General features: G+C 61.9%; 34 protein-coding genes and 1 pseudogene. 9 read left to right on the forward strand and 26 right to left on the reverse strand.

Annotation, left to right across the window (positions count from 1 at the left end):
• Positions 1-183: 183 nt before the first annotated feature.
• From GJ668_RS14465 to GJ668_RS14520, 12 genes are all read right to left on the reverse strand, one after another.
• Positions 184-795: a trimeric intracellular cation channel family protein gene (locus GJ668_RS14465; RefSeq protein WP_246194911.1), complete on the reverse strand. Its 612-nt coding sequence runs from the start codon at positions 793-795 to the stop codon at positions 184-186.
• Positions 796-947: 152 nt separating this feature from the next.
• A complete protein-coding gene (locus GJ668_RS14470; protein ID WP_155450848.1) occupies positions 948-1607 on the reverse strand; it encodes a DUF599 domain-containing protein in 660 nt (219 codons plus the stop codon).
• A gap of 90 nt (positions 1608-1697) precedes the next feature.
• Positions 1698-2111, reverse strand: coding sequence for a nickel-responsive transcriptional regulator NikR (nikR, locus tag GJ668_RS14475; RefSeq protein ID WP_155450849.1), 414 nt, complete (start codon positions 2109-2111; stop codon positions 1698-1700).
• An 8-nt stretch (positions 2112-2119) separates the two neighbouring features.
• Positions 2120-2896 carry an energy-coupling factor ABC transporter ATP-binding protein gene (locus GJ668_RS14480; RefSeq protein ID WP_155450850.1) on the reverse strand — a complete coding sequence of 259 codons (777 nt, stop codon included), beginning with the start codon at positions 2894-2896 and terminating at the stop codon, positions 2120-2122.
• A complete protein-coding gene (locus tag GJ668_RS14485; protein ID WP_155450851.1) occupies positions 2880-3458 on the reverse strand; it encodes an energy-coupling factor transporter transmembrane component T family protein in 579 nt (192 codons plus the stop codon). Before GJ668_RS14485 ends, GJ668_RS14480 begins: the two co-directional genes overlap by 17 nt.
• A gap of 14 nt (positions 3459-3472) precedes the next feature.
• Positions 3473-4102 (reverse strand): energy-coupling factor ABC transporter permease, encoded by a 630-nt coding sequence (locus tag GJ668_RS14490; RefSeq protein ID WP_155450852.1) that lies wholly within the window; start codon positions 4100-4102, stop codon positions 3473-3475.
• A gap of 3 nt (positions 4103-4105) precedes the next feature.
• Positions 4106-5113: a transporter family protein gene (locus GJ668_RS14495; protein ID WP_155450853.1), complete on the reverse strand. Its 1008-nt coding sequence runs from the start codon at positions 5111-5113 to the stop codon at positions 4106-4108.
• Positions 5110-5529, reverse strand: a complete 420-nt coding sequence (locus tag GJ668_RS14500; RefSeq protein WP_155450854.1) for a hypothetical protein — start codon at positions 5527-5529, stop codon at positions 5110-5112. Before GJ668_RS14500 ends, GJ668_RS14495 begins: the two co-directional genes overlap by 4 nt.
• The gene (locus GJ668_RS14505; protein ID WP_186343122.1) at positions 5526-6410 is read right to left on the reverse strand and encodes a DUF4198 domain-containing protein; all 885 of its coding nucleotides are present in this window, start codon (positions 6408-6410) and stop codon (positions 5526-5528) included. Before GJ668_RS14505 ends, GJ668_RS14500 begins: the two co-directional genes overlap by 4 nt.
• 353 nt (positions 6411-6763) lie before the next feature.
• A complete protein-coding gene (locus GJ668_RS14510; RefSeq protein ID WP_155450856.1) occupies positions 6764-7162 on the reverse strand; it encodes an HIT domain-containing protein in 399 nt (132 codons plus the stop codon).
• A 29-nt stretch (positions 7163-7191) separates the two neighbouring features.
• Positions 7192-8064, reverse strand: coding sequence for a PA4780 family RIO1-like protein kinase (locus GJ668_RS14515; RefSeq protein ID WP_155450857.1), 873 nt, complete (start codon positions 8062-8064; stop codon positions 7192-7194).
• A gap of 290 nt (positions 8065-8354) precedes the next feature.
• On the reverse strand, positions 8355-9674 hold the full coding sequence (locus tag GJ668_RS14520; RefSeq protein WP_246194913.1) for a transporter substrate-binding domain-containing protein: 1320 nt from the start codon (positions 9672-9674) through the stop codon (positions 8355-8357).
• Between the two features lie 140 nt (positions 9675-9814).
• Here GJ668_RS14520 and GJ668_RS14525 point away from each other — a divergent pair.
• A pseudogene (locus GJ668_RS14525) lies at positions 9815-10154 on the forward strand (DUF938 domain-containing protein); the annotation flags it as partial.
• Here the strand turns inward: GJ668_RS14525 and GJ668_RS14530 are convergent.
• The gene (locus GJ668_RS14530; protein ID WP_155450859.1) at positions 10124-11152 is read right to left on the reverse strand and encodes a PilZ domain-containing protein; all 1029 of its coding nucleotides are present in this window, start codon (positions 11150-11152) and stop codon (positions 10124-10126) included. The pseudogene GJ668_RS14525 and the gene GJ668_RS14530 sit on opposite strands and share 31 nt — an antisense overlap.
• A gap of 400 nt (positions 11153-11552) precedes the next feature.
• Here GJ668_RS14530 and GJ668_RS14535 point away from each other — a divergent pair, with 400 nt between their 5' ends.
• Positions 11553-11774 carry a hypothetical protein gene (locus tag GJ668_RS14535; protein ID WP_155450860.1) on the forward strand — a complete coding sequence of 74 codons (222 nt, stop codon included), beginning with the start codon at positions 11553-11555 and terminating at the stop codon, positions 11772-11774.
• A 100-nt stretch (positions 11775-11874) separates the two neighbouring features.
• Here the strand turns inward: GJ668_RS14535 and GJ668_RS14540 are convergent, their stop codons facing one another.
• On the reverse strand, positions 11875-12216 hold the full coding sequence (locus GJ668_RS14540; protein WP_155450861.1) for a zinc ribbon domain-containing protein YjdM: 342 nt from the start codon (positions 12214-12216) through the stop codon (positions 11875-11877).
• A gap of 685 nt (positions 12217-12901) precedes the next feature.
• Here GJ668_RS14540 and GJ668_RS14545 point away from each other — a divergent pair.
• From GJ668_RS14545 to GJ668_RS14560, 4 genes are all read left to right on the forward strand, one after another.
• Positions 12902-13702, forward strand: a complete 801-nt coding sequence (locus GJ668_RS14545; RefSeq protein ID WP_155450862.1) for an FCD domain-containing protein — start codon at positions 12902-12904, stop codon at positions 13700-13702.
• A gap of 13 nt (positions 13703-13715) precedes the next feature.
• Entirely contained in the window at positions 13716-14606 is an 891-nt protein-coding gene (gene prpB, locus GJ668_RS14550) for a methylisocitrate lyase (RefSeq protein ID WP_155450863.1), read from the forward strand.
• 30 nt (positions 14607-14636) lie between these two features.
• On the forward strand, positions 14637-15785 hold the full coding sequence (gene prpC / locus GJ668_RS14555; RefSeq protein ID WP_155450864.1) for a bifunctional 2-methylcitrate synthase/citrate synthase: 1149 nt from the start codon (positions 14637-14639) through the stop codon (positions 15783-15785).
• A gap of 139 nt (positions 15786-15924) precedes the next feature.
• A complete protein-coding gene (locus GJ668_RS14560) occupies positions 15925-16365 on the forward strand; it encodes a YqaA family protein (RefSeq protein ID WP_155450865.1) in 441 nt (146 codons plus the stop codon).
• 97 nt (positions 16366-16462) lie between these two features.
• Here GJ668_RS14560 and GJ668_RS14565 read toward each other — a convergent pair whose 3' ends face one another.
• From GJ668_RS14565 to GJ668_RS14595, 7 genes are all read right to left on the reverse strand, one after another.
• A complete protein-coding gene (locus GJ668_RS14565) occupies positions 16463-16762 on the reverse strand; it encodes an H-NS histone family protein (RefSeq protein WP_155450866.1) in 300 nt (99 codons plus the stop codon).
• Positions 16763-16931: 169 nt separating this feature from the next.
• On the reverse strand, positions 16932-17375 hold the full coding sequence (locus GJ668_RS14570; RefSeq protein ID WP_155450867.1) for an HIT family protein: 444 nt from the start codon (positions 17373-17375) through the stop codon (positions 16932-16934).
• 20 nt (positions 17376-17395) lie between these two features.
• Positions 17396-20554: an EAL domain-containing protein gene (locus GJ668_RS14575; protein WP_155450868.1), complete on the reverse strand. Its 3159-nt coding sequence runs from the start codon at positions 20552-20554 to the stop codon at positions 17396-17398.
• A 78-nt stretch (positions 20555-20632) separates the two neighbouring features.
• Positions 20633-21469 (reverse strand): c-type cytochrome, encoded by an 837-nt coding sequence (locus GJ668_RS14580; RefSeq protein ID WP_155450869.1) that lies wholly within the window; start codon positions 21467-21469, stop codon positions 20633-20635.
• 339 nt (positions 21470-21808) lie between these two features.
• Positions 21809-25123 carry an AsmA family protein gene (locus tag GJ668_RS14585; RefSeq protein WP_155450870.1) on the reverse strand — a complete coding sequence of 1105 codons (3315 nt, stop codon included), beginning with the start codon at positions 25121-25123 and terminating at the stop codon, positions 21809-21811.
• A 360-nt stretch (positions 25124-25483) separates the two neighbouring features.
• Positions 25484-26347 (reverse strand): universal stress protein, encoded by an 864-nt coding sequence (locus GJ668_RS14590; protein ID WP_155450871.1) that lies wholly within the window; start codon positions 26345-26347, stop codon positions 25484-25486.
• 13 nt (positions 26348-26360) lie between these two features.
• Positions 26361-27842 carry a SulP family inorganic anion transporter gene (locus GJ668_RS14595; RefSeq protein ID WP_155450872.1) on the reverse strand — a complete coding sequence of 494 codons (1482 nt, stop codon included), beginning with the start codon at positions 27840-27842 and terminating at the stop codon, positions 26361-26363.
• A 479-nt stretch (positions 27843-28321) separates the two neighbouring features.
• Here GJ668_RS14595 and GJ668_RS14605 point away from each other — a divergent pair, with 479 nt between their 5' ends.
• The 3 genes from GJ668_RS14605 to GJ668_RS14615 are packed head-to-tail and all read left to right on the forward strand — an operon-like array spanning position 28322 to position 32588.
• Positions 28322-28975: an ABC transporter ATP-binding protein gene (locus tag GJ668_RS14605; protein ID WP_155450873.1), complete on the forward strand. Its 654-nt coding sequence runs from the start codon at positions 28322-28324 to the stop codon at positions 28973-28975.
• A complete protein-coding gene (locus tag GJ668_RS14610) occupies positions 28972-31485 on the forward strand; it encodes an FtsX-like permease family protein (protein WP_186343124.1) in 2514 nt (837 codons plus the stop codon). The genes GJ668_RS14605 and GJ668_RS14610 overlap by 4 nt, the downstream gene beginning before the upstream one ends.
• On the forward strand, positions 31485-32588 hold the full coding sequence (locus tag GJ668_RS14615; protein ID WP_155450874.1) for a lipocalin-like domain-containing protein: 1104 nt from the start codon (positions 31485-31487) through the stop codon (positions 32586-32588). The genes GJ668_RS14610 and GJ668_RS14615 overlap by 1 nt, the downstream gene beginning before the upstream one ends.
• 45 nt (positions 32589-32633) lie before the next feature.
• Here GJ668_RS14615 and GJ668_RS14620 read toward each other — a convergent pair whose 3' ends face one another.
• The 5 genes from GJ668_RS14620 to GJ668_RS14645 all read right to left on the reverse strand — a co-directional run bounded on the left by GJ668_RS14620 (position 32634) and on the right by GJ668_RS14645 (position 40944).
• Positions 32634-33716 carry a ParB/RepB/Spo0J family partition protein gene (locus GJ668_RS14620; protein ID WP_155450875.1) on the reverse strand — a complete coding sequence of 361 codons (1083 nt, stop codon included), beginning with the start codon at positions 33714-33716 and terminating at the stop codon, positions 32634-32636.
• Positions 33717-33726: 10 nt separating this feature from the next.
• Entirely contained in the window at positions 33727-34731 is a 1005-nt protein-coding gene (locus tag GJ668_RS14625) for an AAA family ATPase (RefSeq protein ID WP_222930798.1), read from the reverse strand.
• A gap of 710 nt (positions 34732-35441) precedes the next feature.
• On the reverse strand, positions 35442-37064 hold the full coding sequence (locus GJ668_RS14635; RefSeq protein ID WP_155450877.1) for an arylsulfatase: 1623 nt from the start codon (positions 37062-37064) through the stop codon (positions 35442-35444).
• Positions 37065-37139: 75 nt separating this feature from the next.
• Positions 37140-39554, reverse strand: a complete 2415-nt coding sequence (locus GJ668_RS14640; protein ID WP_155450878.1) for a tetratricopeptide repeat protein — start codon at positions 39552-39554, stop codon at positions 37140-37142.
• A 79-nt stretch (positions 39555-39633) separates the two neighbouring features.
• Positions 39634-40944, reverse strand: coding sequence for a haloacid dehalogenase-like hydrolase (locus tag GJ668_RS14645; RefSeq protein ID WP_155450879.1), 1311 nt, complete (start codon positions 40942-40944; stop codon positions 39634-39636).
• Positions 40945-41365: the final 421 nt, after the last annotated feature.

Genomic DNA, 41365 nt, shown 5'->3' on the forward strand with positions numbered 1-41365 from the left:
CTAACCCTGTGGCCGTGGCCGACCCAAAGGTGCTGATCAGGTAATCGGTGTAGATTTCGAGAAAGTCTTGGTTCATCCGCGCAACCTAGCAGATCCTCGGCCTCCTGCGTAACATCAGTCATTAAATCGGTGAGGCGCGGTTTAGACCTCGCTCGGAACACCAATTATGAAAAAGGCGCGGTCTCAACCCGGCTCCTTCACCTTCGTCATCAACCAATGGGGCACGGTTAAATCCCAGCGAATCGCTGCCGCGCGCAGCGCGAAGATGATGCCGACGCAGCAGAGCGCGGCGGCAGATCGATAGTCCGGGATCCAGGCCAGCAGCGCAACGTAGAGCGTGCAGCCAATCAGCACTGGCGTTGCATAGAGTTCGCGCGTCATCAAGAGCGTCTGGCGACCCGACAGCACGTCCCTAAGCAGGCCGCCGCCAATGGCCGTGACGATGCCCAGAATGACCGGGGCGAGCGGGCGACCGAAGTCCATGGCCCAGGACTTATCGACGGTCTGAATCGCAAACAAGGCGGCACCGAAGCCGTCGACGTACAGCATCAGACGGAAGATCTCTCGTCGCGTGAACAGCGACTCCGCGAAGAAGGTGACCAGGCTCGCACCGATGGCGACCCAGAGGTAATTGAGATCGAGGGACCAGAAGACCGGCACATTCAGGATCAGATCCCTGATGGTACCGCCACCGACCGCCGTGATAATGCCAAGCACGGTGGCACTGAACAGATCGATGCCCTTGGGGGCCAGGACAAGCACCGCTGTGACGGCAAAGGCGGTGATGCCCGCCATGCCGATCCAATAGCTGAAAGACTGCAATCTGGGATCCTCACGGCATGTTGCGTCCCGTGTGATTATGTGACGCGAATGAGCTATCCGTTGTTCCTCACATAATTGTGAGGGTCGTCGATGACTCCATCGGCCAGTTCGAACGTGGCATTACTTCAATGCGCGCGATCAGCGGCATAGAGTATGGGAATCAGCGCTAGGCAGGCGAGCAGCATAAATTGCGGTCCGAAGAGCCAGAAGACCAGCGGGACGCACAGATAATAGGCGCGCATCCCGATACTATAGAACCCCCCCGCCCGATTGAGATGGCGAGCGACCTGTTCAGGACTTACGACTGACGGACGGAGCGCGGGAGGTAGCGTGATCTGATAACCGACATGGTTGAAGAGCCGCACCGACATGGCGAAGCTAAAGAAGGCGACGAAGAAATCGATCAAGAGTGCCAGTAGCTTGATGTCCCAGAGCCGCGGATCGACCTGACCGAAGAGACTCAACGCCTGCCAGCTTGCACTGATTTGGTCGGCCTTGCCGCTCAGATTCAGCACACCGATGATGAGCAGAATCGCGGTCGAAGCGAGAAAGGTCGCCGACATGGTCGAGTTGCGTAGTGTCTGTACGGCCAGGATGCCCAATCCAGGATCGGCCATGATGTGATGTGCCCAAGCCCGGCGCGCCTCACGGTTGACCCCCTGGGTGCTGAACAGTGGGTCGAGCCATGTACGCCATGCCATCCAAAGATAGTAGAGCGCTAGCAACACGAGGCCAGTACTGGTCCAGAACCATTCGTGGCTCGGAGGGTTCGACCAATTCGACATCTCGACTCCTCTGTACCCAATATGCGACTTTTTAACAGCCCGTGTGGGCGGTTGAGGTATGACTGGACGGAGGACACCCGCTGACGTTGGCTACAGCCGCGACGTGCGTGTCAGCTTGGCAAATTTGACGCCCTTGAGCCCGCCGATCTCAGCGACGATCTGCTCGATCTCGGGCGGGTGGCCCTGCAAGATGATCGTTTCCAGGCAGTTGTCGTGGTCGAGGTGCACATGGGTGCTGCAGAGCACGTGCACTTCCTGATGATGCTGGATGTCGATGAGCTTCTGCGCCAGTTCGCGCTGGTGATGGTCGAAGATGATGACCAGAACCCCGGCAACCTCATCCCCTGCCTGCCAGGCGTTCTCCACCAGCCGCTCGCGGATCATGTCGCGCACCAACTCCGAACGGGAGGCGTAGCCGCGGCTCGTGACCCGGCGGTCGAGTTCTTCTAATAGGTTGCCCGGCAGAGAGACGCTGAAGCGGATGGTGTCGGCTATCTCGTTCATGCTTAAGCTTAGTCCCAGTCGTGGGTGTGGAAATGGCTGTGCTCGGTGGCCCCATGGCGGTGACGGTGGCGGTGCACCAGATTGGCCGCGGCGAGTCGGTCTTGGTCGCCGAGGAAATCTTGTATCGGCCCATCAAAGATGAGCCGATGGTCCTCGCCGAGCACCAGGCAACGGTCGCCGAACTCACCGGCGAGGCTGAGATTGTGCGTCGTCACCAGCGTCGTCTGGTTGATGTCGGCGAGGAAGTCGACGAGCCACCCGGTGCTGCGCGGATCCATGTTCGCGGTCGGTTCATCCAGGAGCAGAACCTTCGGCTCAAGGATGAGCAGTGCCGCCAGGCAGACGCGCTGCTTCTCGCCGCCGGACAGCCCGAACGGCGTGCGCTCAAGCAGCGGCACCACGCCAAGCTCGCCGGCCCAGTGGTGCACGCGCTTATCCACATCATCGAGACCGAGTTGGCGCGGCCCGAAGGCGATCTCGTCGAATACGCTCGGGTTGAAGAGCATGGTATCCGGATTCTGGAACAGCAGCACCACCTCGCGGCGAAAACGCTGGTGGAATGCAGCCTCGCGCAATGCCGCGCGGTCGACCACCCGACCGTCGTAGGAAACCGTCCCGGTCGTTGGTGGCAGCAGGCCGTTGAGCACCTTGAGCAGCGTGCTCTTGCCGGTGCCGTTAGCGCCAAGCAGGACGACCTTCTCTCCGCGCCCTAGCTGGAAGTCGATGGCGCGGAGGATCTCCTGGCCCTCGGGCAGGCGATAACTGACTTCAATCGCCTGGAGCATTGTCGGTCGCCTCTGGCTGGAAGAACCCGCGTGAGCGCATGGCGAGCGCGATCTCGCGCGCGTCATGCTCGGCGCGGTCGAAGAGATGGACCGCCGCCGCGGCGCTTTGCAGATAGCGCTCGCGCAGACGCAGTCGGCGTAGCCGGCGGCTCTCGGCCGCGAGCCGCAGATCCTCGAACAAGCGGCGGAAGGGGATGATCTGGCTCAATACCAGCGTCACCAGGTAGCTCAAATTCCGAGAGAAGCTGAGTGCGCGCAAGATGTCGATTTTAGACGCTAGGCTGAAGGTGAGAAAGATCAGGAGATAGACCCTGGTGTTGACGAGGATCAGGTAGTCGAGGCTCACTGCCTGTCCGAACAGCGCGCCCGCTGCGTAGCCGATGCTGATCACGAGGTTGAAGAACAGGACCGCCCGCAAGGCTCGCCAGCCTATCGTCGGCGCCTGGCGGCCTGCCAACGCGGCGACCACGAGCAGGCCACCGGCGAGCCACCAGGGATTGTGGACCGAGGTTGCCGCGACCACGGCGATGGCGTAGCCGAGCAGCAGCAACCGATCTTTCATCTCGCCCCTTGCCTCTAGCGGCGGCGAAGGAAGCTGACGACCAGCACGGTCAGCAATCCTTCACCGAGTCCGAGAATGGCGTGCGGAATGAGGACGGCGGGCAGCGTCACCGACAGGCCGAACGGGAAGAACAGAGGCTGGCCGTCGCTCGTGTGCGCGATCGCCGGCTGCAGGCCGAGCACCACCGCGACCAGGGCGGCCGGAACAACGGCGGCCAGCCAACCTGCGGCAAACAGGCCTGCCCGTTCCCAGCGGGGCGCCAACAGCCGGTACCCCAGGCAGGCCGCGACCGAACCGCCGAGCCCCATCGCGAGCGCGTTGACGGGCAGCACGGTAACCCCCCCGGCGCCGAGCACCAGCGCCTGCAGCAGCAGGACGAGCGACACAACGGCGAAGGTCAGCCAGGGACCGAACACCACGGCGAGGATGCCGATCCCGGAGGCGTGCACCGAGGTCCCGCCGGGCAGCGGCAGCATGACCGTCATGAGCACGAAAGCGAGGGCGGTGAGTACGGCGAGTCGCGGCAACAGCGTCTCGTCAACGCGGCGGCGCAGCTCACGCGTCGCGTAGGCCCATCCCCCGGCCGCGAGCGCATAGGCTGGCAGATAAGTCTGTGGCGAGAGAAATCCGTCGGGGATGTGCATAACTCAGAACAGCGCCGAGATCGAGAAGACCAGCCGATAGTTTTCCTTGCCTTCCGCGCCCTGCTGCTCGGCATCCTCGTTGAGGTCGGTCGCGATCGGCAACTTCACGCCAAAGGCGAAGCTCACATTGTTCCAATAGGCGCGGACGCCTGGCGTCAGGTAAAGAATTTGACCACCGGTGCCGCGCTCTGCCACACCATCCTCTTTGTCGCGCCCGAGGTTGAGATAGTTCAGCTCGGCTAGCAGGTCGAGGCGGAAACGTCGCTCCGGGTTCACGTAGGCCTTGTAGATTGCGGCGGTGTTGAGGCGGAATTCGTCGCCGAACTGGCCTGTGAACTTGTCGTCCCCGTGGGCCGGATCAGCGTCGTAGGTGTTCTGCTGGAACCACAGGTTGGAGATGTCGAAGTTCAGCGTCCAGCGCTCGCCCAGCATCTTGCTGGCCGTTGCGCCTAGCGTAAAGGTCGGCTCGCCGAAGCCGGTTGACTTGCCCTTGTCGATGTTGCCATCGCGGTCGCGCAGGTTGGGGTTGCCGGTCGGCAGCGTCACCCCAGCATAGACCGTGAAGTGCCAGTCCTCCAAGTCGTCAAGGCTCTCTTTTTCTGGGACGAGCTTGAATCCGTCGTCGTACTTGAAGCCAATGGTCGCGTTGATGGCGGCGTCGGCCCAGCCATGGGTGTTGAAGTCGTCGTTCTCGTCGACCTTGTCGTGGTAGGGCAGGAACGCATAGAGCGATAGCCAGGGTGTCACCCCGTAACCGAGTCCAGCCATCCAGAAGGTACTGGACTCGGCCTCGTCGTCCGTCTCAGGTGTGTAGGTCTTCCAGTCGGCGTCGTCCACCTTGAAATAGGTGAACACCTTGCCTTTGGGCAGGGTGGCCGAGGAGGACTGTTCGAGCGGCGCGCCAGGTCCTTCAAGCGAAGCAGCGCCGAGGCCGGCGACGCCGTGGTGCGCGGTTGCTGGCAGTGCCACCAAGGCGAGCGTGGCGCCGAGTGCAAGGCGATCGCGCTTCATGATCTTTTCCTCACGAACACTGACCAGATACCGAAAAGGCCAAAGATAACCGAGAGGCCGACCGCGAGGGCGGCGACAGTGCTCAACCCGGCCGAGGGCGCCGATGAGTCGCTATCGGGGGTCGCTGCAACCGTGAAATCGCCGCCGTGGCCATCCTCCGAGAAGGTGCGCACGCGCCAGTCACCCGAGCGGTCGGGCACAAAGGCCAGACGGCCATTCGCGTCGGTCCGTCCGACGAGGAAGGGCACGCTCTCGGCGGGCCGATAGACCTCGGTGGACTCATAGCTGAACGGGCTGCCGTCCGCGTAGTGCAGCTCGACGATGACAGCGCTCCCAGGCTGCGCCGAATGAGTCAGGCTGTGCGCGTGCAGCGTACCGGCGAGCAGGGCGGCCGACAGGGCGAGGAGGAGCCTCACTTGTCGTTACCGAGGGCGAAGGTCAGCGCCGTGGTATGGACGATCTCGTCGGCCTCGGGGCCGGCATGCGGTGTCCGCGTCGAAGCCTGAATCAACTGCAGGCCACCGTGTTTGACGCGAATATTCAGGGTACCGTCGGCACCCGTTTGGCCGCGGGGCTTACCGTCGTAGCTGACTGTGGCGTCGGCCACTGGCTGTCCGTTGGCGAGGACGCGCACGGTCAGCTTGTCCCCATCCTTCAGGGCGAGAGGGTTTTCCGCCGGCACGATTTCCAGCGGGGTTGCCAGAGAACTGGCCGCCCCGGATCCCCAGCGGTCGATGTGCTTGACGCTCTCGAAGCTCTGCCAGCTACTCAGTGGCGAGGCGGCTTCGGTCTTTTTGAGATTTTTGGTGCCGGCCGTGGTCTTGGTCCAGTAGCCGCTGGACGTCAGCACATAGAGGACGGCGCAGTCGCCCTCGATCTTGACGGGTGAGCTGTCCCCGACCTGAGTAGGATGGTGACTGCCGGTCGCGTCCAGGCAGACGACCGACTTGACGATCTCGGGGGAGTAGTCAATTTGCTTCGCCCCCTCGTGGGACACACCGGGGTGGTGGCCATAGAGGAGTTGGTAACCGCCCGCTTCGGGTTCGACCCAGAGGTCATGCGCGACCGCGGCACTCATCCCCGCCGCGAAACCGATGCCGAGTAGGAAGCGCGTCTTCAAGCTCATCATGGGTGCTACCTCTGCAAAAATTGAGCGCAGAGAGTAACACGATAAAATAATTAATAATACGCAGAAACATGGCTCCAGTGAAGACTGCCCGATCACCTCATCCAAAACCTTGGGTCTGAGGACTTCGGCCAGCGGTGCGACCGGGGTGTCGGCAAACAGGTCAGCCATGTTGAGCACGTTGGACTTCGCAGAAAACAGACACAAGCACCAATACCACCCAGATGAGGGGCCTTGATGCCGTTGCAGCGATGTTCCGCATGGAACAGTTTGCATACCGGCCGGGACGCTGTGCCCACAGCAGCCCGAGCGCCGCAGCGCCCAAAGCGCGGCGCACATGGTCGAGCTCATGCGCAAGGCCCAGCACGACTCTATGACCGGTTCGGACTGTCAGAGGCCAATAACGAACGGGTGTGGCAGGAGATTGCCGAGTTGTTGGGCTGTACGCTCCAAGCTGGATGAGGGCAGTAGCGGTAGATCGACGCGAACAGTTCGGATCGTTCAGGCGACGAGATCCGGTACGCTCACTCGCCCAGAACCGCCATGCGAAGCGCCGCGATCTCAGACTCGACATAGTCGCGCCGCTCCTCCAGATGTCCCCACACCGGTCGCGGCCAGCAGGCATCGTCGTGGCGACGTCCGATGACATGAATGTGGAGCTGGGGCACCAGATTGCCGATCCAGGCGACATTGATCCTGGGATAGCCCAGGGTGTGCAGAGCATCCGAAACGCGCGTGCAGTCGGCCAGAACCGCCTCGCGGTGGGCGATCGGCAGATCCAGGAGATTGGTCAGGTCGGTTTCGGGAACCAGGATGAACCAGGGCACAGCGCCGTTGCGATGCAACAGTAGATGGGTCGCGGGCAAGCGCCCAAGGACATGGCCATCGGCCAGGAGCTGGGGATGGAGGGCGAAGGGCCGCATGATGATCTCGAATCGAAGGATAGGATGGCTCAATGTGGAACCGATTCACCGTCGAGCGGATTGATGTCGCGGGCCTGCCGGCGACGCTGTGCCTCCTCATCAGCGTCGTGGATTTCGCTTAGCAGGCCGTCGAGATCGACCGTCCGATGCTGCCCCCTGAAATGACCGGTGAGACTGATCTCCGGCGTCAGATGGCCATGTTCGTACAGGTGCCAGATTTCCTCGCCATAGCTGGTGGTCAAGATTTCCGGGGCAAACTGACCGAAATACGCCGCCAGATTGGCGACATCGCGCTTGAGCATCCAGGGCGCATGATTGTTGGCGGCGGCATCGACGGCCTGGGGCAGATCGATGATCACTGGCCCCTGAGCATCGACCAGGATGTTGAACTCGGAGAGATCGCCATGGATCAGTCCGATGCCGAGCATCCTGACCACGTCGGCGATCAGTGAGGCATGATAGGCCCGCGCCTGCTCGGGGGTCAGCTCCAGATCGTTGAGCCGGGGAGCCGCCTCGCCATCCGCGTCGGTGATCAGCTCCATCAGCAATACGCCGTCGATGAAATTGTACGGTTGGGGTACTCGCACTCCGGCCGCTGCCAGGCGATACAGGGCCTCAACTTCGGTGTTTTGCCACACGTCTTCCTGTTCCTGGCGACCATAACGGGAGCCTTTTGCCATTGCCCGCGCCTGGCGGCTATTGCGCACCTGACGCCCTTCCCGATACAGCGCTTGCTTATGAAAACCGCGTTGGTCGACCGCTTTATAGACTTTGGCGCAGCGAATGGCCCCTTCGGCGCGCACCACATAAACAGCCGCCTCCTTACCGCTTTTGAGCGAGCCGAGGACTTCATCGATCAGTCCCTCATGGACCAGCGGTTCGAGACGTTTGGGAATTTTCATGGGCGCCTGTTAGTACATTAGGAAGGACAGAGCGGGATGGATCACGCACATCGGGGGCACGCGCGAGCAGGATATCATTGTCGGGCCAGTCACCTTAAGAGACCACCCATACCTTCCGTCGACAAGCCCTATACCGATTCCTGTAACCAGAACCGCAGTCCAATCCTAGCCGTGCTCGCGTCCCTGTTGCGTTAGCGCCTCAACCAACGACGCGCTCGGGCATCAAGCTGAGATAGCCCATCCGAACAGTTCCGCTGATACAACGGACCTATGAGCGCATCGCCGCCCACTCAGTACAGTGCACCTAGATAGGTGTTCAGGAGTGCGTTCCAGTCATCAGATTGAATGATCCCGATCAGCGTGACATTGATCGGTTCCCGAAGTGGACTCCCCGGCGGCAGGGCAATCCCGTAAGTTTGCTTTTGCAGATCAAGGGGCAACACCCGGAGCTGTCCGGCAAACCCAGCCTTGATCTCGTAACGCAAGATCGGGGCATCATGGACCACGGCAGCGGCCCGCCCGGCTGCCACAGCCTTCAACGCTTCGGTCAGGCGTGTGATCGAATGATGACCGATGCCTTGATCACTCAGAAATTGCTCACCGGTGCTGCCGTTCAAGGCCAGAACGCGTTGTGAGCGTAAATCATCGATACTGGAGATCGAGGCGTCCAGCTCCTTGACCGTCAAGGCTGTCGTGATCGCGGCGGTAAAGGCCGAGATCAGGATCAGGCCGCCAAACATCCACAGCATTCCGATCACTCGCCCAAGCAGCGTGGTCGGTGCTTTGTCGCCGTAGCCGACCGTGGTCATCGTCACCGCCGACCACCAAAGACCGGCGCCGATACCAGACAAGGGTTCTTGCCGAAACTGGGCGTTGGTGCGACGTTCAGCCAGCCACATCAACACGCCGACGCTGATCAACAGGGCGAGCAGTCCGGCGACGACCATCAGGAATTGCGGTGAGATTAGCCGTGCGAGCAATGAAAACAGATAGCTACCGCGAATCGGCAACGCCATCGCCAAGCCTGAGGAGTGAAACGGATGCGAGAAGTCGAGCAGTTGCTCGCGCTCAGGGGTGATGGTCAGCGCCGCCACGGCCGCATCGACACGGCCATCGGCCACGGCGGCCAGCATCTCCGACAGGCCAAGCTCGATGTAATGAAACTTGAACCCGTTGTGCTCGGCGATGCGATTCCACAGCGCGATGGCTATCCCGGTCCACTGGCCATTGTGATCCTTGAAGGCGAAGGGTGGAGCCTGCCGGGTGGCGATGATCAGCGAGATGCGGGGCCTTGAGTCGGTCTCGGCCGGTCTCGGGTCGATGGGAGCTTGGGCGTGTGTTTCTTGAGCGAGTACGGGTGACTCGAAGGCGGCCGGCTGGGTGCCGACCAGTGGAATAAACCACAGTAGCAGCCATAACCAAAGTTTGCGCTTGACATCCTTTCCACTCTTTAAAGCAGGGATTCCCAGGGTACGGATTCTTGGCCGGACGGCCCTTGCGAACTGTCTTTCCTGCTTCAGTGCTGAAATGGCTCGTAGGCCGGCTTGCGCCGTTTCGCCACCAGCGCCCGTTCCACAGGCGTCAAGTCCCGGACGTCCTCCGGTACTCAAGCTCCCACTCATCGTCTCCTCGCTGTTGGCATCGCACGATTAGGCAAGACGCCCAAAGTGGTACTAAATCATTAAGTATAGCGGGTTGAGGTTCGATCGACTGATCAACCCGAAACCGCTCGCTGTTACATCAGTGCCGTCGATTGCTCGAAATCGGCAGTGGCACCGGGCAACATGCGGTCTACTTTGCCGCCGCCCTCCCCCATTTGTCCTGGCAAAGCAGCAATCGGGCTGAGCATCTGGCCGGGATGCGTCTGTGGATCGATCGAGGCTATCTTCAGCGCCAATACCGCTCACATCATGGGACTCGACGCCGTCGAGGCGATGTTCGCGGGCGTCGGCGCTCATCTGAAACCAGGCGGTGTCTTCGCACTCTATGGCCCCTTCAGTCGCGATGACCAGCACGCCATGCCGGTGAACAATTTCACGCTGGTGTGGGAGTGGAATTGTCAATGTACGTCGCGCCCGACCTTCAGCTGACTGCGACGCGCATCGGACACGCCGTAAGCTTGATCATGCACATCCTGTAGCAGTTGCAATTCCTCCCATGACTCTAGAGTCCAAGTTCCAGCGATGCTGGTATCACCAAAGATGAGTTGACGGAAAACCAACTCAAAGGCGCTGACATCACCCCAGGCAGTCATCAGGTAGTCCAAGGCTTCTGGAAAGCTGATTTCCAGAGCTGACCGTTCATGTTGAGTCAGTACGACTCGCGCTGGAATGACTTCTGGTCGCACCGTTTGTGGTTGGTAAGCCGCCGGAAGAGAGGATGTCTGTGAATTGGGTGGTACTTGACCTAGCAGCCACTCGGCCCACTGGCGAAGAATGTTCAGTGGATGTTCAAATTCCAGGGTCAGCGTATCTGAGTGCCCGGCCCCCATCCCTTCTATAGGCTCGGCTTCACAGGCCAAGACCCGTGCACGTAGCCGCAGACGCGCGCGTGCGGGGACACCATTGAATTGGAGACCAAGACTTTGGCCGGGCGTAAAAGTGGCCGGAGCACTGATTCTTAGCCGACCTTTGGCGATGGCGCTGAGCGCCCACCGCCATTCATCGAGTGTTTGGATCAAGACTTCCAGTGTTGCGACCAGTGAGGGCGCGTTGTATGTGCCGCCTCGGGAATCACCTGCTTGGAGCTGGCCGAGTAATTTCTCCAGCCGGGTTTGGTTGGACAGCGACAGACGAAGGAAGCGCATGGCGAGCAGATGACGGCCATTTTCCAGATTCTTCTGGCGCAACAGCGTCGTTTCGATCTCAATGGTTTCGCCCAACGTCCAGGGCAGTAGCAGCCACAGCGGCTGATCGCTGATCTGCAGTGCTGTGGATGTCTGGCAAAGGGCGCCACCCCAAGACAAGTCGATCAAGGTAGCCGGATGTGTCGGCGATTTACCACTGATCCGCAGCTGTATGGGAACCTGGGCGCGCAAGCGCGCTTGTGTGCGACGTTCGGATTCAGCCGGAGATATGAGATTGGGCATGATAAACGTCCTTACGAGGTGAGATGTTACCGCTGGTTCGGGACGTCGGATTTGCAGGAGGCCGCTGTTCAGACGGTATTGGCCCAAACCGAGGCCAGCCTGAGCGTTTGTTTGCCTTGTTCACCCTGGACACGTTCTGGGCACTGCATGTCGGACTCTGGGTGCATCAATACCACCCCATCCGCTAAAAAAAGTGCTCCAGACCGTCGTGCAGCGGCTACGAAACAAGGAAGCGTGCGACAGGGACACGTGCGCCTGTTCACAGAATTTGAGTCGTCTCAAGCCAGTCGCTCATCCTACAGCGTATATCTGTGAATGACGTCTCTGTTTTCATCGTCCCAAAGACCTAGTCTCTGTCCCACCAACGATTCAGTCATTGACAAGAGACGTGGGAAACATCATGCATGCAGCAACCGCCGATCTCCAGAAGTGCTCTCAACACGAGCAGATGAATCACTGGCGCCAGGAACTCAAAGGCCTCAGTCAACCCCGAACCTACCGTGAGCGGGTATTGGTCAATGTCTATCGCCAGTTGATCCAGAGTCGAGAGGGGGATTCAGAGCAATCGCATTCAAGGCCGCTTCTGGTCGGCATGGCGACCTACCAGGGCGTGCGCGCTTAAATGCTAGCCAAGCAGGAGCTTGGCGCGGTAGTCATCGTTCCGGGCAGACGCGCGGTGCTTCTTGGCGAGGCCGAGCGTTGCCCTTCGCCTATGCAATGCCTCATGCCTTCTTCAGAAACTCTGCTTTCAACAGAAAACTCCCCCCGTCGGTCTTGCAGTCGACGGCATGATCGCCGTCCACCAGCCGGATGCCCTTGATCTTGGTGCCAACCTTGAGCGTGGTCGAGGTGCCCTTGACCTTGAGATCCTTGATCAGCACGACGTTATCGCCATCGCTCAGAATCTGCCCATTGGCGTCCTTGATTACGGCCCCAGACTCTTCGTCGTCTTCATCGACCCCCTGTTGCGACCACTCATGCCCGCAGTCGGCACAGATATAGAGATCCCCGTCGGGATAGGTGTTGTCCAGCGTACAGTGGGGACAGGGCGGGAGAGTACTCATTGGTCGGTATCGTCTGATGGAATGAAAAGGATGGGGTTTCTCGCGCCCAGACACTGTCTGGTTCGGTCACCAGCAGCGCCAGATGCGCGCCCGACACGGCGGCAATTCCCGGACAGCCAATCCTCGGCGGACCATCGACGAGCATCCCAGTGTACCGCTCATAAAAACCTACTCAGAAAACTTGAATCTGAATAAGTCTGTTCGCGTCGTCAATGCCAGTGCGGGCGAACCCGTCTGCCCCGGCTCTTACGTGCGTTTAAGGTCTCGCCTGAGCGCGTCGCGACCGGTGGCGCTTGGTTATCGCGCCGATGAGAATGGTTCGATAAGCTGGCTGAAAAGTCAAGGCGATAGGCGCTCGCGACGGATGGTCAATCTGCGCAAAATGCGAAGAGGTCAACTACCCCGCCCTGAAGGACGGAGCTTGTGAGAACAAGCGGGGTTGACCAGCCTCAGCCCGCCTGACCAGGACGGTCGAAAGGGGCTACGTGCGCAACAGGTCGCTAAGACCCACTCCGGGATGCTTCCTCAGTCCCGGACCCTGGAAGATGAAGATCAGTAACCCGTGAACCGCGGGCCACGATGAAATCGTATCCAGATACGCCTTATTGTCGACAATTAATCTTGACATTGCCGTATAAACAGCTATTTTATGGCTAAATAAGTAATAAATGTCGACATATAGGCCATGTTACTTGCCGCCCTAAACCTCGAAGACGCCGTCAGTCCAACGATCGCCGACCGTCTCTTCGATCAACTCCGCAAGGCCATCGTTGAAGGCGAGATCCCGCCAGGCAGCAAGATCAGCGAACCTGTACTCGCGGCCCGCTATGGCATCAGCCGCGGTCCTCTACGCGAGGCGATGCGCCGTCTGGAGTCGAGCAGCCTGGTCGAACGCAAACCCAACGTGGGGGCGCGGGTGATTCGGCTCAGCAGCGAGCAGCTACTGGAAATTTATGTCATCCGCGAGGCACTCGAAGGTTTGGCGGCACGGCTGGCCGCCGAGCACATGGCAGAGCCGGCTATCGCTGAACTCCGGGCCTTGCTGGAACGGCATCGCATCGAGGTGGCGCGCGAGGGCGGGCAATCCTACTTTCAAACAGAAGGCGATCTGGATTTCCATTTCTGCATCGTTCAGGGCAGCGGCAACCGGCGCCTCATCAGCATCCTCTGCAACGACCTCTATCACCTGGCGCGCATGTATCGCTGTCAGTTCGGTATGAAAAGCGACCGGGCGCGCGATGCGCTCAAAGAGCACGAGCTGGTCGTGGACGCCATCGCCGATCGTGACGGCGAACTGGCCGAGTGGCTGATGCGCCGACACATTCGTGCCTCGCGTCGGGCTACCGAACGGCGGATCGCGCTGACAGCGGCCAGTGGTCAGCCTCCGGCTGCCAATGGTCTGCGCTCGGTGTGCGGTCGTCGAGATCCCGTCACGGGAAACGAATATCCCCTTTCAGCTTCGAGTCCGCCGGACTCCACCAACTAGACGAGCACACACCATGACCCAAGCCATGACACCCGGCGCCAAGCTGCGTCTCGCGGTCCAGGAAGAACGCCCCTTGCAAGTCGTCGGCGCCATTAACGCCTATCACGCCCGCATGGCCGAACGCACCGGCTATCGCGCCCTTTATCTGTCCGGCGGCGGAGTGGCGGCCGGCTCCTACGGTATCCCAGACCTGGGCATGACCAGTCTGGACAATGTGCTGGAGGACGTCAGCCGCATCACCTATATCACCGACCTACCCTTGCTGGTCGATGCCGACACCGGCTGGGGCGGGGCCTTCAACATCGCCCGCACCGTCAAGCAGTTGATCCGTGCCGGGGCGGCCGGCTGTCACATCGAGGATCAGGTCGCCGCCAAGCGCTGCGGACATCGCCCCGGCAAGGCGATCGTCTCGCAGGCCGAGATGACCGACCGCATCAAGGCCGCCGTGGATGCACGCACCGATGACTTCGTCATCATGGCCCGTACTGATTCGCTGGCCGTGGAGGGCTTGGACGCGGCCATTGAGCGTGCCCTGGCCTGTGTCGAAGCCGGCGCCGATATGATCTTCCCCGAGGCCATGACTGAACTGGCTCAGTACGAGCGCTTCACGGCCGCCGTCAAGGTGCCGGTGCTGGCCAACATCACCGAGTTCGGCGCCACGCCGCTGTTCACCACCACCGAACTGGGGGCCGTGGGCGTGTCGCTAGTGCTCTATCCGCTGTCGGCTTTCCGTGCCATGAACAAGGCGGCGCTCAACGTCTATCAGGCGCTCCGCCGTGACGGCACCCAGGCCAATGTCGTCGACACCATGCAGACGCGCATGGAGCTCTACGACTATCTCGATTACCACCACTTCGAACAGAAGCTCGACGCGCTGTTCGCCCAAGAGCGCTCCGGCGAATAAGATCGTCTTAGAAAAACAAGCGAGGAAACGATGACCGAGACCCACCAGCCCAAGCCGAAGAAGTCGGTCGCCCTCTCCGGCACCGTCGCCGGCAACACTGCCATCTGTACCGTCGGCCTCACCGGCAACGACCTGCACTATCGCGGCTATGACATCCTGGATTTTGCCGATCAGGCCGAGTTCGAGGAGGTCGCGCATCTGCTCATCCACGAGCGTCTGCCGACCCGCACCGAACTGGAGGCGTACAAGCGCAAGCTCAAATCCATGCGCGGTCTGCCGGCGGCGGTCAAGACCGCGCTGGAACAGATCCCGGCCTCCTCGGCGCATCCAATGGACGTGCTGCGAATCGGCTGTTCGCTGCTCGGCACCCTGGAGCCGGAACGCGACGACATGCCCGTGGCCGCCGCGCGCGAGATCGGCGACCGGCTCATCGCCTGCTTCGGCTCGATGCTGCTGTATTGGTATCACTTCGCCCATCACGGCCGGCGCATCGAGGTCGAGACCGACGACGACACCATCGGCGGTCACTTCCTGCATCTGCTGCATGGTAAGCCGCCGACAGAGGAATGGGTGCGTGCCATGCACACCTCGCTTATCCTTTACGCCGAGCATGAGTTCAACGCCTCGACCTTCACCGCACGCGTGATCGCCGGCACCAACTCAGACATGTACTCAGCCATCAGCGGCGCCATCGGTGCGTTGCGCGGTCCCAAGCACGGCGGAGCCAACGAAGCCGCCTGCGAGATCCAGGAGCGTTACACCACGGCGGATGAGGCCGAAGCTGACATCCGTGAGCGCGTTGCGCGCAAGGAGATCATCATCGGTTTCGGCCACCCGGTTTATACGATTTCGGATCCGCGCAACAAGGTCATCAAGGCTGTCGCCGAACGGCTGTCGGACACCAACGGCGACCGGCGCATGTTCGATGTCGCCGACCGGCTCGAAAACGTCATGTGGGAACTCAAGAAGATGTTCCCCAACCTCGACTGGTTCTCGGCCGTGTCCTATGCGCAGATGGGCGTGCCGACCCCGCTGTTCACGCCGATCTTCGTCATCTCGCGTACCACAGGCTGGGTCGCCCATGTCATCGAGCAACGCCAGGATGGCAAGATCATCCGCCCGAGCGCCAACTATGTCGGGCCGGAGAATCTGAGCTGGGCACCGATCGAAAAACGGTGAGCAAGTAGTCTCCAGTGAGAGACCAAGGTCCGCGAATGCGTACGGTGCAGGTCGCCATTCGCGGGCAAATCACGGACTGTCCAAGTACAGCGACAAACTCCCGGCTTTAGCCGTGGAGTTTAAGGCTAGCTTTGACTCGATGAACGATATTGGCGTCTATCTGGGACTCTTCGCGTCCGCCTTCGGTGCGGCTTCGCTGCTACCGTTGCAGTCCGAAGTGCTCTTGGTGGCTCTTTTGCTCGACCAAAACCAGGCCGTCTGGGTGTTGCTGACGGTTGCCAGTGTCGGCAACGTATTGGGGTCAATACTCAACTGGCTGATTGGGCGCTCGCTGGAACGCTATCGCAAACGGCGTTGGTTTCCAGCCACATCCACCCGACTGGAACAGGCCCAGCGCGTCTATGCACGAACGGGTTACTGGTCATTGCTGTTAAGCTGGATGCCCATCATCGGCGATCCGCTGACCCTGGTCGCCGGTGTGCTGCGCGAGCCACTGTGGCGCTTTGTACTGCTGGTGTCCCTGGCCAAGACAGGACGCTATCTAGTGCTCGCCGCCATGACGTTAGGCGTTTTAGCCTGACTGACAGGCTACAAACTCACGGTCATCCGTCGCACGCTCTCAGAGGGTCGATCTGGACGGCGAGACTTCCCGCCGTTCAGCCGAAAGATTAGGCCGCTTACTGGGCCTTGATCAGATAGTCATCCCGGTTCTTATCCTTGAGCCAACTCGGCGTCGGCCCCTTACCTGTCCAGGTCTTTCCGGTCTCAGGATCGCGATACTTCGGCGGGGCTTTCGACTTCGCTTTCCCTTTCTTCATGCTGGAAAACAAGTCTTCTGGTGTCAGCCGGAACGTCGTGATCAGGCTCAACGCCTGCTCAATGGCCTTCCCGCGTGCTTCGTTCCGACACTGCTCGATCTTTTCATCCAGCAATTTTCTTTGCTCAACCAGCTCTTCGAGTTCTTCTTGAGTCGACATAGCCTGTTCTGTTCGTTGTTTTCAGAGAGGCTTTATCAAAACACAAAGTAAACTCAAAGGCAAAAATTCATCAAGGTAAAGCTCTTGAGACTGCGTGGTTGGAGTGCTTTGAGACGTGAGGCTGTCTTAATCCTTTCGCGTGAATTGTCACGATTATTGGGGCAGTCGTTTACTCTTCAGTGTCGATCACCCGTAAGTGGTTACGGATCAGGGCAGCGGTTTCATCAAGTGCGGATCGGGTTGGCTTCGTCGGGTATCCGGGACCGAAGCGCAGTCTGAAGCCGTCCCCCTGGTATCGTGGAAAAACATGCAAATGAATATGAAATACCTCCTGCCCTGCCGCGCCGCCATCCGCAAGAAAAAAATTGACGCCTTCCGCGTCGATCTCGCTCAGACGCAAGGCAGCGGCAATCCGTTGTGCGGTGCGGAACAGATGCGCACCGATTTCTTCGTCGAGTTCGGCCAAACCTGGGGCATGCCGGTTCGGAATGACGAGAACATGACCGGGATTGATTGGCTGAAGGTCCATAAAGGCCATGCAACATGCATCCCGATGGACAATGCTTGCTGGCCGTTGGCCGGATTGGATCTGGCAGAAGAGGCAGTGATTCATTGTCTGCGGCGATTCGATCGCTATTGGCCCCGGTCCGACGACAGAGGGCGTCCACTGCCCAAGTGCCGATCGGTCCAAGGCAGCGGTGGTTGCCAGTCGGCCAGCCAGCCGGGTAGCGCGTGGGCCGGCATCGGGTGGGCGATACGATAACCCTGGGCCAGCTCGCAGCCGAGTTGCAGCAGCTTTTCGCCCTGTTCCAAAGTCTCCACGCCTTCGGCGATGGCCTGGCGGCGAAAGGCGGTGGCCAGACCCAAAATGCCCTCGACGATTGCCAGGTCATCCGGGTTGTCGAGCATCTCACCGACGAAGCTTCGGTCGATCTTCAGCGTGTTGACCGCCAGGTGTTTCAGATAGGTCAACGAGGAATAGCCGACGCCAAAATCGTCCAGGGCGCAACCTACACCGAGTTCACGGCAATCCGCGACGACCTGGGCGACCTGGGCCAGATCCTGCATCGCGCTGGTTTCCAAGACCTCCAGCGCCAGGCTGGATGGCTTGACGTCTGGATGCGCCGCCAGAAGGGCTTGCAGACGCGCAACAAAGTCGGCCTGCTGCAACTGGCGCGCGCCAATATTGACGCTGACCGGGAGATCGAGTCCGTTCGCCCGCCAGTCGTCCATCTGAGTCAGCGCGGTCTCGATGACCCACTCGCCGAGTTCGACCGCTAGTGGGTCATCCTCGATCGTCGGCAGAAATTCCTCCGGAATCAGGAATCCGCGTTCCGGATGCTGCCAGCGGATCAAGGCCTCGACACCAATGACGGCCCCGGTGCGCAGGTTGACCTTGGGTTGGTAATAGAGCACGAATTCGCGCGCGGCCAGGGCGTGACGAAGGCGCTCCAGACTTTCTTGCTGAACGCGCTGACGAAGATCTTTCTCGACGTTGAAGACATGGTAACGATTCTTGCCGCTCCGCTTGGCCTGATACATGGCCTGATCGGCCTGGCGGAGCAGTTGATCCGCGTCGGGCGCGTGCGTCCCTTCGCGGTCGTCCGGGACCGGCTGTGGAGAGTAGGTGACACCGAGGCTGGCCGAGACCTGCACGACGACCTCGCCGAGGAGCACCGGCGCGCAAGCGGCGGCCAGCAGGCGGTTGAGCAACGGCACGCTGGCGGCGCGGTCGTTGAGATCGACCAGCACGGCGACGAACTCGTCGCCACCCAGGCGGGCCAGGGTGTCACCTTCGCGCAGCGTCTGCTTCATCCGGCGCGCAAGCGTCATCAGCAACTGATCGCCGGCGGCGTGCCCGTGGCTGTCATTGATGGCCTTGAAGCCATCCAGGTCGAGATAGACCACCGCCAAGTGCTGTTCCCGTCGCTGGGTCTGCGCCATGGCGTGCTGGAGACGGTCGAGCAGCAGCGCGCGGTTGGGCAGCCCGGTCAGCGCGTCGGAATACGCGAGATGTTCAAGCTGTTGTTCATGGTTCTTGAGCGCGGTGACGTCGTCGAAGGCCGCCACGACCTCGCCCGTAGGCAAACGATAGACATAATTGTCATACCAGCGCGAGAGCCGCTCGTCTTGATAGTACCTGACGGGGAAATGTTCCGCCGTGCCGGTGGACCAAACCCGTCGCAAGACCTCCAGCAGTCCAAATGCGTCGACGCCCGGAAAGACCTTCGTCAGCGATTGTCCGATCAACGCTTCCCGCGTTAGGCCACTGAGGCGCTCGGTCGCCTCGTTGACATCCCGAAACACGAAATCCTCTCCATGGTCACGCGCTTCGTAGATCGCCACGCCGCTGCTGATATGATCGAACAAGGTACGGTAGCGCTCCTCGCTGGCTTGTAAATCCGCAGCGATCTGCTTTTCCTGCGTGATGTCGACCGTCATGGCCAGAATGCGGGTCTTGCCCTGCATCTCGATCCGACTCAGGTGGACCCACTCCCAAATGATTTTGCCATCAGCACAGCGATAGCGCCACTCGAACTGCTGCGGACCTTCGTGCAGCGTCTTGGCGGCCCATCTCACCGCGTCGTCGACGGAATAAGGCGGTTCGAGCCAGAGCTGAGGGGACGCGGCCTTGAGCGCTTCGACCGAGTCAAAACCGTAGAGTGTACAGGCGGTTGGGTTGGCATCCAGCATCTCGCCCGTGTCTGCGTCGTGGATCAGAATGCAGAGCGGCGCGTTCATGAACATCGCGCGGAACCGTTGCTCGCTCTCGCGCAGGGCGCGCTCAGCGGCGCAGCGTTCGGTGATGTCCTGGGTCGTGCCAAGGATACGTGGTGGCGCGCCGTCTTCGTCACAGATCAGCTTGCCCAGCGAATGCATCCAATGGATGCTTCCATCGGGCCAGATGACACGGTAGCTATTGTCGAATGCGCCCCTGTCTTCCAGCGTGCGATGGAAGACCGCCATGGTCTGTTCGCGGTCGTCGTGGTGAACGTAGGCCAGTGCGTCAGCGATCGTGCCACCGAAGTCACTGAGTGGAATGCCGAACAGGGCCGCGTGCTCGCCCGCCCAGGCGATCCGGCCGGTGGTGATCTCCCATTCCCAGATTCCCATCGCGGCGGCATGCAGAGCCATGTCCAGTTGCTGCTTGCTAGCCCGCAGCGCCGCTTCGGTGCGCTTCTCCTCGGTGATATCCGTCAGAATGCCGTTCCAGAGCAGGCTGCCGTCCGGTTGCGGAAATGGCGTGGCCTGACCGCGCACCCATTTGATGGTGTCCGATTGGCCGCCAGGGCGGATGCGATGTTCATGGGACCAGGGCGTGAGGGTCTTGCTCGCCTGTTCGACCGCGGCCCGATGCGCGGGCCGATCCTCGGGAAGGATACATAGGGTGAGCGCATCCGGATTGGCATAGGCGGCTTCCGCCGGGATGCCATACAGGGTTTCGATCCCTGGACTGAGATAAAGAAATCGCCAGGTTCCATCGGGCAGCAGCAGGAATTGATACACCACCCCTGGAATCGACATGATGAGCGCGTTCAGCGCATTCAGTTTAGCCTGCGCCCGGTGCAGATCCTCGTTTTCCAGCTCCCGCTCAATCCAATGCAGTTGCAGTTCATGGATCGTCTGCTGGATGTCTTCCGGTGACAGCGCGGCGATGGCTTCAGGCGATTGGGTCGCGGTTGCACGCACGATCTGCTCGGCTCGCTGCCGCCGGGTCTGTTTCAGATCCAGATCCCCTTGACGGTCTGTTAGGGGGATGGTTGGTGTGGGTCGGCCATCCGTGTCTATCATGCGTCACCCCTTAACGGTTTCCGTTGACTGACTCCTCGTACCGAGACACAGTAGACTTTCCAGCGATGGTTCAGCCAATCAGTCGCTATGAATCTCCTGGAACAGCGGACGTGGATGCGTGAGCACAAAGCCGGCCACGTCCCAAGCCTCCTCATCGCTCAGTGAGCTATCGGCCCCGAAGGGCATCTTGTGCAGAATGAACCCAGCGGCAGTGGTCTGACGGCTCATGCCCGCACCGGTGTTGAATGAACGCGGTCCCCACAGCGGCGGGAACAGATAGCGGCCATCGGCCTCCAAGGTACCGCCTCCGTCGGCCCCGTGACAGGCGAGACACTTAGCCTGATAGACCGCCTCCCCCTGCGCCACATCCGGTTTGCGCTCCAGGTTCAGCGCCGGGATGCCGTGTCCTGCCACCACAGCGCCCACAGGCACGCCCTGGGACAGCCAGCTCATGTAGGCCAGCATATCGATTAAGGCCGGATGGTCGAGTGGGAGCGCTCGACCGTTCAGACTGCGCTCGAAACAGTCGTCGATGCGCTGTTCGAGCGTGATGAGGCCGCCATGCCGCGCGCTGTACTGCGGAAAGCGTCCGACGACGCCGACGAAGGGCGCGGCATTGGCCTCGGTACCGACTTCCCCGTCCCGACCGGGATGACAGTGTTGGCAGGCCAGTCCATTGCCGACGAAGTCAGGCAACTGCGCCGGGGTGTCTGACAGATAGCGCCGCCCCCGGGCGATGCTTTCACCCAGTGCGCCGTCGGGGAGCGTCGTGGCGGCGGGAACCGTTAGGGCCACAGTCAGCGACTTATCCTCAGCATGGACCACGAGGCTGGCCGTCAGCAGGCAATACGCTGCGACCCAATGCGCGATGCCGACTATCATCGATTCGTTGTAGCTTGCACGGGCTTTTAACATAGCCTTGATCCTCGTCTGGCGCCTGTCGGCGCGGGTGGCTTACTCGGCGAGCGGATAGACCCAGCCGGCGATGGATCATCCTCTACACCGGATTATCGACCTGATCCTGGACGACGTCGAGCAGGGATAGTATTCATTATTATGCACGATCTGGATGCGACGAAGCAGGCGCTTGGGATCGCTCTACGGACACGGTTGTCGTCGTTCTGCTCGGCTAGGGCGTGCCTCCTGAATGGCCTGCGCCACCCAACCGCACAAAAGGTGCATCAGACGCTCGGCTTCAGCGATCTCCACTGTAGGTGTCGTGGCACTGAAATACTGAAACTCGACGGTGTAGGGTTACTGGTCCGATGCATCCCGTCGCAGCACCGTCTCGCACGGATTGCCGAAGTCAGTCAGGCGTTGGATGATCTGATCGGCTACCAAACTCAGGCCGCCAGAGGCCCAGGCGGCTGCACCTTCGATGAATAGATCTTCGCGGTCGATGGTGGCGTGCGGGTGCTTCAGCGTGCCGTCGACGACGACAAATCGGTCGGCGACGCCGAGCAGGCTGAGTCCAACCCCGGCGCGCTTCACAGTCTTAAAGCGCAGCTCGATCTCTTCCGTCTCCAGCTTGATAGCGCCGCCACCTAACACATTAAGTTTTTCGGTTTGCAGCGCCAACCCGTGCTTGCTGGTGGCGATGCCGTCCGCGATATCGAACTGCAACACGGCGCATTGGAGGCTCAGAAAGTCCTTGCGGACGCGGATCGCGCTGAGTTGGGTCGGATTGACGGCGTCGAGGAGGTTGACCACCACGCCCCCGAACGGCAGCTGGGAGGCCTTTCGGTCCAGCTGCCCGGCCCCCAGAACCAGCTCTACGCGCCCATCGGCGGAGCGCAGCAGGGCAGGGATGGAGGAACCGATAGCGTGCAGGCGGACCTCGATACCGATCGGCACGTCGGAGAGTGACGGCTGATTCTTTGCCTTGATCAGCCGACTGAGGTTGAGCTTACCCTGATGGTGCAGATCAAACCCCCAGTCAGTCTGGCCGGGCTGCAGCTCCAGGTCGACGGATAGGCCACTCTGAGCGGCATTGGCTGACAGGACGAGATGCCCGGCGTCGATGCGCGCATCCAGCGTACCATTGTCGATGTCGAAGTCGCCAAGTTCGACGCGGCCGGTGCTCAGTTTAAGTGAACCGTCGAAGACTTTCAGTCCGTCCAACGGCAGCGACTGCTCGCCGCTAGTGCCGCGCCTGAATCGCTGAGCGCCGCCGCCGTCCAGGCCGGTCAACTCGTCGGTCGAGACTGAGTTCTTGGCTAAGAACGGGGTCAGGTTCAACGTGTCAGCGTTCAGATTGGCGTCGATCCGCAAACGCTCGCCGAGGCCGATGCGCACGTCCCCGGCGACATCACTCCCCGCGCTGCTTGCCTTCAGGTCCAGTAGCTCGATCTGTTGGGTTTGACCCTGGAGACGTGCCTTCGCCGAAAATGGTTGCGCGGGGAGTCCGGGATGCAAGGCGGCCAGACTCTCCCCGGTGAACTGCGCCTGGAATTGGCTGCCTGCCAGGCTGTTGAGTCGGGCGAGCGTTCCGGTTAGGGTGCCGGTTAGGGCCTCGGTTCGGCCGATGTTGTCGGTCAGGCTCAGGTCAAGCATCAAGTCGCGACCGGTGCGGATGGCTGCGAGCGGCCCCAGATGACCGCGGATGTTCAGCTGATGCTCGTCTATTTTGGTCTTGACAATGACGTCTATCTGCGGCCAAGACCGCCCCCCGGGTAGCAGATCAGCCAGTGTCCCGCCGGTTAGCATCAGGTTGATGGCCTGTACGGACCGGTCCTGACTTGGCCATACCAAACCAGTCTTGAAGCTCATCGCCTGGCCGGCGTTGACCTGTAGCTTAGGGCTAGCGAGCTCGATTGCCATGGCCCTTTGGCCCCGCTTGGCGGGCGGTAGCAACCGCACCGATTTGGCCTCCAGGGTGCCGCGCAGGACTTGGATCAGCGTCGCTGGCGTCGTGCCGCTCGCCTCGGCATCCAGGCTCAAGCCGACGATGCTGCCGCTCAACTCCGGACTCCGGGCCATCATCGAGCGGGCTTGCGCTAGGTTGATGCGGTCTGTCTTCAACTTGAGTTTGAGCGCGGGTACCTTGGGGATGGCGTCGACGAGTGCCTGGCCACTGACAGTCAATCCGGGCAGCGTTAGCCGCACCCCGTCGAGCTGCAGGCGACCGTCGCGGAGTTTGGCCTGAGCCTGTATTCGGCGCATGTTGATCCGCTGCCACGTTAGGGCCTCGATGGCAAGCTCCAGGTCCGCATCGATCTGGGTCAGCGATGAGAACGGCAGCGGCCTGTCGGCCCAGGCCAGGGCCTTCGCTGCCTTGGTTGTTGGCTCGGTTCTCGCGTTGAGATTGCTTTCCGTGGATACCAAGGTTCCCTTGGCATTGGACTTGGACGCTTTACCCGGCGCGCCGTCGACCAACGAGACCGTCCCAACGTTGAGCGTGCCGCTGAGCAGTGCTCGGGCATTACTCGATGCTGGCCGCAGCTCGCCGTCGAAGCGGCCTTCGGCAAGCGTAGCCTTGATTGCCAGCACGCCGGTCGCCTCGCCCCCCGTGGGTTGAGTGCGGGTCGTCTGGTCAACGGCCTTGGGCGCGGCGACCGATGCCAGTTGCAGCGTCGCCGGCCGATTGCCGAGCTTCCCCGTCATTCGCAAGGACCAGGGACCATGCAACGGGAGGCTAATCTCGCCATCGCTGATGGTCAACGGCGCGGGCAGGACATCCGCCTCCGATGATCCGTTGATCGCGCTGGCCTCTAGGGTCTGGTCGTCCCAGCTCAGCTCTGTCTCGAGCCGAAAGGGTCCCGCCGGTAGCCCATTGATGCCGGCAATTTTCCCAAGCGGTACCGCCGTCGGCCCCCGCAGCTGGAGTTTGGCATCCAGCCCGGTGGTCGCGAACGGTGCGGGGGCGCTGCCACTCAGCTCAACGTGGGTCTCGGCACTCTGCGCCTGGATCTGGAAGGGCCAGCGGGCGCCGGTCGGAGCATCTGCGGCACCCGCGCGAGCACTCAACGTCAGCGGCGTCTGATTGATCGTCAGTTCTGCCTGGAGAACCAAAGGCTCGGCATCTAGCCCATCGAGCTGAAGCCGGGTGATATCGGCGCGTCGAACTGGTGCCTTTGGGGATGCAAAGGTGATCTGCGAATCGATCACCTGCACCGTCGGAACCTGAAGGCTGATCTTGCCGGCCCGCTTGCCTTTGCTCGCACCAAGTTGCCAGTTATCGCGGCCATCAGCGGTCTTCTGGAGCATCACGCGCGCACCACGGATCACCAGTTGGTCGATGCGGATCTGTCGGTGCAACAGTGCCTGCAACTGCCAGGTTACATCGACCCGCTCGGCCTCCAGCAGGTGAGGCCCCAGCGTTGGGTTGGTGTCCCAGTCTGGATTCGACACCCGCAGCCCGTTCAGCACGATCGACAGGCCCGGCCGTGGATGCAACAACCAGCCCAGCGCGATGTTGTTGATCGCAACAGGCCGCCCAAGAGCATCAGCCGCTGCGGTTTCTAGGTCCGCTTTGTGTGCCTGCAGATAAACCGGCAGATAGCCGATGGCGCCCACCAAGAGCAAAACCACCGCCAGCAGCAGCCAGGCAAGAACGCGTAGGGTTTTCATTCAGTGGTTTAGGAAAGCTGTTCAATCGGATGGATGGTCGGCGTTATCAACACAACGCCATCGGGAAATTGAGGTGCATCGCCGTTAGAGGAGCGAGCGTTTGATGTGACGCTGGTCCGGCTGTGAATCGCCACGACGGGGATGAACGTTTTTTAGAATCATCCCCTGTGATTCTTCCGCATGTTCTCAGTCTTTCAGTCTTTGCGTCCTCGCTCTAACCATTTCACGCCAATTTGCAGGCTAACCCCGCGCTCATGCTCGCCGTCGGACAGCCATTGGCCCTGCGGGTCGGCGATGCGCATCTCCACCCTGCCGCTGGCTTTTGATTCTGGTCAAGACACGGCTGCGATGGAAACCCGCTCAGCGCAGCAGCAGTGTTGGAACACGCGCCGAACGCAGCAGATCAGAGGTCTTGCTGCCGAAGAGCAGGGTGCGAATCGGCGAATGGCTGTAGGCGCCCATGATGAGCAGATCGATCTCCTGCTCACGCACAGCTGTGGCAATGAGGCGCTCTGCATCGCCTGGAATCAGGGCCGCTGAGGCCTCGAAACCGGCGGCCTCCAGCGTGGTTCTGGCCCACTCCAACTGTTTGGCACCGTCTTTGGTGGCCTTGCCCGACATCAGCAGATGCACAGGCAGTCCCTGAAACAAAGGACTTTTGGCCACCAGTTCGACGCCACGCTTGGCCATGCCGCCGCCATCGAAGGCGATCAGCACCCGGCGCGGCTCCTGGAACTGCTCGGTGACGGCCAGGATCGGTTTCTTGAGCGCGCGCACCACGCGCTCGACATTGCGCCCGAGGTCGCGCTGGGTCGCTTCGGCGGACTCGCCGCGACGTCCGAGTACAAACAGCCGCACGCTGGCCTGCTGCCCGACTAGCGTGTCCTGTAGATCTCCGTGGCGCTGACGCACGTCGGGCGCGACCGCGCCGGCTGCAATGGCCCGTTCGCGCAGCCCATTGAGAAAGAGCCGACCCTGTTCGCGCGCGGCCTTGCTACGCGCGGCATCCTCTGCGGCTAATTCGGTCAACAGCGCCTGCTGGGCGTTGAAGCCAATGGCGCCACTATGATCCTTGCCGCTGCCAACCTCGGGATGGCGATCGAGGATATGCAGCAACTCCATCGGGGCCGACAGACGTCGTGCAGCCCAAGCCGCCGCTTCGGTCACGGTGTCGGCAAAGTGCGAGCGATCGACACAGGCCAGGATCTTGTCTTCGTCATGCATGGTCTGTCTCCTCTCAATGGTCCATCAGGCGTTCGACGGCGTCGGGCTTGTCGTGCACCGCGAATTTGTCGATCAGGGTGGCACTGGCCGCATCGAGACCAATGACCTCGACTTCGGTGCCTTCGCGGCGGAATTTGATGACCACCTTGTCGAGCGCGCTCACAGCCGTGATATCCCAAAAATGGGCGCGGCTGACGTCGATGCGCACCCGCTCGATGACTTCCTTGAAATCGAACGCGGCGACGAAGCGGTCAGCCGAGGCGAAGAACACCTGACCGGTGACAAGATAAGCACGGGTGCGTCCAGCGTCGAGTGATACCGAACCGACATAAAGCACCTGCCCGACCTTGTTGGCGAAGAAGAAGCCCGAGAGCAGCACGCCGACCAGCACCCCTTGCGCCAGATCATGGGTGGCGACCACCACCACGACGGTCGAGAGCATCACGACGTTAGCCGCCAGCGGATGTTCGCGCAGGTTACGGATTGAGGCCCAGTTGAAGGTACCGATCGAGACCATGATCATTACGGCGACCAGCGCCGCCATCGGGATCTGTGCCACCCACTCACCGGCAAAGACCACCATCAGTAGCAGACACACGCCCGCCGTCAGCGTCGACAGCCGCCCGCGTCCACCCGATTTCACGTTGATGACCGACTGACCGATCATGGCGCAGCCAGCCATGCCGCCGAGAAAGCCCGTGGCAACATTAGCCACGCCCTGACCGACGCACTCGCGGTTCTTGTTGCTGCTGGAGTCGGTGAGATCATCGACGATGGTGGCTGTCATCAATGATTCAAGCAGGCCGACCACCGCCAGCGTGGCCGAGACCGGGAAGACGATCTGAAGCGTTTCGAGGTTGAGCGGGATATCCGGCAGCAGGAACACCGGCAAACTGTCGGGCAACTGGCCCATGTCGCCCACGGTGCGCACATCGAGTCCCAGATACAGCGTGACCCCAGTGAGCACCAGGATGGTCACCAGCGGCGAGGGAACGAGTTTGGTCAGATAAGGGAACAAGTAAATGATCGCCAGCCCGGCGGCGACCAGCGCATAGACCTGCCAGGTCGCGTTTGCTCCCGTCAGCTCCGGGAGCTGGGCCATGAAGATCAGAATTGCCAGGGCATTGACGAAACCGGTGACCACCGAGCGTGAGACGAAGCGCATCAGCGTTCCGAGCCGCAGCGCCCCGGCCAACATTTGGAGCACGCCGGTCAGCACTGTGGCCGCGAGCAGATACTGTAGGCCATGATCCTTGACCAGGGTCACCATCACCAGCGCCATGGCGCCAGTGGCCGCCGAGATCATGCCCGGACGCCCGCCAACGAAAGCGGTGACCGTGGCGATACAGAACGAGGCATAGAGTCCGACCTTGGGGTCGACGCCGGCGATGATTGAAAAGGCGATCGCCTCGGGGATCAATGCGAGCGCGACCACCAGGCCCGCTAGCAGATCGTTACGGACGTTGGAGAACCAGTCCTGGCGGATGGAGTTCATGCGGGATGGATTCCTTCGCGGATGAAGCCGAACGAATCGGCGAGGGAGTAAAACGCGAAGGCCAAGTGCCTGAGCGGCGTGCGGTTCGAGCAGAGAACCCGATAGAGTCGGTGAACAGCGCGGACATCAGGGGCGCGGCATCGCATCGATGGTTAGACGAAGCATTCAGAGAACGCTAGGCGAGCCGGAATGTCTACACTGGCGGATGACTCCTAAACGTCGGATGGAGTGACAAATAAGGGCCGGCAGGATAACGAACGGGTGACTCAATGGCAACCGTGACCGGAAGATCCATGGTCATGGCGGGCCAGCTCAACGCCGGAATCGACTCATGCGTGCGTTTATTCGGGGGGCACGACGTAAGATCAACGCATCAGGACTGACGGAGCCTGGTGATCTTGTTGTCGCGCCGCACTGACACAACCCTAGGTAGATATCGTGGCCCAACCTCTTCTAGCTGTATCGGTTCTCCACACTCCATGCTCGAAATCTCAAACCTGTACCGCCAGTTCAATAACCGCCCGGTCCTTAAGGCCATCTCACTGCGCCTGGAGCCAGGCGAGTATGTCGCCATCACCGGCGAGTCTGGAGTCGGCAAGTCCACGCTGTTGAATGTGATCGCCGGTTTGAATCGGCCTGATCGCGGCCGCCTCGCACTCGATGGCGAGGACTACGCCGCGCTCGGCGAGGAGGCATTGACGCGACTGCGTCGGGACAAGCTTGGCTTCGTCTTTCAGGCCTTCCATATCCTGCCGCATCTCACACTGCGTCAGAACGTAACCTTGCCGCTCTGGCTCAAGGGACAGGGCGGACCGTGGGCGGATCGTCAGGCCGAATGCCTGCTCGACGCCGTGGGCTTGGCCGACCGCGCCGAGAGCTGGCCGCGTGAGCTGTCCGGGGGGGAGATGCAGCGCGTCGCCATTGCCCGCGCCCTGGTGCACAGTCCACGCCTGGTTCTGGCAGACGAGCCTACGGGCAACCTGGATCCCACGAATGCAGCCCGTGTGCTGAGGTTGCTAGGCGAGCGTATCCGGACGGCCGGATCCATGGGGATCCTGGTCACCCACTCGCCGGACGCCGCCAGAAGCGCCGACCGCGTATTACAACTCACGCCCGAGGGTCTGCGCGGGTGAGGCTCGCTCCCGTCTTTCTCGGTTCGCTGGTGCGGCGTCGCGCGGCGACACTGTTGTCCTTCGCCGCCATCGTGCTGGGGGTCGCACTGGGGATGGCGGTACAGGCGGTCAATCAGGCCGCGCTTGCTGAGTTTGGGCGCGGTCTGCGCACCCTGTCGGGAGTCGCTGACCTCCAAGTCGTCGGGCCGCGCGGCGGCTTCGACGAGGCACTCTACGCACGGCTGGCGGCACGCCCCGAAGTCGCGCAGGCCAGTCCCGTGCTGGAGGTATGGACCGAGCGTATCGGCAGTACGGATACGCTCCACGTGCTTGGCCTTGATCTGTTCGCGCTCGGTGCCGTCACACCCGCGCTCTGGCCACAGCCTGCGAAACTTGACGGTCAATCCGAGCGTGAGGCCCGCTTCGCGGCACTTGCCGAAAACAATCTCTTTCTCAGTGCCGCTGCTCAGACCGTTCTCGCCGTCCAGCCTGGCGACCGGCTGCGCGTCTATGCCGGTACCCAGCCGCTCGAGCTACGGGTGGCCGGTGATCTGCCCGGGGCTGCCGAGGATCCCCAGCTCGCTGTCATGGACATCGCGGCGGTTCAGAAACACTTTGCACGGATCGGGCAGTTGACGCGCATCGATCTGAGACTGGTCGACGGCCTCGACGCCCAGACGGCCCGTGCCACGCTGGCGCCATTACTGCCAGCGGGCGTGTGGCTTGAGGCCCCGCAAACCGCTGAGGGCCAGGCGGCGAATCTCTCGCGCGCTTACCGGGTCAATCTTACCCTGCTGGCGGCTATGGCACTGGTCACCGGCGCCTTCCTGGTCTTTTCGGCGCAAGCACTGTCGGTCGTGCGACGGCATACCGAGTTAGCGTTCCTGCGTGCGATCGGGCTGGCCCGCCATCAGCTCTTTTTCTGGCTTTTGGCGGAAGGGGCGCTTGTGGGGCTCTTGGGTTCCGTGGTCGGTGTAGTGCTCGGCCATGGCCTCGCCTTCGGTCTGCTCAAGCTCCTCGGCGGCGACCTGGGGGCCGGATTCTTCGCCGGCTTGTCGCCAACGCTGAAATTCGACCTCTGGGCCAGCGGGATTTATGTGCTACTCGGCGTCGGGGCCGGAGTGGCCGGAGCCTGGCTCCCGGCGCGTGAAGCGGCCAGCGTCGCGCCGGCACAGGCGCTCAAGGCGAGCGACGATTCGGCCCTGTCCCAGCGGCGCGGGTACCCAGGGCTTGGACTCATCCTGATAGTCGCGAGTGCGCCGCTCTGTGTCCTGCCGCCGATCCTGGGGCTGCCGATCGGGGGCTATCTGGCCATCTTCGGCCTGCTGACCGGGAGTGTCCTGTGGCTGCCGATGCTCGCGTCGGGACTCGCGCGGGTCGTGCCGCTGCGGGGACCGGTACCGGTGCGGCTCGCCGCCGCCCGGTTGCGGGCGGCCCCGGGGATGAGTGCGGTTGCCGCCACGGGCGTCCTCGCCAGTGTGGCCCTGGTGGCGGCCATGGCGATCATGGTCAGCTCCCTGCGCGACTCGGTCGATGTCTGGCTCGGCCAGATCCTTCCCGCTGACCTCTATCTGCGCGCCGGCCGCGCCCAGAGCGGCGGTGTCCTGAGCGAAGCGCTTCAGGTGCAGCTCACCGACGTGTCCGGTGTGGCCCGCGTCCAGTTCACTCGCCATGACAGCCTGCGACTGGCGCCCGGTCAACCCCCGGTCGCCCTGTTGGCGCGACCCGTTTCGTCCGATGGACGCGAACTCCCCTTAGTCGGCTCAGCCCGAGCGGTGGCTGAGGGTGAGACGGCGGTCTGGATCTCCGAGGCCCTGTACGACCTCCGGGGTTGGCGTCCAGGGGATCATGTCCGGCTGCCGCTGGCCGGATCCGAGGTGCAGGTCCGGGTGGCTGGTATCTGGCGCGATTACGCGCGCCAGACCGGCAGTCTCATGCTGGATCTCGCCGACTACCGGCGCCTGACTGGTGATCGCTCGGCGCAGGATGCCGCTATCTGGCTTGCGCCTGGTGCCGACGCGCTCGGCGTGGCCGAGGCGCTAAAAGCGGCGGGCGGCTCGGGCGCACTGGAGGTCACCGTCCCCGGCGAAATTCGCGCCCGCAGTCTGCGGATCTTCGACCGCACCTTCGCCGTGACCTACGTTCTGGAAGCTGCCGCCGTCATCATCGGCCTGGCGGGTGTGGCGGCCAGCTTTGCCGCACTCGCGGCGGCGCGGCGCCGGGAGTTCGGTCTGCTACGCCACCTGGGGCTGACGCGCGGCCAGATCGGTAGCCTGCTCGCCCTCGAAGGCAGCCTGGCCGCCGGTATCGGAATATTTGGCGGACTGACAGTTGGCGGCGCCATTGCCTGGATTTTGATCGAGGTCGTGAATCGTCAAAGCTTTCACTGGAGCATGGATCTGCACGTTCCCTGGGTATCGCTGCTCGTGTTTGCAGGTACGCTCGCAACCTTGGCCAGCCTGGCTGCGGTACTCGCGGGCCGGCAGGCGATGCGCGAGGATGCCGTGCTGGCCGTGCGTGAGGATTGGTGATGAATCGACGCGCTTGCTTGCTCGCCCTTGCCGGCTTGCCCCTGACCCAGATCCTGGCGGCGACCGCGCCGACGACTGGATCCGCCATCCCGGAGGCCGCGTTTGACGCCGTACTCCCCGGACGCGTCCTCCGCTTTCCGGACGATGAGGGGGCCCACCCAGGGTTTCGGACTGAATGGTGGTATGTAACCGGTTGGCTCACCGAGCCGGACGGCGATCCGTTCGGCTTTCAAACCACCTTCTTCCGCGTGCGCACCGGAATCGGCGAGGACAACCTGAGCGCCTTCGCTCCACGCCAGTTGCTGCTAGCCCATGCGGCCATCGCCGATCCTCGATTGGGTCGCTTGCGTCATGATCAGCGTGCCGCCCGCACGGGCTTCGAGCGCGCCGGATATGCTAAGGATCGGGCGCACGTCTGGCTCGATGACTGGTCATTCGAGCAGATAGATGACCGCTATGTCACCCGAGTGAACGCGGAGGACTTCGCCTATGATCTCAGGCTCGCCTTCACCGGAACGCCCATGCTCAACGGCGACCAGGGGTTCAGCCGCAAGGCGCCCGACCCACACCACGCCAGCTACTATTACAGCCGACCACAGTTGCAGGTCGACGGTCATGTGACGCTTGACGGCCGCCGACAGGCAGTGAGCGGGCGCGCTTGGATGGACCATGAATGGTCGAGCGCCTACAGTCCCGACGGCGCCGACGGTTGGGATTGGGTTGGCCTGAACCTGGACGACGGCGGTGCCATTATGGCTTTTCGGATGCGTCAGCCCGATGGCACGGCACTCTGGGCAAGTGCCACCCGGCGCTTCCCTGATGGCCGTATCCAGTCGCTCGCACCAGAGCAGGTCGAATTGTCCCCGCTTCGGCGCTGGCGATCGCCGCGTACCGGGATCGAGTATCCAGTCGAATGGCATCTGCGTATCGGCGATCGTGGCTACAACCTCCACCCGTTGATGGACGACCAGGAACTCGACAGCCGTCGCTCAACGGGAACCATTTATTGGGAGGGCGCCGTGCGTGTTTTTGAGACCGGACGCGAGATCGGACGCGGCTATCTGGAAATGACCGGGTATGCAGACAGGATTCAGGTAGATTGACTGTGGCAATTGCCACAGTCGATCCCGACACACCCACCAAATCCGTCACGGCTCGAAATATTCATCGACCGTTTGGCGCAATGCTGTGTAGATTTCCTCCTTCGTAGCGCCGGATGCATGCGGCAGATCGACCGTGATCCCACGCGAGGTCCGTTTGACCCGAAGTGCCAGCTTACCCGTTGCTTCAGCTTTGATCGTTGTGAGCACCTGGCTGCGAGGCGCTTCGCGTTTCTTTGCCAGTGCCGCGCTTAACAGCTGCTCGAAGGTCTGTGCGCCGGTTTCTGGAACCTGTGGATGACCCAGGGTACGCGATCGACTGATCGAGTGTGCGCAGTCGAGCAGGCGTTCCGCCGCCTGACTAGACTCCGCCTCGGAAAAGAACCGGGCCAGCTTGCGCCAATGATGGACCCGGATGTCCAGAATCGAGGGGTAGGCAGCCACGATGTCCGGCGGCATCTCGGTCAGGTCCAGGAGTCGGCTCAGATGCGAGCGATCCATTTGGATGGCATGAGCCATCCGCGAGATGTTGCCGGCATAGAGCTGATCGAGTGCCCAGCGATATTCGCGCGCACGTTCATAGTCTGAGATGTCTTGCTGGCCTCTGTTCTCGGCATCGGATAACTCAAAGGCTGCCAGGGTATCGAGGTCATCCCTGACCACAGCGAGAAAAAGAAAGGGTTCGCCAGCCGCATTGGTTTCCCCATGTGCCTGCAGCCAGGAGACTGTCCAGTGGCGGCGTGCCCCGGAGATGATCTCGAAGTCGTGGGCTTGACCATCCGGTCCCAGGCGTGCCTCGGCGCGTAGTGTGCGCACGATAGCTGGGCGTTGCTGACGACCAACGCTGCGGAAGCCCGCGATCAGATCAGCACAGCGCACCTCGTCGAGTAACTCATAGACCCGATTGTGATGCACCCAAGGTCGACATCGCGCGGGATCGAGCAGAATGTGGCGCTCGATCGCCGTCTTGCGGATTACGGCCTCCGGTTGTCCGGGCGCGCGTGGGTTGGTGATGCCCGACAGATTGGCACTGAATGGACCCGAACGCTCGGGCAGAGTCGTGGCTTCATTGCGCTCCTCCCGCTGGACACGATCAGCGACACCTGAGAACAGACTGCGATTCTTCGACATGACGGATCTCCTACATCAAGCCGATCTTGCGCAGTGCTTCATGATGGCTCGGCCAGGAGCGACGGATAAGGATCTCGATTTCACGATTGATCCCGTTGAGATAAGCGAGGCAGCGGCGTTTGACCTCACGCGAAGTAAGTGCCACAGGTTGTTCGTAGACGGTCTCGAAGCGCGCTGAGGCATTGTCGATCTCGGCGGAATCCTTGACTGGTGTGCTCAATAAATAGTCCCCGAAGACCTGGCGCATCATCTCGACGATGGCTGTTTGGGTTGATTTGCGTTCGTCGAATTTCGACAGTGCCACGCGCACGAACTTATAGTGGGGTTCGAGTCCCTGGCCGCGCAGCGTGCTCAGCGTATCTATGACCATGCCCAGGAAGTGCGCGGTCGAGGCAAAGTCGATGTTGGCGGGTGGAACGGGGATGACCAGTGCATTGGCAGCTACCAGCGCACTGATCGATACCAGACCCAATGCCGGCGGCGGATCCAGGATGATCAAATCATAGTCGCCTGCCACGCCGTCTATTCCCGCCCGCAGCGTCTCCAGCAGTTCCAGATTACCTGAGACTTGAGCTGCCAGTTCATATTCCGTGCCGTAGAAGTGCAGGGCGCTTGGAATCAGATCGATCCCAGGCCAGTAGGTCGAGCGGATCGCATAGTGCAAGCTGTGTTGCTGTCCCAGTAAATAGGGGGCGATCGTGTCTTTTTGGGCGATTTGCAGGTCGGGATTGAAGCCAAAGACCGTGGTCGTGCTGGCCTGGCTATCAAGATCGACGACCAGTACCCGATAGCCCAAGATGGCGAAATACTGCGCGCAATGGCAGGCTAGTGACGACTTACCGACCCCTCCCTTGAAATTCGAAAAGCTCAGAATCACGGGTTCATCGCTGGCGGCACGCCATGGACGCGTTCCAAAATGATCGCGCATGCGATTGATGGCCTCTAGGCTATAGCCTCCACGTCGACCACTATCTAAACGCTCTGGCGCTGGCAGCTTACCCTCGGCTTCGGCCAAGCGGATCGATTGCTGACTGCGACCGACCAGTTCAGCGGTCTCCGAAATCGACCAGAGGCGCCGGAGCGTCTTTACGCCATCAGGGGCAAAGACATCGTCACGGAGCGCGGCCAGGACATCATCCGCACGCTGACGCAAAAAAGCGATGGACTCTAAGCCGGATGGCTTTTCATTTTTGAAAATCATGCTACAAAAAACACTTTTGTCAAAGTGAGTTTAGTATAAACATAAAATTCGCTAATCAGCTCGGCGGCTACTCATTTCGGCCAAGTCCTCGCTGAGCTGCCACACCACGAAGTCGGTGACATCGGAGCGACGCTCCCCGACCCCGAGCGTTGGTCGAGCTTAGCGGGAGAGCGAGCGACCACCACTCAAAACGCCTCCTCCCGAACCAGCACTTCATGGATGGCATCGGCCAAGGCACGATAGCCCTCTCGGTTAAAGTGAATCGGATCGGATTTGTAGGCCGGTTGGCGCAGCCCTTTTAAGGGGGTACGCGCTAACCTTATGTGGACCGCTACCCTGGCTCTGAATGGCTTGATCGGGGCAGGCGTGCCTCAGGACTGGTCAACGCACATGCTGAGGCATGAGATCACGGCGCTGCACGGCTTGGATCACGCACAGACCGTTCCCTTGTTGCAAGAGAGCTGGATGATCCCCAACCCGACTGCCGGACTCCATGCCGGCAGTCAAGCCTGCGGGGATTGGTTTTACCAGACCTGGCCGGGGTTGTTCTCAAGCTGCCGCATCACCGCCTCCGTGGCCTTCTGCAGGCTCAGCGACTCGGCCCGTTGGCGCGGCGGCCATTCCTTCAGGCTCTTCATGTGCTCGGCGATGATCCCTTGTGCCGGGACCAGGGTCCACATCTTCTGGGCTAAGAACTTGCGGCCCATATAGCCCCATTCGTGGGACAGGGGGTCGAAGCGCTCCATGGGGTCCATGCGCAGGTTGAACAGATAGGGCGCCGAGGGATAAACGATGGGGTCCCACCACAACCCGTTTTCCTTGACCCCGAACAGCATCTTCCAATCGCCCACGCGCGCGCCGGTGAGGGTCGCCTCGTCGTAATAGAAGTACTCCTTGCGGGCGGATTTGTCCGTCTTGCCGGTCCACAGATCGAGGTTGTCGTAGCCGTCCAGGTGGACCTTGTAGGTCATGTCGCCCATCTGTGCGCCCTCAAGCAGCTTGTCCTTGAGGTCCGGCTCGCCGGCGGCCGCGGCCAGGGTGACGAAGAGGTCTTCATGGCTCTGGATGGCGTTGGAGACGCTGCCGGAAGGGATCTTGTCGGGCCAGCGGACCAGCATCGGCACCCGCACGCCGCCTTCCCAGGTCGTGCCCTTCTCGCCGCGGAAGGGCGAATAGCCGCCGTCCGGCCAAAACATCAGCTCGTAGCCGTTATCGGTCGAGTAGACCACGATGGTGTTGTCGGCAACTCCCAGGTCGTCGAGCTTCTTCAGCAACTGGCCAATTTCTTCGTCGTGCTGGATCATGCCTGCGCGGTAAACATCGTCCTCGGGGCGCCCCTCGTCGACGGCCTTCTGCATGTACTCCGTCGGTACATGGGTCCAGATGTGCATCCGGGTGGGGTTGAACCAGACGAAGAAGGGCTTGTCTTCCTTGACGCTGCTCTCGATGAAGGTCTCGGCCGCCTTCAGGAACTCGCTGTCTACGGTCTTCATGCGCTCGCGGGTGAGCGCACCGGTGTCCTCACAGCGCTGCTTGCCCATGGGGCCGAACTTGGGGTCATCGGTGGGGTCGTCGGTGTCCGTCGCCCAGCAATGCAGGACGCCACGCGGGCCGAACTTCTTTGTGAACTCGGGATTCTTCACCCCTGGGTAGTCGAGCTGCTCTGGTTCCTCCTCGGCGTTGAGGTGATAGAGGTTGCCGTAGAACTCGTCGAAACCGTGCACGGTCGGCAGGAACTCGTTGCGGTCACCGAGGTGGTTCTTACCGAACTGCCCGGTCGCATAGCCAAGCGGCTTCAGCACCTCGGCCAGTGTCGGGTCTTCCTTCTGCAGGCCCAGTTTTGAGCCGGGGATGCCGATGGTCGTCAGACCGGTGCGCACCGGCAATTGCCCGGTGATGAACGCGGCCCGTCCGGCGGTACAGCTTGGGTGCGCGTAGTGGTCGGTAAACAGCATGCCCTCTTTGGCGATGCGGTCGATGTTGGGCGTCTGGCCCATCATGCCGTGGGTATAGGCACCGACATTCCACATGCCGATATCGTCACCGAAGATGACGAGGATATTGGGCTTTTCGGCGGCCGCCATGGCGCCGGGCATCCAGGCCGACACTGCAATCAGCGGAACGAGCTTGAGCAAGGTCTTTTTCATCATGTCTCCCAGTCCAAAGTTACGAGCAAGTGATTCGGGAGCCACCGTGGGAATTGGCGGCGCCCGCAAAAAACGCTAGTCGGCAGCGCCCTTGAGCTGGGTCAGCAGCGTGCTGACCTGCCCGGACGGATCCGGGAAGTGGGCTAGGTAGCGCTCCGCCCAGGTGATAGCAGCGTTCCGGTCGCCGGCCTTGACGTTGAGACTCACCAGCGCGAGCGCGATCTCGGCGTCGTTGGGGTGGCGGTCGGTGGCGGCCGTGAGGGTGGCGATGGCCGCACGCGGGTCGCCGTTCGCCTCCTGCGCCAGAGCATGGACATAGGCGTAGCGGGGCTGCTCCGGGGCCTGCGCGGCGGCGCGGCCGAGCAGTTCCACTGCGGCGGGCAGGTGCTTGGTGCGGATCTCCAGGAGACCCAGTGCGTGCAGCAGATCGGCGTCGTCCGGGGCCTGATTGAGTCCCTGTTCAAGCACCCTGCGACCGTCGTCGTCACGCCCGAGCGCGCGGTACAGGTCGGCGAGGTTGGCGTAAGCGGGCGTGAAGTCGGCCTCCAGCGCTAGCGCCTGGCGATAGTCGCGCTCCGCGGCATCGGAGTCGCCCAGCAGGCTGTCGAGCACGCCGAGGTTGAGCCAGTCCTCCGGGCGCTCGGCGCTGGTGAGCTGGGCCTCGCGGTACTCGGCGAGCGCCGGTGCGAGGGCCTTGCGCAACGGAGATTCACGGCCGGGGATGTTGGCCTCCAAGCGGGCGTAAGCGGCCATTGCGCGGGCCGTGTCGATGCGCACCAGGCGCGTCGGGTCGTCCAGCAGCTCAAGCCCGATGCTGAGCGCGTTCTGCGGCGGCAGGCGCTCCAGGGCGCGGGCGACGGCAGCGCGTAGCAGCGGGGAATCGGACTTGGCGAGACCTTCCAACAGGGCTGGATCGATGGGGTCGGGCTGCTGGGCAAGCAGGTCCAGGGCCGTCGCCCGGGCGATCGCGGGCGCCTCTGTATCCGCCGCCAGCTTGGCGAGCTTTGCGGCGGCGTCCGGCGCGCCGCTGCGGCCGGCGTGCAGCGCGGTGGCGAAGTGCGCCGGGCGCTTGGGTGTGCCGTACCAGGTCTGCACCTGCGCCGCCGCCTGCGCCGGGGTCAGCTCGGTATGGCAGCCGGTGCAGGCGTCGGGCGTGCCCAGGGCTGCGGAGAGGTCTGGGCGCGGGATGCGTAGGCTGTGGTCGGCGCGCGCGTCGATGACCATGTAGTTGCGCTCGGGCATGTGGCAGTCGACGCAGGCGGTGCCGCTGCCCTTGGCGCCGGCGCTATCGGTCATCGGATGATGATGGTGCTCGGCGCTGTCGTAGCGGGTCGGCGCATGGCAGCGGGCACAGACGGCGTTACCGGGCGCGCGCAGTTGCAGGGAATGCGGGTCGTGGCAGTCGTTGCAGGTGACGCCCTGGTGGAACATGCGGCTCTGGATGAAGGAGCCGTGCACGAAAACCTCGTCCTGGATCTGCCCGTCGGCGTAATACAGGCCCTCTCCCAGCAAGGCCAGCCGATGGGTGTCCTCCAGCGGCGCATCCGGCGTGTAGGGGACGTGGAGCTGGCCGCGGCGGGCGTGGCAACGGGCGCAGGTGTTGACCTCAGCATGACTGCTGCGGGACGGCTCGCGGTGCGGCAGGCCGGTCTTCGGGTTCTGCACCCAGGTGGGGTTGTCGCGGTCGACGAGGTCCGGCGTCAGGCCCTTGTGAGCGTCCCAGGCCTCGGCATCGCCCGCCGCTGCGGCCTCGGCCTGCTTTGCGTGCGCGGCGCCGGGGCCGTGGCAGGCCTCGCAGGCGACGTCGATCTCGGCCCAGGTGGTGGTGTAGGCGTCCGTGCTGAGGTCGTAGCCCTTGTGCAGGCCGGTGGAGTGGCACTCGGCGCACTGGTAGTTCCAGGTCTGGTCGCGGTTGGTCCAGTGCAGCGGGTTATCTGGGCCGTAGTCCGCCTCGTCCGGGTAGAGGTGGAACCAGCGCTGGCCGCCCTGGTCCGCCGGGCGTGAATCCCAGGCGATGCCGAGCGCTTGCAGCCGCCCGCCCGGAAAGCGGATCAAGTATTGCTGCAAGGGCGTCCAGCCGAAGGTGTAGGCGATGGAATAACTCGCGGGCTTGCCGTCCGGGCCGTCGGTATCGACCCGGAAGGCGTCGCCATCACGGTAGAAGCGCGTGGTGACGCCGTGGGCGGTGAATTTGGCGTCGTCGAAATCGCCGAGGACGTTATCCGGCGTCGCCTCGGCCATCGCCAGATCGTGGTGGGAGCCGCGCCAGGCCGTGAATTCGGCGGCGTGGCAGGTGCCGCAGCGTGCGCTGCCGATATAGCCGTTGGCGGCGGCCTCATCGGCCGCGAGTGCCGGCACAGCGGGCAGCAACAGCAGAGCGAGGGTCGCCGCGATGAGGTACGAAACAACCGGGGCCATGCCCCGGGCGTCAGACAAGATCGGCAACTCGGAGGTGGCAGTGTGCCGGCCGGCGGACAGGGGATCGGGCATGAGTTTTCCTCGCAGGGTTCAAAATCAGGCCGCAAAGCTTAACCCGGTTCGGGACTGGCCGCCGCCGGCCCGCTGAGTTCTATTTTTCCTCAAACGCAAAAATCCGATTCCAGTCGGTCTTCATGCTGATCACGATCCAGCCCTGCTTCTGCGCCTGGTCATACAGCGCCTGGGTGAAGGTGCCGACCTTGGTGTCGGGCAGCCCCTGCGCCGGTCCGTAAGCGTACTCGCGCTTGGCGTCGTCGTGGAGCAGAATCATCGACAACCTCGCGCCGTCACCGGCCTTGGTGTATTCCAGCATCTGACGGTCACCGGTGGAGTTTCCGAAGGCCGCATGGGGCCGGCGCCCGATCATCAGGTGTATGCCCTCGGGCTTGCCGGCATTGTTGTCGTTCAGGAGCAGTTTCGGCTCCTTGGTGAGAAACGGCTGGCCGTCCTTGCCATAGCCGTATTTGGTCTCTCCGGCGCTGCCGACCACCTGCTCCGGTGGAATCCCGTAAGCGGACTCGGAATACACCCGAACGAAGTCCTGGCCGCCGCCGGTGACGATGTAGGTCTTGTACCCGTTGGCGCGGAAGTACTCCAGGAGTTCCTGCATCGGCAGGTAAGTGAGGTCGGTGTAGGGCCGGTTCCAGCGCGCGTTCTTGGCGGTTGCGAGCCACTTCTCCGCCTCAGCCTTAAACTCGTCGACACTCATACCGGTCAGCGTGGCGGCGAGGATCTTGAAAAGGTCGTCCATGGGGAGCTTGGCGATGGCCTCCCGGTCGCCAGACAGCACGGTCTTGAAGGGCTCCACCGTCGCCAGCTCCGGTTTCGCTTTGACCACTGCCGGAACCTGCTCCAGGCAGTAGACGACCTGGCTGTACATGGGGTGCTCGACCCAAAGCGTACCGTCCTGGTCGAAGGTCGCGATGCGCTCTGCCGGTGGCACGAACGTCGGGCTTCCCGGCGTCGTGGTCTCCTTCACGAAGGCCATGATCGCCTGCTTCGCCGGCCCGTCGTTCCAAGCGGACAGCGGATCATCGGCGGCATGCCCCTGTACCTGCGCCTGCTCTGGTGATTTTTCCAGGGCTGAGACAGTCGTCGCGCCCGTCGTGACCGTCAGTTTCTGACCGGGCTTGATCAGGTCCGAGGTGAGGTTATTCATCGCCTTCAGGGTGTCCAACGGAACCTCGAAGCGTTCGCCGATCACCATCAGCTCGTCACCCTCGACCACCTCATAGATGGCGGTAACGCTATCGTATTCGCCCTTGGCGTGCTGCTGAGATCCCTGGTCGGCAGCCTGGACGCTGCCGACGGCGAGACAGGCCGTTAGGGCCAGGATCGAGCCGGCGGTTTTGAGCCCTGCCATCAGGGACGATTTCGGGGGCGTTCCTTTGTTGTATCGCATAAGCACTTTTCTCCACGTTACAGAAGTGGCATCAGAATTCCGCGTCCAAGTGTGGGAGTAGGGTACAGATTTGGAGACGTAGGGAACTGAAATTACAGCGGGCTCTTCATTGCGGCTTGTGATCGCGGCGTCGATGGCTTCCAGCCACGCGGTGTCCCGAAACAGGTTGATCAGACAAGCGACTGGCTCTTTCCCAGTGCACTAAAATATCCGACGAACGGGTCAGTCGCATTTTTCCTGATGATCCCACTGCAACGGCAAGGAGACTATCGGACGAAGGGGCAATGGGGTTTGCCCGAAAGGGCAACAGTGCATCGGGGATCTGTTTGTGGATTAGGGGTGTAGGGCTCGAACAGTTTCAATATGAGTTGCGCATTTTTGCGCAGTTATTTATATTTCAACCATGTCACGCAAACTGGTC

Origin of the sequence: Allochromatium palmeri (genome assembly GCF_009720725.1) — a bacterium.
GTDB classification, from domain to species: domain Bacteria; phylum Pseudomonadota; class Gammaproteobacteria; order Chromatiales; family Chromatiaceae; genus Thermochromatium; species Thermochromatium palmeri.

What these genes read in the sequence shown, in the direction of transcription:
- GJ668_RS14465 (WP_246194911.1), bottom strand. Translation starts at nt 795, where the DNA reads ATGGCGGGCATCACCGCCTTTGCCGTCACAGCGGTGCTTGTCCTGGCC.
- GJ668_RS14470 (WP_155450848.1), bottom strand. Translation starts at nt 1,607, where the DNA reads ATGTCGAATTGGTCGAACCCTCCGAGCCACGAATGGTTCTGGACCAGT.
- nikR (WP_155450849.1), bottom strand. Translation starts at nt 2,111, where the DNA reads ATGAACGAGATAGCCGACACCATCCGCTTCAGCGTCTCTCTGCCGGGC.
- GJ668_RS14480 (WP_155450850.1), bottom strand. Translation starts at nt 2,896, where the DNA reads ATGCTCCAGGCGATTGAAGTCAGTTATCGCCTGCCCGAGGGCCAGGAG.
- GJ668_RS14485 (WP_155450851.1), bottom strand. Translation starts at nt 3,458, where the DNA reads ATGAAAGATCGGTTGCTGCTGCTCGGCTACGCCATCGCCGTGGTCGCG.
- GJ668_RS14490 (WP_155450852.1), bottom strand. Translation starts at nt 4,102, where the DNA reads ATGCACATCCCCGACGGATTTCTCTCGCCACAGACTTATCTGCCAGCC.
- GJ668_RS14495 (WP_155450853.1), bottom strand. Translation starts at nt 5,113, where the DNA reads ATGAAGCGCGATCGCCTTGCACTCGGCGCCACGCTCGCCTTGGTGGCA.
- GJ668_RS14505 (WP_186343122.1), bottom strand. Translation starts at nt 6,410, where the DNA reads ATGGCTGACCTGTTTGCCGACACCCCGGTCGCACCGCTGGCCGAAGTC.
- GJ668_RS14510 (WP_155450856.1), bottom strand. Translation starts at nt 7,162, where the DNA reads ATGCGGCCCTTCGCCCTCCATCCCCAGCTCCTGGCCGATGGCCATGTC.
- GJ668_RS14515 (WP_155450857.1), bottom strand. Translation starts at nt 8,064, where the DNA reads ATGAAAATTCCCAAACGTCTCGAACCGCTGGTCCATGAGGGACTGATC.
- GJ668_RS14530 (WP_155450859.1), bottom strand. Translation starts at nt 11,152, where the DNA reads ATGCCCAATCTCATATCTCCGGCTGAATCCGAACGTCGCACACAAGCG.
- GJ668_RS14535 (WP_155450860.1), top strand. Translation starts at nt 11,553, where the DNA reads ATGCATGCAGCAACCGCCGATCTCCAGAAGTGCTCTCAACACGAGCAG.
- GJ668_RS14540 (WP_155450861.1), bottom strand. Translation starts at nt 12,216, where the DNA reads ATGAGTACTCTCCCGCCCTGTCCCCACTGTACGCTGGACAACACCTAT.
- GJ668_RS14545 (WP_155450862.1), top strand. Translation starts at nt 12,902, where the DNA reads ATGTTACTTGCCGCCCTAAACCTCGAAGACGCCGTCAGTCCAACGATC.
- prpB (WP_155450863.1), top strand. Translation starts at nt 13,716, where the DNA reads ATGACCCAAGCCATGACACCCGGCGCCAAGCTGCGTCTCGCGGTCCAG.
- prpC (WP_155450864.1), top strand. Translation starts at nt 14,637, where the DNA reads ATGACCGAGACCCACCAGCCCAAGCCGAAGAAGTCGGTCGCCCTCTCC.
- GJ668_RS14560 (WP_155450865.1), top strand. Translation starts at nt 15,925, where the DNA reads ATGAACGATATTGGCGTCTATCTGGGACTCTTCGCGTCCGCCTTCGGT.
- GJ668_RS14565 (WP_155450866.1), bottom strand. Translation starts at nt 16,762, where the DNA reads ATGTCGACTCAAGAAGAACTCGAAGAGCTGGTTGAGCAAAGAAAATTG.
- GJ668_RS14570 (WP_155450867.1), bottom strand. Translation starts at nt 17,375, where the DNA reads ATGAATCACTGCCTCTTCTGCCAGATCCAATCCGGCCAACGGCCAGCA.
- GJ668_RS14575 (WP_155450868.1), bottom strand. Translation starts at nt 20,554, where the DNA reads ATGATAGACACGGATGGCCGACCCACACCAACCATCCCCCTAACAGAC.
- GJ668_RS14580 (WP_155450869.1), bottom strand. Translation starts at nt 21,469, where the DNA reads ATGTTAAAAGCCCGTGCAAGCTACAACGAATCGATGATAGTCGGCATC.
- GJ668_RS14585 (WP_155450870.1), bottom strand. Translation starts at nt 25,123, where the DNA reads ATGAAAACCCTACGCGTTCTTGCCTGGCTGCTGCTGGCGGTGGTTTTG.
- GJ668_RS14590 (WP_155450871.1), bottom strand. Translation starts at nt 26,347, where the DNA reads ATGCATGACGAAGACAAGATCCTGGCCTGTGTCGATCGCTCGCACTTT.
- GJ668_RS14595 (WP_155450872.1), bottom strand. Translation starts at nt 27,842, where the DNA reads ATGAACTCCATCCGCCAGGACTGGTTCTCCAACGTCCGTAACGATCTG.
- GJ668_RS14605 (WP_155450873.1), top strand. Translation starts at nt 28,322, where the DNA reads ATGCTCGAAATCTCAAACCTGTACCGCCAGTTCAATAACCGCCCGGTC.
- GJ668_RS14615 (WP_155450874.1), top strand. Translation starts at nt 31,485, where the DNA reads ATGAATCGACGCGCTTGCTTGCTCGCCCTTGCCGGCTTGCCCCTGACC.
- GJ668_RS14620 (WP_155450875.1), bottom strand. Translation starts at nt 33,716, where the DNA reads ATGTCGAAGAATCGCAGTCTGTTCTCAGGTGTCGCTGATCGTGTCCAG.
- GJ668_RS14635 (WP_155450877.1), bottom strand. Translation starts at nt 37,064, where the DNA reads ATGAAAAAGACCTTGCTCAAGCTCGTTCCGCTGATTGCAGTGTCGGCC.
- GJ668_RS14640 (WP_155450878.1), bottom strand. Translation starts at nt 39,554, where the DNA reads ATGCCCGATCCCCTGTCCGCCGGCCGGCACACTGCCACCTCCGAGTTG.
- GJ668_RS14645 (WP_155450879.1), bottom strand. Translation starts at nt 40,944, where the DNA reads ATGCGATACAACAAAGGAACGCCCCCGAAATCGTCCCTGATGGCAGGG.